At 61.9% G+C, this 55,368-nt stretch carries 55 protein-coding genes and 3 tRNA genes (2 of these 58 running past the window's edge); 39 read left to right on the top strand and 19 right to left on the bottom strand.

Annotated elements, in window-relative coordinates; genetic code table 11:
* From hpaI to hpaC, 5 genes are all read left to right on the top strand, one after another.
* A protein-coding gene (gene hpaI, locus ACJ8M3_RS15150; protein WP_033641769.1) for a 4-hydroxy-2-oxoheptanedioate aldolase crosses the window boundary here: on the top strand, positions 1-334 show its end. The gene continues 461 nt to the left of window position 1, outside the view; only the last 334 of its 795 coding nucleotides appear in the window; the start codon falls outside the window, past its left edge; its stop codon occupies positions 332-334.
* A 3-nt stretch (positions 335-337) separates the two neighbouring features.
* A complete protein-coding gene (hpaX, locus tag ACJ8M3_RS15145; protein ID WP_021505400.1) occupies positions 338-1,708 on the top strand; it encodes a 4-hydroxyphenylacetate permease in 1,371 nt (456 codons plus the stop codon).
* 34 nt (positions 1,709-1,742) lie between these two features.
* On the top strand, positions 1,743-2,639 hold the full coding sequence (hpaA, locus tag ACJ8M3_RS15140) for a 4-hydroxyphenylacetate catabolism regulatory protein HpaA (RefSeq protein WP_004933161.1): 897 nt from the start codon (positions 1,743-1,745) through the stop codon (positions 2,637-2,639).
* Positions 2,640-2,817: 178 nt separating this feature from the next.
* Positions 2,818-4,380, top strand: coding sequence for a 4-hydroxyphenylacetate 3-monooxygenase, oxygenase component (hpaB, locus tag ACJ8M3_RS15135; RefSeq protein WP_004933158.1), 1,563 nt, complete (start codon positions 2,818-2,820; stop codon positions 4,378-4,380).
* Between the two features lie 16 nt (positions 4,381-4,396).
* The gene (gene hpaC / locus ACJ8M3_RS15130) at positions 4,397-4,912 is read left to right on the top strand and encodes a 4-hydroxyphenylacetate 3-monooxygenase, reductase component (protein WP_016929186.1); all 516 of its coding nucleotides are present in this window, start codon (positions 4,397-4,399) and stop codon (positions 4,910-4,912) included.
* Between the two features lie 33 nt (positions 4,913-4,945).
* On the opposite strand, the gene ampH is transcribed toward hpaC, so the two are convergent.
* The gene (ampH, locus tag ACJ8M3_RS15125; RefSeq protein ID WP_015376541.1) at positions 4,946-6,088 is read right to left on the bottom strand and encodes a D-alanyl-D-alanine-carboxypeptidase/endopeptidase AmpH; all 1,143 of its coding nucleotides are present in this window, start codon (positions 6,086-6,088) and stop codon (positions 4,946-4,948) included.
* Between the two features lie 126 nt (positions 6,089-6,214).
* Complete coding sequence (locus tag ACJ8M3_RS15120; protein WP_089197658.1) at positions 6,215-6,973, bottom strand: FadR/GntR family transcriptional regulator; 759 nt, start codon at positions 6,971-6,973, stop codon at positions 6,215-6,217.
* A gap of 236 nt (positions 6,974-7,209) precedes the next feature.
* Between ACJ8M3_RS15120 and ACJ8M3_RS15115 the strand changes: the two genes are divergently transcribed.
* Genes ACJ8M3_RS15115 through fucP form a run of 7 tightly spaced genes read left to right on the top strand, consistent with a single transcriptional unit; the run spans position 7,210 to position 13,371 of the window.
* Entirely contained in the window at positions 7,210-7,950 is a 741-nt protein-coding gene (locus tag ACJ8M3_RS15115) for an SDR family oxidoreductase (RefSeq protein ID WP_033651365.1), read from the top strand.
* A gap of 25 nt (positions 7,951-7,975) precedes the next feature.
* Positions 7,976-8,821, top strand: coding sequence for a fumarylacetoacetate hydrolase family protein (locus ACJ8M3_RS15110; protein WP_047025170.1), 846 nt, complete (start codon positions 7,976-7,978; stop codon positions 8,819-8,821).
* Positions 8,822-8,835: 14 nt separating this feature from the next.
* Positions 8,836-10,113 (top strand): L-fuconate dehydratase, encoded by a 1,278-nt coding sequence (locus ACJ8M3_RS15105; RefSeq protein WP_033641773.1) that lies wholly within the window; start codon positions 8,836-8,838, stop codon positions 10,111-10,113.
* Positions 10,114-10,127: 14 nt separating this feature from the next.
* Complete coding sequence (locus ACJ8M3_RS15100; RefSeq protein ID WP_033651362.1) at positions 10,128-10,991, top strand: amidohydrolase family protein; 864 nt, start codon at positions 10,128-10,130, stop codon at positions 10,989-10,991.
* Positions 10,969-11,745, top strand: a complete 777-nt coding sequence (locus tag ACJ8M3_RS15095) for an SDR family oxidoreductase (protein WP_089197659.1) — start codon at positions 10,969-10,971, stop codon at positions 11,743-11,745. The genes ACJ8M3_RS15100 and ACJ8M3_RS15095 overlap by 23 nt, the downstream gene beginning before the upstream one ends.
* The gene (locus tag ACJ8M3_RS15090) at positions 11,742-12,101 is read left to right on the top strand and encodes an L-rhamnose mutarotase (RefSeq protein ID WP_049272375.1); all 360 of its coding nucleotides are present in this window, start codon (positions 11,742-11,744) and stop codon (positions 12,099-12,101) included. The genes ACJ8M3_RS15095 and ACJ8M3_RS15090 overlap by 4 nt, the downstream gene beginning before the upstream one ends.
* Positions 12,102-12,141: 40 nt before the next feature.
* Positions 12,142-13,371 carry an L-fucose:H+ symporter permease gene (fucP, locus tag ACJ8M3_RS15085; RefSeq protein ID WP_069101049.1) on the top strand — a complete coding sequence of 410 codons (1,230 nt, stop codon included), beginning with the start codon at positions 12,142-12,144 and terminating at the stop codon, positions 13,369-13,371.
* 1 nt (position 13,372) lies between these two features.
* On the opposite strand, the gene ACJ8M3_RS15080 is transcribed toward fucP, so the two are convergent.
* Positions 13,373-14,575: an MFS transporter gene (locus tag ACJ8M3_RS15080; protein ID WP_047025175.1), complete on the bottom strand. Its 1,203-nt coding sequence runs from the start codon at positions 14,573-14,575 to the stop codon at positions 13,373-13,375.
* 108 nt (positions 14,576-14,683) lie between these two features.
* Here ACJ8M3_RS15080 and ACJ8M3_RS15075 point away from each other — a divergent pair, with 108 nt between their 5' ends.
* On the top strand, positions 14,684-15,595 hold the full coding sequence (locus tag ACJ8M3_RS15075) for a LysR family transcriptional regulator (protein WP_047572736.1): 912 nt from the start codon (positions 14,684-14,686) through the stop codon (positions 15,593-15,595).
* Between the two features lie 10 nt (positions 15,596-15,605).
* Here ACJ8M3_RS15075 and ACJ8M3_RS15070 read toward each other — a convergent pair whose 3' ends face one another.
* On the bottom strand, positions 15,606-16,802 hold the full coding sequence (locus tag ACJ8M3_RS15070; RefSeq protein WP_089195447.1) for an MFS transporter: 1,197 nt from the start codon (positions 16,800-16,802) through the stop codon (positions 15,606-15,608).
* A gap of 136 nt (positions 16,803-16,938) precedes the next feature.
* Between ACJ8M3_RS15070 and ACJ8M3_RS15065 the strand changes: the two genes are divergently transcribed.
* A complete protein-coding gene (locus ACJ8M3_RS15065) occupies positions 16,939-17,535 on the top strand; it encodes a TetR/AcrR family transcriptional regulator (protein ID WP_033641781.1) in 597 nt (198 codons plus the stop codon).
* 45 nt (positions 17,536-17,580) lie between these two features.
* Here the strand turns inward: ACJ8M3_RS15065 and ACJ8M3_RS15060 are convergent, their stop codons facing one another.
* Positions 17,581-18,660 (bottom strand): GGDEF domain-containing protein, encoded by a 1,080-nt coding sequence (locus tag ACJ8M3_RS15060; RefSeq protein ID WP_047025177.1) that lies wholly within the window; start codon positions 18,658-18,660, stop codon positions 17,581-17,583.
* Positions 18,661-18,920: 260 nt separating this feature from the next.
* Here ACJ8M3_RS15060 and ACJ8M3_RS15055 point away from each other — a divergent pair, with 260 nt between their 5' ends.
* On the top strand, positions 18,921-19,205 hold the full coding sequence (locus tag ACJ8M3_RS15055; protein WP_033641783.1) for a DUF1435 domain-containing protein: 285 nt from the start codon (positions 18,921-18,923) through the stop codon (positions 19,203-19,205).
* Between the two features lie 89 nt (positions 19,206-19,294).
* Here the strand turns inward: ACJ8M3_RS15055 and ACJ8M3_RS15050 are convergent.
* The 4 genes from ACJ8M3_RS15050 to ACJ8M3_RS15035 form a co-directional block, all read right to left on the bottom strand.
* A tRNA-Leu gene (locus ACJ8M3_RS15050) sits at positions 19,295-19,381 on the bottom strand.
* Between the two features lie 42 nt (positions 19,382-19,423).
* Positions 19,424-19,510: transfer RNA gene (locus ACJ8M3_RS15045), tRNA-Leu, on the bottom strand.
* Between the two features lie 36 nt (positions 19,511-19,546).
* Positions 19,547-19,633, bottom strand: a tRNA-Leu gene (locus tag ACJ8M3_RS15040).
* A 72-nt stretch (positions 19,634-19,705) separates the two neighbouring features.
* Positions 19,706-20,650: a LysR family transcriptional regulator gene (locus tag ACJ8M3_RS15035; RefSeq protein WP_033651709.1), complete on the bottom strand. Its 945-nt coding sequence runs from the start codon at positions 20,648-20,650 to the stop codon at positions 19,706-19,708.
* Between the two features lie 118 nt (positions 20,651-20,768).
* On the opposite strand from ACJ8M3_RS15035, the gene ACJ8M3_RS15030 reads away from it, so the two are divergent.
* Complete coding sequence (locus tag ACJ8M3_RS15030; protein ID WP_047025178.1) at positions 20,769-21,761, top strand: aldo/keto reductase; 993 nt, start codon at positions 20,769-20,771, stop codon at positions 21,759-21,761.
* Between the two features lie 51 nt (positions 21,762-21,812).
* Here ACJ8M3_RS15030 and rsmC read toward each other — a convergent pair whose 3' ends face one another.
* Entirely contained in the window at positions 21,813-22,853 is a 1,041-nt protein-coding gene (gene rsmC, locus ACJ8M3_RS15025) for a 16S rRNA (guanine(1207)-N(2))-methyltransferase RsmC (RefSeq protein WP_033641786.1), read from the bottom strand.
* A 146-nt stretch (positions 22,854-22,999) separates the two neighbouring features.
* Between rsmC and ACJ8M3_RS15020 the strand changes: the two genes are divergently transcribed.
* The 13 genes from ACJ8M3_RS15020 (at position 23,000) to deoD (ending at position 35,500) form a co-directional block, all read left to right on the top strand.
* Positions 23,000-23,437: a DNA polymerase III subunit psi gene (locus ACJ8M3_RS15020; protein WP_033641787.1), complete on the top strand. Its 438-nt coding sequence runs from the start codon at positions 23,000-23,002 to the stop codon at positions 23,435-23,437.
* Positions 23,382-23,825: a ribosomal protein S18-alanine N-acetyltransferase gene (rimI, locus tag ACJ8M3_RS15015; RefSeq protein ID WP_033641788.1), complete on the top strand. Its 444-nt coding sequence runs from the start codon at positions 23,382-23,384 to the stop codon at positions 23,823-23,825. The genes ACJ8M3_RS15020 and rimI overlap by 56 nt, the downstream gene beginning before the upstream one ends.
* Positions 23,826-23,976: 151 nt before the next feature.
* A complete protein-coding gene (gene prfC, locus ACJ8M3_RS15010) occupies positions 23,977-25,566 on the top strand; it encodes a peptide chain release factor 3 (protein WP_089197661.1) in 1,590 nt (529 codons plus the stop codon).
* Positions 25,567-26,082: 516 nt separating this feature from the next.
* Entirely contained in the window at positions 26,083-26,697 is a 615-nt protein-coding gene (gene osmY / locus ACJ8M3_RS15005) for a molecular chaperone OsmY (protein WP_033641790.1), read from the top strand.
* 161 nt (positions 26,698-26,858) lie between these two features.
* A complete protein-coding gene (locus ACJ8M3_RS15000; RefSeq protein ID WP_004933089.1) occupies positions 26,859-27,020 on the top strand; it encodes a DUF1328 domain-containing protein in 162 nt (53 codons plus the stop codon).
* Between the two features lie 68 nt (positions 27,021-27,088).
* Positions 27,089-27,274, top strand: coding sequence for a CsbD family protein (locus ACJ8M3_RS14995; protein ID WP_004933086.1), 186 nt, complete (start codon positions 27,089-27,091; stop codon positions 27,272-27,274).
* A gap of 10 nt (positions 27,275-27,284) precedes the next feature.
* Positions 27,285-28,403: a patatin-like phospholipase family protein gene (locus tag ACJ8M3_RS14990; protein WP_089197662.1), complete on the top strand. Its 1,119-nt coding sequence runs from the start codon at positions 27,285-27,287 to the stop codon at positions 28,401-28,403.
* Entirely contained in the window at positions 28,400-29,182 is a 783-nt protein-coding gene (locus ACJ8M3_RS14985) for a TatD family hydrolase (RefSeq protein WP_089197663.1), read from the top strand. Before ACJ8M3_RS14990 ends, ACJ8M3_RS14985 begins: the two co-directional genes overlap by 4 nt.
* Before the next feature lie 184 nt (positions 29,183-29,366).
* Positions 29,367-30,644, top strand: coding sequence for a NupC/NupG family nucleoside CNT transporter (locus ACJ8M3_RS14980; protein WP_004933076.1), 1,278 nt, complete (start codon positions 29,367-29,369; stop codon positions 30,642-30,644).
* Positions 30,645-31,014: 370 nt separating this feature from the next.
* Positions 31,015-31,794 carry a deoxyribose-phosphate aldolase gene (gene deoC / locus ACJ8M3_RS14975; protein WP_033641793.1) on the top strand — a complete coding sequence of 260 codons (780 nt, stop codon included), beginning with the start codon at positions 31,015-31,017 and terminating at the stop codon, positions 31,792-31,794.
* A 66-nt stretch (positions 31,795-31,860) separates the two neighbouring features.
* Positions 31,861-33,186 carry a thymidine phosphorylase gene (deoA, locus tag ACJ8M3_RS14970; RefSeq protein WP_033651704.1) on the top strand — a complete coding sequence of 442 codons (1,326 nt, stop codon included), beginning with the start codon at positions 31,861-31,863 and terminating at the stop codon, positions 33,184-33,186.
* 193 nt (positions 33,187-33,379) lie between these two features.
* Positions 33,380-34,603 (top strand): phosphopentomutase, encoded by a 1,224-nt coding sequence (gene deoB / locus ACJ8M3_RS14965; RefSeq protein WP_033641795.1) that lies wholly within the window; start codon positions 33,380-33,382, stop codon positions 34,601-34,603.
* A 165-nt stretch (positions 34,604-34,768) separates the two neighbouring features.
* Complete coding sequence (deoD, locus tag ACJ8M3_RS14960) at positions 34,769-35,500, top strand: purine-nucleoside phosphorylase (protein ID WP_004933059.1); 732 nt, start codon at positions 34,769-34,771, stop codon at positions 35,498-35,500.
* 169 nt (positions 35,501-35,669) lie between these two features.
* Here deoD and ACJ8M3_RS14955 read toward each other — a convergent pair whose 3' ends face one another.
* Positions 35,670-36,353 carry a YtjB family periplasmic protein gene (locus ACJ8M3_RS14955; RefSeq protein ID WP_033641796.1) on the bottom strand — a complete coding sequence of 228 codons (684 nt, stop codon included), beginning with the start codon at positions 36,351-36,353 and terminating at the stop codon, positions 35,670-35,672.
* Between the two features lie 110 nt (positions 36,354-36,463).
* On the opposite strand from ACJ8M3_RS14955, the gene serB reads away from it, so the two are divergent.
* From serB to ACJ8M3_RS14935, 4 genes are all read left to right on the top strand, one after another.
* Positions 36,464-37,441 (top strand): phosphoserine phosphatase, encoded by a 978-nt coding sequence (gene serB, locus ACJ8M3_RS14950; RefSeq protein ID WP_042783658.1) that lies wholly within the window; start codon positions 36,464-36,466, stop codon positions 37,439-37,441.
* A 19-nt stretch (positions 37,442-37,460) separates the two neighbouring features.
* On the top strand, positions 37,461-38,846 hold the full coding sequence (radA, locus tag ACJ8M3_RS14945) for a DNA repair protein RadA (RefSeq protein WP_015376595.1): 1,386 nt from the start codon (positions 37,461-37,463) through the stop codon (positions 38,844-38,846).
* 58 nt (positions 38,847-38,904) lie between these two features.
* Positions 38,905-40,179, top strand: a complete 1,275-nt coding sequence (gene nadR / locus ACJ8M3_RS14940; protein ID WP_442514703.1) for a multifunctional transcriptional regulator/nicotinamide-nucleotide adenylyltransferase/ribosylnicotinamide kinase NadR — start codon at positions 38,905-38,907, stop codon at positions 40,177-40,179.
* Between the two features lie 133 nt (positions 40,180-40,312).
* Positions 40,313-41,746: a glycosyltransferase family 39 protein gene (locus ACJ8M3_RS14935; RefSeq protein WP_033651702.1), complete on the top strand. Its 1,434-nt coding sequence runs from the start codon at positions 40,313-40,315 to the stop codon at positions 41,744-41,746.
* Between the two features lie 31 nt (positions 41,747-41,777).
* On the opposite strand, the gene ACJ8M3_RS14930 is transcribed toward ACJ8M3_RS14935, so the two are convergent.
* Entirely contained in the window at positions 41,778-42,779 is a 1,002-nt protein-coding gene (locus ACJ8M3_RS14930) for a zinc-binding alcohol dehydrogenase family protein (RefSeq protein WP_033641800.1), read from the bottom strand.
* A 97-nt stretch (positions 42,780-42,876) separates the two neighbouring features.
* Here ACJ8M3_RS14930 and ACJ8M3_RS14925 point away from each other — a divergent pair, with 97 nt between their 5' ends.
* Together ACJ8M3_RS14925 and ACJ8M3_RS14920 are read left to right on the top strand one after the other, a co-directional pair.
* On the top strand, positions 42,877-43,788 hold the full coding sequence (locus ACJ8M3_RS14925) for a LysR family transcriptional regulator (protein ID WP_033641801.1): 912 nt from the start codon (positions 42,877-42,879) through the stop codon (positions 43,786-43,788).
* 106 nt (positions 43,789-43,894) lie between these two features.
* The gene (locus ACJ8M3_RS14920; protein ID WP_060659968.1) at positions 43,895-44,800 is read left to right on the top strand and encodes an AraC family transcriptional regulator; all 906 of its coding nucleotides are present in this window, start codon (positions 43,895-43,897) and stop codon (positions 44,798-44,800) included.
* 30 nt (positions 44,801-44,830) lie between these two features.
* Here ACJ8M3_RS14920 and ettA read toward each other — a convergent pair whose 3' ends face one another.
* The 4 genes from ettA to ACJ8M3_RS14900 all read right to left on the bottom strand — a co-directional run bounded on the left by ettA (position 44,831) and on the right by ACJ8M3_RS14900 (position 49,032).
* Entirely contained in the window at positions 44,831-46,498 is a 1,668-nt protein-coding gene (gene ettA / locus ACJ8M3_RS14915) for an energy-dependent translational throttle protein EttA (RefSeq protein ID WP_025159620.1), read from the bottom strand.
* Positions 46,499-46,640: 142 nt separating this feature from the next.
* Positions 46,641-47,138 carry an OmpA family protein gene (locus tag ACJ8M3_RS14910; protein WP_033641803.1) on the bottom strand — a complete coding sequence of 166 codons (498 nt, stop codon included), beginning with the start codon at positions 47,136-47,138 and terminating at the stop codon, positions 46,641-46,643.
* A 38-nt stretch (positions 47,139-47,176) separates the two neighbouring features.
* The gene (locus ACJ8M3_RS14905) at positions 47,177-48,424 is read right to left on the bottom strand and encodes a diguanylate cyclase domain-containing protein (protein WP_442514702.1); all 1,248 of its coding nucleotides are present in this window, start codon (positions 48,422-48,424) and stop codon (positions 47,177-47,179) included.
* Positions 48,421-49,032 (bottom strand): YfiR family protein, encoded by a 612-nt coding sequence (locus tag ACJ8M3_RS14900; protein ID WP_033651698.1) that lies wholly within the window; start codon positions 49,030-49,032, stop codon positions 48,421-48,423. The genes ACJ8M3_RS14905 and ACJ8M3_RS14900 overlap by 4 nt, the downstream gene beginning before the upstream one ends.
* 632 nt (positions 49,033-49,664) lie before the next feature.
* Between ACJ8M3_RS14900 and sltY the strand changes: the two genes are divergently transcribed.
* The gene (gene sltY / locus ACJ8M3_RS14895; RefSeq protein ID WP_033641806.1) at positions 49,665-51,593 is read left to right on the top strand and encodes a murein transglycosylase; all 1,929 of its coding nucleotides are present in this window, start codon (positions 49,665-49,667) and stop codon (positions 51,591-51,593) included.
* A 54-nt stretch (positions 51,594-51,647) separates the two neighbouring features.
* Entirely contained in the window at positions 51,648-51,977 is a 330-nt protein-coding gene (gene trpR, locus ACJ8M3_RS14890; protein WP_016929152.1) for a trp operon repressor, read from the top strand.
* Positions 51,978-51,988: 11 nt separating this feature from the next.
* Here trpR and yjjX read toward each other — a convergent pair whose 3' ends face one another.
* Positions 51,989-52,507, bottom strand: a complete 519-nt coding sequence (gene yjjX, locus ACJ8M3_RS14885; protein WP_033641807.1) for an inosine/xanthosine triphosphatase — start codon at positions 52,505-52,507, stop codon at positions 51,989-51,991.
* A 101-nt stretch (positions 52,508-52,608) separates the two neighbouring features.
* Here yjjX and gpmB point away from each other — a divergent pair, with 101 nt between their 5' ends.
* Positions 52,609-53,256, top strand: a complete 648-nt coding sequence (gene gpmB / locus ACJ8M3_RS14880) for a 2,3-diphosphoglycerate-dependent phosphoglycerate mutase GpmB (protein ID WP_025305227.1) — start codon at positions 52,609-52,611, stop codon at positions 53,254-53,256.
* Here gpmB and robA read toward each other — a convergent pair.
* A complete protein-coding gene (robA, locus tag ACJ8M3_RS14875) occupies positions 53,253-54,122 on the bottom strand; it encodes an MDR efflux pump AcrAB transcriptional activator RobA (protein WP_033641808.1) in 870 nt (289 codons plus the stop codon). The genes gpmB and robA overlap by 4 nt on opposite strands.
* A 342-nt stretch (positions 54,123-54,464) precedes the next feature.
* Between robA and creA the strand changes: the two genes are divergently transcribed.
* Positions 54,465-54,944: a protein CreA gene (gene creA / locus ACJ8M3_RS14870; RefSeq protein ID WP_033641809.1), complete on the top strand. Its 480-nt coding sequence runs from the start codon at positions 54,465-54,467 to the stop codon at positions 54,942-54,944.
* 51 nt (positions 54,945-54,995) lie between these two features.
* Here the strand turns inward: creA and arcA are convergent, their stop codons facing one another.
* Positions 54,996-55,368 carry the 3' portion of a two-component system response regulator ArcA gene (gene arcA, locus ACJ8M3_RS14865; protein WP_004933003.1) on the bottom strand. Its footprint extends 344 nt past the window's final position, so the window shows 373 of its 717 coding nt (coding positions 345-717); its start codon lies beyond the right edge, outside the window — the gene reads right to left on this strand; the stop codon is at positions 54,996-54,998.

Here is a 55,368-nt window from a genome sequence, read left to right as displayed (position 1 = left end):
GGTGAAAAACCTGGAGGCGATCCTGCAGGTGGAAGGGGTGGACGGCGTGTTTATCGGCCCGGCGGATCTCAGCGCCGACATGGGCTTCGCTGGCAATCCGCAGCACCCGGAGGTGCAGCGCACCATCGATGACGCCATTGCGCGCATCCGCGCCGCCGGCAAGGCGCCGGGCATTTTGATGGCCAACAAGGCGCTGGCGCAGCGCTATCTGGAAGCCGGCGCGCTGTTCGTCGCGGTAGGGGTGGATACCACCCTGCTGGCGCGGGCGGCGGAAGCCCTGGCGAACGAGTTCAAACAGGGCGGGGCGCAAGCGCCTTCATCGGGAGTCTACTGAACCATGAACCACGTCGATTCGCTGCCGCCGGCCAACCCGGCGCAGCAACATAAAGCGTTAACCGCCGCCGAGCAATCGGTGATTAAAAAGTTGTTTCGGCGCCTGATTATTTTCCTGTTCGTGTTGTTTGTTTTCTCTTTCCTCGACCGCATCAACATCGGCTTTGCCGGGCTGACGATGGGCAAGGATCTCGGCCTCAGCTCGACCATGTTCGGGCTGGCGGCGACGCTGTTCTACGCCACCTACGTGATCTTCGGCATTCCGAGCAACATGATGCTGAGCCGGGTCGGCGCGCGGCGCTGGATCGCCACCATTATGGTGCTGTGGGGCATCGCCTCCACCTGCACGATGTTCGCCACCGGGCCGACCAGCCTGTATGTGCTGCGCATGATCGTCGGCATCACCGAGGCCGGCTTCCTGCCGGGCATTCTGGTGTACCTCACCTACTGGTTCCCGGCGTTTTACCGCGCCCGGGCCAACGCCTTGTTCATGATCGCCATGCCGGTGACCATGGCGATCGGTTCGCTGGTCTCCGGCTATATTCTGGCGCTGGACGGGGTGATGAACCTGAAGGGCTGGCAGTGGCTGTTCCTGCTGGAAGGGATCCCGTCGGTGTTGCTGGGCGTGGTGGTGTGGTTCTACCTCGACGACACCCCGGCCAAGGCCAAGTGGCTGACCGACGAGGAAAAAGCCAGCCTGAAGGCGATGATGGAGGCCGACAAGCTGCAGCTGGTGCAACCCAACGGGCCGAGCAGCCACCGCGCGCTGCAGCAGCGCAGCCTGTGGCGCGAGATCTTCACGCCGATCGTGCTGATGTACACGCTGGCCTATTTCTGTCTGACCAACACCCTGAGCGCGATCAACATCTGGACGCCGCAGATCCTGCAGAGCTTCAACCAGGGCAGCAGCAACGTGACGATCGGCATTCTGGCGGCGATCCCGCAGATCTGCACCATCGCCGGCATGGTGTGGTGGAGCAAACGATCCGACAGGCTGCAGGAGCGTAAGCATCACACCGCGCTGCCGTATCTGTTCGCCGCTGCCGGCTGGCTATTGGCTTCCGCCACCGATCACAGCCTGATCCAACTGCTGGGGATCGTGATGGCGTCGGTCGGTTCCTTTACCGCCATGGCGATCTTCTGGACCACGCCGGATCAGTCGATCAGCCTGGAAGCGCGGGCGGTGGGGATCGCCGTGATCAACGCCACCGGCAATATCGGATCGGCGCTCAGCCCGCTGTTGATCGGCTGGTTCAAGGACATGACCGGCAGCTTCAACTCCGGGCTGTATTTCGTCTCGGCGCTGTTGATCGTCGGCGCCGTGCTGGTGTGGCGCATCCCGATGAAGGATTCGCGCCCGAGAGCGACGCCTTGATACGCAGATAGGCAGGATTGCAGGAGGTAATGAGGTGCGGAAAAGTACCGGTTTTATCGCCAACATCGATATTTGCAAAGAGTATGACGCGCGCTACGCCGCCGACGAGGTGCACTACGAAACCTTCGCCGGGCTGGCGGCGTTCTTCGGCCGCGACATGCAGGTGCACTGGCACGACTGCTTCTTCCAGGTGCATTTTCTGGAGACCGGCAAGATAGAGCTGCAGCTCGACGATCAGCACTATTCGGTGCAGGCGCCGCTGTTCATCCTCACGCCGCCGTCGGTGCCGCATGCGTTCTTCACCGAACCGGACAGCGACGGCCATGTGCTGACGGTGCGTCAGGAGCTGATTTGGCCGCTGCTGGAGCGCCTGTATCCCGGCAGCAATCTGGCGCTGGACATGCCGGGCATCTGCCTGTCGCTGGCCGATGCGCCGCAGGAGCTGACGGCGCTCAGCCATTATTGGGCGCTGATCCGCCGCGAGTTCGCGCAGAACCTGGCCGGGCGCGAACAGACGCTGGCGCTGTTGGCGCAGGCGGTGTTCACGTTGCTGCTGCGCAACACCGCGCTGGAAGACAGCGCCAACAGCGGCGTGCGCGGCGAACTGCAGCTGTTTCAACGCTTCAACAAGATGGTGGACGAGCGTTTCCGCGAGCATCTGCCGGTGCCGGAGTATGCGCAGGCGTTGGGCGTGACCGAATCGCGGCTCAACGACCTGTGTCGGCGCTTCGCCAACCGGCCGCCCAAGCGGCTGATCTTCGATCGATTGCTGCGCGAGGCCAAGCGCATGCTGCTGTTCAGCGCCTGCACGGTGCATGAAACCGCCTACAGCCTCGGCTTCAAGGATCCGGCCTATTTCGCCCGTTTTTTCAATCGGCTGGAAGGCTGTTCCCCTTCAACCTACCGCGCGGCGCAACACGCCCTTTCGTAACCGCGATCACAGTTTGCCGCGAAAGCGGCAAACTGACCTGAAAAGTACCGGCGATTGCCGCAAAAGTCTCTTCTCGAAACCGGCTTTGGCAGCTTCAATTAAGCAACCAAAAGAAAACATTATTTTAACAAATGGCCGGCTCCACGGCCTGAAAAATGCCGATTACGAGGAAGACCCGATGAAACCAGAAGACTTTCGTGCCGACAGCAAGCGTCCGTTCACCGGCGCCGAGTACCTGAAAAGTTTGCAGGACAGCCGCGAAATCTACATTTACGGCGAACGCGTAAAAGACGTCACCACCCACCCGGCGTTCCGCAATGCGGCGGCCTCGGTCGGCCAGCTGTACGACGCGCTGCACGATCCGGCCAGCCAGGATCGCCTGTGCTGGAATACCGACACCGGCAACGGCGGCTACACCCACAAGTTCTTCCGCTATGCCCGCAGCCCGGAAGAGATGCGCCAGCAGCGCGACGCCATCGCCGACTGGTCGCGCCAAAGCTACGGCTGGATGGGGCGCACGCCGGATTATAAGGCGGCCTTCGGCTGCGCGCTGGGCGCTTATCCGGAGTTCTACGGCCAGTTCGCCGACAACGCGCGCCACTGGTACAAACGCATTCAGGAAACCGGGCTCTATTTCAACCACGCTATCGTCAACCCGCCGATCGATCGTCATAAGCCGGTCAACGAGGTGAAGGACGTCTACATTCAGGTGGAGAAAGAAACCGACGCCGGCATCATCGTCAGCGGCGCCAAAGTGGTGGCTACCAACTCGGCGTTGACCCACTACAACTTCATCGGCTTCGGTTCGGCGCAGGTGATGGGCGATAATCCGGACTTTGCGCTGATGTTCGTGGCGCCGATGGACGCCGAAGGGGTGAAGCTGATTTCGCGCGCCTCCTACGAGCTGGTGGCCGGCGCGACCGGTTCGCCGTTCGACTACCCGCTGACCAGCCGCTTCGACGAGAACGACGCGATCCTGATCATGGATCATGTGCTGATCCCGTGGGAAAACGTGCTGATCTACCGCGATTTCGACCGCTGCCGCCGCTGGAGCACCCAGGGCGGTTTCGCCCGGCTGTTCCCGCTGCAGGCCTGCGTGCGTCTGGCGGTGAAGATGGATTTCATCACCGCGCTGCTGCAAAAGAGCCTCTCGTGCACCGGCGTGCTGGAGTTCCGTGGCGTGCAGGCCGATCTGGGCGAAGTGGTGGCCTGGCGCAACCTGTTCTGGTCGCTGAGCGACGCGATGTGCGCCGAAGCCACGCAATGGGAAAACGGCGCCTACCTGCCGGATTCCGCCGCGCTGCAAACCTATCGCGTGATGGCGCCGATGGCCTACACCAAGGTGAAACACATCATCGAAAAGAACGTCACCAGCGGCCTGATCTACCTGCCGTCCAGCGTGCGCGACATGAACAACCCGGAGATCGACAAGTACCTGGCGCGCTACGTGCGCGGATCGGACGGCATGGATCACGTCGAGCGCATCAAGATCCTCAAACTGATGTGGGATGCGATCGGCAGCGAGTTCGGCGGGCGCCACGAGCTGTATGAGATCAACTACGCCGGTAGCCAGGATGAGATCCGCCTGCAGTGCCTGCGCCACGCGCAGGGATCCGGCAACATGGATCGCATGATGCAGATGGTCGACAAGTGCCTGGCCGATTACGATCAGCACGGCTGGAAGGTGCCGCACCTGCGGAACAATGACGATATTAATCAGTTGGATAATCTGCTGAAGTAATTCAGGAGGAGGTTGTATGTCTCAGGAAAATGAACAGCGGCTGCGCTTTCGCGACGCCATGGCCAGCCTGTCGGCGGCGGTGAATATCGTCACCACCGACGGCCCGGCGGGGCGCTGCGGCATCACCGCCACGGCGGTGTGTTCGGTGACCGATACGCCGCCGACGCTGCTGGTGTGCATCAACCGCAACAGCGCGATGAACCCGGTGTTTCAGGAAAACCGCAGGCTGTGCGTCAACGTGCTTAACCACGAGCAGGAGCTGATGGCGCGCCACTTCGCCGGCATGACCGGCGTCAGCATGGAAGATCGTTTCCGGCTGGAAGAGTGGCAGCTCGGCGCGCTGGGGCAGCCGGTGCTGCGCAATACCCTGGCCAGCCTGGAAGGGGAGATCGAGCAGATCCAGAGCATCGGCACCCACCAGATGTACCTGGTGCAGATCAAGCAGATCGCGCTGAGCGAAGCGGGCAACGGCCTGATCTACTTCAAGCGTAACTTCCATCCGGTGATTCATCAGATGGCGGTGCCGGCCTGACGCCTGGGGGCGCAGCCAGCTGCGCCCCCCATCTCAACTCTTGTTGGCCGCCAGATCGCTCACCAGTCGGTTGACCGGATCGCTCATGTTGGTGAACTTGCTCAGCTCCGAACGGGTCACCACCACGAACACCCCGACGTTTTTCGCCGGGATCATCGCCATGTAGGTGATGAATCCGCCGCCGCCGCCGGTCTTCTGAATGATGCCCGGCAGCCCGTCCTTCGGCGCCATATACACCCAGCCCAATCCCAATGCATCCGCTTGTCCCGGCACGTCCATGCCCTTCAGCGACACCAGATCGTGGCGCTGGAAGTACATGGTTTGCTCGCTGGCGGCGGTGGCTTTGCGCGGGCCGCTGGCGCTGGAGGAGAGGAACTGCTGCATCCAGCGCTGCATGTCGCGCGGGGTGGAGTAGACGCCGCCGCTGCCGGCCGCGGCGGTGGTGTCGCGACAGGCGCTCGGGCCGGCCGCCGCCACCATCAGGCGCGAGCACTGTTCGGGGCTCGGCGTCAACGTGGTGTCGACCATGCCGAGCGGCGCGGTGATTTTCTCTTTCAGCAGCGCGCTGTAAGGCTTGCCCGCGGCGCGCGACAGCGCGTCGGCCAGTAGATCGTACGCCAGGTTGGAATACGCGGCGCGTACGCCCGGCGGCACCGTGACGTTGGCATGCGCCAGCCATTGCCAGCGCTGAGCCTTGGTCGGCCAGGTGAACACCGGCGTTTTCGGCGGCTTTTTGCCCGGCTGCTCGCGCGGCAGCGCGCTGGTGTGGGTCGCCAGGTTCAATAAGGTGATCGGCTGGCCGGCGTTGTAAGACGGCACATAGGCGCCCTTGGGAGCGTACTTGCGCAGCGGGTCGGTCAGCTTGACCTGGCCTGCCGCCGCCATTTTCACCATCACTTCACTGGTCATCAGCTTGGTGATCGAGGCGATGCGGATCAGCGAATCCGGGCGCGGGCGCAGGTTGTTGCCGGGCTTGGTGTCGCCGAAGCTGCGGTTAACCACCTGATTACCGTCGATCACCACCAGCGCCATGCCGGTGGCGCCGCTGTTGTAGAAAATATGTTCGGCATACTGGTCGACGATTTGCGAAGCCAGCTGCGGGGGCGCGGCCTGCACGGCCAGCGGCGCGGCGCACAGGCCCAGCGCCAGCAATAAAGCGGAGACAGAGTTCTTCAACGGTCGTTATCCATTTAACAATGCAGCGGGAAAGGGCGTTATTCGTCGCCCAGTGTAATGCGCCCGCCCCCCCGCTGCATGTAGAAAAAAGAGCGGTGGCGATAAAATTTTTTAACCGCCGGCGGCTTACTGCGCGCGGGCGAAAATGGCGATCACTTCGTCCAGGTGCGCCTTCATCGCCTTGCGGGCGCCGCGCACATCGCGCGCTTCGATCGCCGCCAGGATCGCCCGGTGTTCCAGCTCGGAGCGGTGCGGCATGTCGTCCGGCGTATAGTGGCGCTGCAGCACGCGGAACATGCTGCCGTAGCGGTGGCCGAGCAGGTGCCCGATGATGAACGCATAGGCCGGGTTGCCGCTGGCCTGGGCGATGCGGATGTGGAACAGCCGATCGCCGGGGTGGGTGGCGGAGACGGCGCGGTTATCGCGGCAGTTCTGCTCATAGGCGGCGCGGATGCCCGCCAGCTCCTCGTCGGTGGCGTGGCGCGCGGCCAGCGCGGCGGTCTCCGGTTCGATCAGCAGGCGGGTTTGCAGCAGTGAAAACGGCGGCAGCTCGGCGTTGAAATCCAGCTCGATATTCAGTTCGTCGTCGATCTCCGCCCACTGGTTGCGGCCGGCCTGGACCATCACCGATTCCTGCGACGCCGGCGGCGGCGTTTGCGAACGCACGATCACCCCGTTGCCCACCTTGACGTCCACCAGGCCGATCACTTCCAACGCGATCAGCGCCTCGCGCACCGACGCGCGGCTGACCTGCAACTGCTGGGCAAGATCGCGCTCCGAGGGCAGGCGGCTGCCCGGCGGAAATTCGTTGTTCTCGATAAGACGTTTGAGCTGGTCAGCTATCTGTCTGTAAATCCTTGGGTTTTCCAGTCGGGTAATCGGCATTTTTGACCTTTGACGATTCGGCGTTCAGTGATTTGGCGCACAATTATGCGACAAGGCGCTTGAGTAATCGTTATTCAAGTGTAAAAAAAAGGTTAATCGAAATGCGGTTTCAAGGCTGTTTTTATTAACTTCTTCCCCCAACGATAACGCGTAAAGCGTCTTTTGTCATGTTAGAGGCCTGACCTTTAACCGCCTTTATTGGCCTGACCATTAGACCTTTAGGCCGAGGAGTCAAGATGGATTTAACCGGGAAACGCGTACTGATCACCGCCGCCGGGCAAGGGATCGGATTCACCACCGCCAGGCTGTTCGCCGCCGCCGGCGCCGACGTGATCGCCAGCGACATCAACCTCGAGCGCCTGCAGGGCTGCGCCGGGATCCGCGCGCTGGCGCTGAACGTCACCGATCCGGCCGCCATTGCGGCGGCGGCGGAAGCGATCGGCCCGATCGACGTGTTGTTCAACTGCGCCGGCGTGGTGCACAGCGGATCGATCCTCGATTGCAGCGAGGATCAGTGGGCGTTCGCGCTCGATCTCAACGTGACCGCGATGTTCCGCATGATCCGCGCCTTCCTGCCGGGCATGTTGGCGCGCGGCAAAGGCTCGATCATCAACATGTCCTCGGTGGCCTCGAGCGTGAAAGGGGTGCCTAACCGCTTCGCCTACGGCGCCAGCAAGGCGGCGGTGATTGGCCTGACGCGCTCGGTGGCGGCGGATTACGTCACCCAGGGCATCCGCTGCAACGCCATCTGCCCCGGCACGGTGGAATCGCCGTCGCTGCGCCAGCGCATCGCCGAGCAGGCGCGCGAGCAGGGGCGTAGCGAGCAAGAGGTGTATCAGGCGTTCGTTGCCCGCCAGCCGATCGGGCGCATCGGCACCACCGAGGAAATTGCCCAGTTGGCGCTGTATCTGGCCTCCGACGCCAGTTCGTACACCACCGGCACGGTGCAGATCATCGACGGCGGCTGGAGCAACTGAGCCGCCATTTTTGAGAGAGGAACGCATGAAACTTTTACGTTATGGGGAACCCGGGCAAGAGCGCCCCGGCATGTTGGATGCGCAGGGCCGCCTGCGCGATCTGTCGCAGCATATCGCCGACGTGGGCGGCGCCGCGTTATCGCCGGCGTCGCTCGCCAAACTGCGCGCGCTGGACAGCGCCGCGTTGCCGCTGGTCGAGGGGCAGCCGCGCCTCGGCGCCTGCGTCGGCGGCATCGGCAAGTTCATCTGCATCGGTCTGAACTACGCCGATCACGCGGCGGAAACCGGCGCGGCCATTCCTGAAGAACCGGTGGTGTTCAACAAATGGACCAGCGCGGTGGTCGGCCCCTACGACCGGGTGGAGATCCCGCGCGGCTCGCAGAAAACCGACTGGGAAGTGGAGCTGGGCGTGGTGATCGGCCAGGGCGGGCGCTACATCAGCGAAGCGGACGCGATGCGCCACGTCGCCGGCTACTGCGTGATCAACGACGTCTCCGAACGCGAGTATCAAATTGAGCGCGGCGGCACCTGGGACAAGGGCAAAGGCTGCGACACCTTCGGGCCGATCGGCCCCTGGCTGGTGACCGCCGACGAAATCGCCGATCCGCACAACCTGAACCTGTGGCTGGAGGTGGACGGCAAGCGCTATCAGGACGGCAACACCAGCACCATGATCTTCCGCATTCCGCAAATCGTCAGCTACCTCAGCCGCTTTATGAGCCTGCAGCCGGGCGACGTGATCTCCACCGGCACGCCGCCGGGCGTCGGCATGGGGCAGAAACCGCAGCCCGTCTATCTGCGGGCGGGCCAGACGATGCGTCTGGGCATCGAAGGGCTGGGCGAACAGCGCCAGCAAACCGTACAGGCTTAACCGGGAGCGCCGCCATGACCACCATTACCGCACTGCGGGTTGAAGACATTCGTTTCCCCACCTCGTTGGGGCTGGACGGATCCGACGCCATGAATCCGGATCCCGACTATTCCGCCGCCTACGTGATCCTGGAGACCGATCGCGCGGATCTCAGCGGCCACGGACTGACGTTCACCATCGGCCGCGGCAACGAGATCTGTTGTGCGGCGATCCGCGCGCTGGAACATCAGATCGTCGGTGAGCAACTGGAGACGATCGCCGCCGACATGGGCGCCTTCTGGCGGCGCTTCACCAGCGACAGCCAGCTGCGCTGGATTGGGCCGGACAAAGGCGCTATTCACCTGGCGACCGGCGCGGTGGTCAACGCGGTGTGGGATCTGTGGGCCAAATCGGTCGGCAAGCCGGTATGGCGGCTGGTGGCGGAGATGACGCCGGAGGAACTGGTGCGCTGCATCGACTTCCGTTACATCACCGACTGCATCACGCCGCAGGAAGCGCTGGCGCTGCTGAAACAGCGGGCCGAGGGCAAAGAACGGCGCCTGGAGCGGCTGCTGCAGGAAGGGTACCCCTGTTACACCACCTCCGCCGGCTGGCTGGGTTACCCGGATGACAAGCTGCGCCGCCTGTGCCAGGAAGCGGTCGACGCCGGTTTCTCCTACCTGAAGCTGAAGGTCGGGCGCGATCTGGAAGACGACATTCGCCGGGTGCGCATCGCCCGTGAGGTGATCGGCCCGGATCGCCGGCTGATGATCGACGCCAACCAGGTGTGGGAGGTGGGCGAAGCCATTCCGTGGGTGAAACATCTGGCGTTCGCCAACCCCTGGTTTATCGAAGAACCGACCAGCCCGGATGACGTGGAGGGGCATCGCCGCATCCGCGAAGGGGTGGCGCCGGTCAAGGTGGCCACCGGTGAGATGTGCCAGAACCGCATCATGTTCAAGCAGTTCATCATGCGCGGCGCGGTGGACGTGGTGCAGATCGACGCCTGCCGTCTCGGCGGCGTCAACGAAGTGCTGGCGGTGATGCTGATGGCGGCCAAATACCAGCTGCCGGTCTGCCCGCACGCTGGCGGCGTCGGGCTGTGCGAATACGTGCAGCACCTGTCGATGATCGACTACCTGTGCATCGCCGGCACCCACGAAGGCCGGGTGATCGAGTACGTCGATCATTTGCATGAACACTTTGTCGATCCCTGTGTGATCAAGGGCGCGGCCTACATGCCGCCGAGCCGTCCCGGTTACTCGATCGAGATGCATCCGTCGTCGATCGAGCAGTATCGGTTCCGCGGGTGAGGCGGGAGGATCGCATGCCGCGCATCGACGCTCACCAGCACTACTGGCGCTACCACCCGCAGCACTACCCGTGGATCGACGAGCGGATGCGCGTGCTGCGACAGGATTTCGATCCGCCCCGGCTGCGGCCGCTGTTGCAGGAACACGGCTTCGACGGCGCGCTGGCGGTGCAGGCGCGCCCCAGCGAGGACGAGACGCTGGCCCTGCTGGCGCTGGCTGAGCAGAGCGAGGGCGTATGCGGCGTGGTGGGCTGGTTGGATATCGCCGCGCCACAGCTGGCGCAGCGTCTGGAGGCCTGGCGGCCTTACAGCGCGCTGCGCGGGGTGCGTCATCAGGTGCAGGACGAAGCGGATCCGGCGGCCTGGCTGGCGCGGCCGGAGGTGGATCGCGGCATGCAAACGCTGCAGCGCGCCGGGTATGTGTACGAGATCCTGGTGACGCACCGGGATCTGGCGGCCGCGGCGGCGTTTGCCGGCCGCCACGACCAACACTGGCTGGTGCTGGATCACTTCGGCAAGCCGGACATCATGCGCGGCGCGCGGCACTGGGCGCAGCAAATCCGGCCGTTGGCGGCGCTGCCGCACGTGGCCTGCAAGCTGTCGGGGCTGATCACCGAGGCGCCGGGTGGCCGGTGGCGCGCGGAAGAACTGCTGCCGTTCTTCGACGCCGCGCTGGAGGCGTTCGGCCCGCAGCGGCTGATGTTCGGCTCCGACTGGCCGGTGTGCCTGCTGGCCGGCGACTACCGCCAGGTGGTGCAACTGTGTGAACGGGCGCTGTCGACGCTGGGGGCCGCCGAGCAGGCGGCGATTTGGGGCGACACCGCCTGGAGAATTTACGGGTTAACGGAGTCTGGTTATGGATCTGTATCTGCAAGATAAGGTGGTGCTGGTCACCGGCGGCGGTGCCGGCATCGGCGCGGCGATTGCTCATGTGCTGGCCGAAGAGGGGGCGATCCCGGTGCTGGTCACCAACGCCGCGCCGGAGGCGGCGCTGCTGGCCGATTTGCAGCGGCTGCAGCCGCGCACCGAGGTGATCCTCACCGAATTGTGCGACGAGGTGGCCTGCCGCCGGGCGGTCAGCCAGACGCTGGCGACCTTCGGCCGCATTGACGGGCTGGTGAACAACGCCGGGGTCAACGACGGCGTCGGGCTGGAGGCGGGGCGTGAAGCGTTCGTCGGCTCGCTGGAAAAGAACCTGGTGCACTACTACCTGATGGCGCACCTGTGCCAGGCGGCGCTGCGGGAGAGCCGGGGCGTCATCGTCAACATCGCCTCCAAGACTGCGCTCAGCGGCCAGGGCGGCACCAGCGGCTACACCGCCGCCAAGGGCGCGGTGCTGGCGCTGACGCGCGAATGGGCGGTGTCGCTGCGCCATGATGGGGTGCGGGTGAACGCGGTGGTGCCGGCGGAGGTGATTACCCCGCAGTACCAGCGCTGGCTCAACACCTTCGCCGACCCGCAGCGGCAGATGGAGAAGATCACCGCGCGCATTCCGCTCGGGCAGCGCATGACCACGCCGCAGGAGATCGCCGATACCGTGGCGTTTCTGCTGTCGTCGCGGTCATCACACACCACCGGACAGTGGCTGTCGGTGGACGGCGGCTACCTGCATCTCGATCGGGCGCTGACGTGAGCAGCGCGGCGGCAGGGCGGCGCCGTTTCTGCCAGGCGCTCGATCTGATTGACTCACCGGCGCTGATTGCGGAGTACCAGCAGCATCATCAGCGCATTTGGCCGGGCATCGCCGCGCATTTGCGCGAGCACGGCATTCTGGACATGGAGATTTACCGGTTGGGCACCCGGCTGTTCATGATCGTGGAGGTCAGCGCCGATTTCGACGCCGCGCGTTTTGACGCCGCCAGCCTGAACAACCCCGAAGTACAGCGATGGGAAGCGCTGATGTGGCACTACCAGGCCGCCACCCCCTGGACGCCGCAGGGCGAAAAATGGGTGGAAATGGCGCGGATTTTCTCTCTGCAACAGCAATAACGCCAACATCATCATCGCCAGACGATACGAGGGTATCACCATGCTTGCTGATAAAAGTGCGGCCTCCGCGCAGCCGGGCGTCCCCGTGACCGCCAATCTGCGCTGGGCCTTTATCCTGGTCACCAGCCTGTTCTTCATGTGGGGGCTGTCCTATGGCCTGCTGGACGTATTGAACAAACATTTTCAGGAGACGCTGCACGTCACCAAGGCGCAGTCGGGGCTGCTGCAGGCGGCGTACTTCGGCGCCTATTTCCTGGTGGCGCTGCCCGCCGGTTATTTCATGGATCGCAAGGGCTATAAGGCGGGCATTCTGGTCGGGCTGTGCCTGTACGCACTGGGCGCGCTGCTGTTCGTGCCGGCGGCGTCGGCCAACAGCTTCGGCGTCTTCCTGTTCGCGCTGTTCGTCATCGCCAGCGGCCTGGGCTGCCTGGAAACGGCGGCCAACCCGTACGCCACGGTGCTGGGCGACGCGCAGGGCGCCGAACGGCGGCTCAACCTGGCGCAGTCGTTCAACGGCCTCGGGCAGTTTATCGGCCCGCTGATCGGCGGCACGCTGTTCTTCTCCGCCGGCCAGTCCGTCGGCGGCGGCGATCAGAGCGCGGTGAAGATGACCTATGTGGCGATCGCCGCGCTGGTGCTGCTGATCGCGTTGTTGTTCAGCCGCACCCGGCTGCCGGCGATCCGCGAAGAGGAAAAACCGGTGCACGGCGTGATAGCGCAGGGGTTGTGGCAGCATCCGCATTTCGTCGGCGGGGTCATCACGCAGTTTTTCTACGTGGCGGCGCAGGTGGGCGTGGGGGCGTTCTTCATCAACTACGCCACCGAGCACTGGCGCGAGGTGTCTAACCAGAGCGCCTCTTACCTGCTGTCGATCGCCATGATCTGCTTTATGGTCGGACGTTTCTTCAGCACCTGGCTGATGGGACGGGTCAAACCGGCGACGCTGCTGGCGGTCTATGCGCTGATCAACATCGCGCTGTGCGGCGTGGTAATGCTGAGCGTAGACGGTATCTCGGTGGTGGCGCTGATCGCGGTGTTCTTCTTTATGTCGATCATGTTCCCGACCATTTTCGCCCTGGGGGTGAAAAATCTGGGCAAGCACACCAAGCGTGCCAGCTCGTTCATGATCATGGCGATCGTCGGCGGCGCCATCATGCCTTACTTTATGGGGGCGCTGGCCGACCGTTACAGCACCGCGCTCTCTTATCTGCTGCCGCTGCTGTGCTTCGCGGTGGTGCTGGTTTACGGCCTGCGGCAGCGCCGCGCCTGATTCACCCCGGCGGCGAATCGGCTTTCGCCGCCGTTTTCGGCATCTGCCGCCGGGTCCCCATCAGGATGGCCAACGCCAGCAGCAGCACCAGGCCGGACAGCGCGCCGTTTATCGTCAGGCCGCCGGCATCCACCACCAGCCCGCCCACCAGCGAACCGCAGGAGATCGCCAGGTTAAACAGCGCGATATACAGTGAAGAGGCGACCTCGGCCGCATCGGGCGCCGCCTTGAGCATCCACGCCATCAACGCAACGGAAACGCCGCCGTAGGCGATGCCCCACAGCAGCAGGAAGGCGCCGCCGCTCAGCGGCGTGTGGCCCAGCAGCGGCAGCAGCAGGACGGCGAGCGCCAGCCCGAGGGCGATCAGCGCCAGGGTGCGGCGCAGCCGTTTGGCGGCGGCCTGGCCGGCGATAAAATTCCCGACGAGGCCGGCGATGCCGTAGGCGAACAGCAGCGGCCCCACCCAGCGGCTCTCGATGCCGGAGACCGTCTGCAGCAGCGGACGGACAAAGGTGTAAGCCATAAAGTGACCGGCGACCAGCAGAAACGTCAGCAGCAGCCCGGTCAGCAGCCGGCGATTCGCGCGTTGCGCGGTGAACGACCGCCAGCCGATCGCCTGCGTGACCGGCAGCGGCGGCAGCACGCACACCAGCAGGAGCAGGGTCAGCGCCGCCAGAACGGCGACCGCCAGAAACGCCATGCGCCAGCCCAGCGCTTCGCCGAGGAATACCCCGAGCGGCACCCCGAACACCGAGGCCGCCGCTACGCCACCGAAGATGATGGACAGCGCCAATCCGACGGAGGCCGGCGGCACCAGGCGTTCCGCCAGCCCGCCGGCGATGGCCCAGATACCGCCGATGCAAAAACCCAGCAGGATGCGCGCAGCGAACAGCAGCGCCAGGGAGGTGGCGGCGGCGGCCAGCAGGTTAGCGGCGATCAGCAGCAGCAGAAAGCCCGCCAGCAGGTTGCGGCGGTCTGTGCGCCGGGCGCCCAGCACCACCAGCGGGGCGAACAGCGCGGCGAACAGGGCCGGCAGGGAAATCAGCAGCCCGGCGCGGCCGATCGATGCGTTCAGGGTGCTGACGATCGGGGTCAGCAGCCCGACAGGCAGCATTTCTGCGGTGACGACGGTAAAGGTGGACAGGCCGACCGCGAAGGTCGCCAGCCACGCTTTTGCGCCGCCGTCGGCGTGTAAGGCACTCATAATGACTCTCCCAACAGATGACGAACCCCAGTGTATCCGCGCCAAAATGGCTGATAAACTGGCCTGAATGCGCAACATTGGGGACAAAGCGTGGCTAATTTACCGTCTATGCCGTTGGATAACCTGACCGACCTGCTGGTATTCATTCGCGTCGCCGACGCCTGCAGCTTCACGCTGGCGGCCGAGAGACTGGGCATCTCCCGATCGGCGGCGGGCAAATGCGTGAACCGATTGGAGGCGCGATTGGCGACCCGGCTGCTGCAGCGCACCACGCGCAGCGTCAGCCTGACCGAAGACGGCGCGGTGTTTTACGAATATGCGCAGCGCATCCTGTCGCAGGCCGAAGAGGCGGAAACGGCGCTCAATACGCGGCGGCAAACCCCGCGCGGGCGGCTGCGGCTGGATGTGCCGGTCTCGTTGGGGCGGTTGCATATTTTGCCGATTCTGCGGGAATTTTTGGCGCAGTGGCCGGAGGTGGACGCCGACGTCAGCTTCTCCGACGATTACAGCGATTTGGTGCGCGACGGTATCGACGTGGCGATCCGCGTCGGCGGCAGCGACGACAGTCGGCTGGTGCGGCGGGTGCTCGCGCCGCACCGCCTGATCACCTGCGCGGCGCCGGACTATCTGGCGCGCTACGGCACGCCTGCGACACCGGAGGCGCTGGGCGATCACGAGACGCTGGTCTTCAGCCACCAGGGATTGCCGGCGCCCTGGCGCTATCGGGTTAACGGCCAACTGCACGAACAGCCGGTGCGCGGCCGGATGCGTTTCAACAACGTCGAGGCATTGCGGGATGCGGCCGTCGCCGGGGCAGGTCTGTGTCAGGTAGGGGCGTTTCTGGTCGGTGAACAGATGGCGGCCGGCACGCTGGTGCCGGTGCTGGAACGCTATTGTCGCCCGGGGCCGCCGATCTGCGCCGTCTATCCCAGCCGACGCCATCTCTCCCCCAAAGTGAAACTGTTTCTGGTGGCGATCGAACGGCGCTGGCAGGGCAAGGCGATTTGGGAAACCGTTTAGCGCAGGCGGTTCACGCCGCTTTCAAGGCCAGCGTTCGCCGCATTAGGCGATAGCCGCCGGCCGCCACCAGCAGTACGACCAGGCCGGCCGTGAGCGTGACGCCAAGGCCGGCCGTTATCCCCGCAGCGTCGATCGCCAGGCCCGCCAGGGCTGCGCCGAACGCCACGCCTATCCCCAGACCGGTGACCATCCAGGTCAATCCCTCCGTCAGCCTGGCGGGGGGCACGATGTTTTCAACCAGCCCCATGGCAATGATCATGGTCGGCGCGAAAAACAGTCCGGCGACAAACATCGCCGCCGCCAGCGTCAAGACATGGTGCACCCACAGCAGCGGCAGGGTAGTGAATGCGGTGGCGAACGCCGCGTATAAGAACAGGCGGGGCAAGGGGACGGGGATCTTCATTGCGCCGAAAATCAGCCCGGCGAGGCAGGAGCCAAACGCGTAAACCGACAGCACGATGCTGGCGGCGGCCGGCTGGCCTTGCTGCTCGGCGAAGGCCACGCTGATGACGTCCACGGTGCCGACAATGGTGCCCAGGGCGATCAGCGCCAGCACCAGAATTTGCATTGACGGCATAGCCAGGATGGCGCGCTGCCGCTCGCTGTTGCGGGTGTAAACCGGGGGCTGTGTGCTTTTTTGCAAGGCGAATGCCGTGACGCCCGCCACCAGAAGCAGCGCGGCCACCAGAGGGCCGGCTTCTGGGAAAAGTGAAACGCTGAGCCCCACGGCGATCGGCGGGCCGATGATAAAGGCGACTTCGTCCAACACCGACTCGAATGAAAATGCCGTGTGCAGCTGCGGCGTGCCGCGATAAATTTCGCTCCAGCGAGCTCTGACCATCGCGGAGATGCTGGGCATGCCGCCCGCGAGCGCGGCGAAGACGAACAGCGCCCAATCCGGTGCCTGGCAGCGAGTGCAAATCAGCAGCAGCAAGAGGGCGATCGCGCTGGTCCCGGTGGCATACGGCAGCACTCGGCGTTGGCCGAAGCGATCCGCTGCGCGCGCGATCTGCGGCGCGAGCAGCGCCATGGAAAAGGCGAACGTCGCCGCCACCGCGCCCGCTAACCAATAGGAGCCGCGTACCTGCGAGAGCATGGTAATGATGCCGATGCCGGTCATCGAGACCGGCAGGCGCGCGATTAGCCCGGCAGAGGAAAACGCCTTGCTGCCCGGGGCGGTGAACAGTTTGAAATAAGGATTTGCCATAAAATGGGCTCCGGAATGTTGCGGCTCGGTATTCGCTCAATGTCCATCATTGACATACGCCACGTATGTTACGTTAATTGACATACATAGCGTATGTCAATTATAACGTCATCAATAACGAGGCGGGAGTGAACCCATGGCACGTAAAGCGCGTACCGAAATGATTGAAGAAACCCGACAAAAGCTGGTGGCGGCGGCCCGTCTGCAATTCGGCAACGTGGGGTATGCCGAAACGGTGATGGATGATCTCACCGCCCAGGCCGGCCTGACGCGCGGCGCGCTCTATCACCATTTTGGCGATAAAAAGGGGCTGTTCCTGGCGGTGGTGCAGGCGATAGACGCGGAGATGGATGCGCATCTGGCTGAGATAACCGCGAGTACTGCGGATGACTGGGAGGCTTTTGCGGCGCGTTGCCGCAGTTATCTGATCATGATGACGGAGCCGCAAGCGCAACGCATTCTGTTGCGTGATTCACCTTCGGTGCTGGGAGCTGAATATCTGCGGGCCAGCAAGCTGGCGTGCATCAGCTGGATGACGGGCGCATTGGAGGTATTGATGGCGCAGCGGCGTATCGCTATCGCCGAGCCGGAAGCGCTGGCGCATTTAATCAACGGCGGCCTGATGGATGCCGCGCTGTGGGTCGCCCATCATCCGGAAAAAGACGTGGGGCTGGAACAAGCCTTGGCCAGTTTGAACCTGTTGCTGAACGGGCTGCGTTCCACCGCCGTATAGCCGTATAAGTGTTGATGTCAGCCGCCGCGCCGTTACCACGGCGGCTTAGGAGTGAACGGCAGCGGGCTGGACGTTTTGCGCCAGCTGAATATTGTTGCGGCCGCTGTGCTTCGCCAGATAGAGCGCGGCGTCGGCCGCGCCTATCGCCGATTCGATGTCCAGTTTTTCCAACGCGGAGATGCCGGCGCTGAGCGTCAGCGTGCCGCTGTGCTGCGGACTGGCGCCGTGCGGGATGTTCAGCTCCGCCACCCGCTGGCGCACCCGTTCGGCCAGTTGCGCCGCGTAGCCTTCGTGCACGTTGGTCAGCAGCACCAAAAATTCTTCCCCGCCGTAACGCACCACGATGTCGCGCGAACGCACCGCATCGCGGATGGCGACCGCCACCTGCACCAACGCCCGATCGCCCATGGCGTGGCCGTAGCTGTCGTTATAGACCTTGAAGTGGTCGATATCCAGCAACAGCACGTAATGATGGCCGGTTTGCGGTTCCAGCAGCATCGTGATCTTATTCTCCAGCCCGCGCCGGTTATAAAGGCCGGTCAGAGGATCGATCATGCTCAAATTATTGAATTTATCTCGCTCGTTATACAGGTTGGCCACCAGCGCGTGAGTAAAGATTTCACTGCGTTTCAACATCAGGTGGTGGATGGAGAAAGCGATAATAGGTAATAGCGTGGTGAATAATATCCGCAGGGTATTATGCATGCCGTCTAAAGCCAGGATCACCATTGCGGAAGGCACGGCGTGTAAACAAAAGGCGGTAAAGTTGTCCGTCAGGGAAATAGCGCTGATAAAAAAGATGCTAAACAAACTAATTAATAAAAAATCTTGGTTATTCGGTAGGCAATATTGACTTTTAACGTAAATATGTGCGGCCCAGAGCAGGCCGAGCACGCCGGCGAACAGGTTGAGTTTGCACAAGTATTTGCGTGGCGTTTGCAGGGACAATAGCGCGGCTACCAGACAAAATAGCGGTATACATAATAAAGGTAGGGTAAATGCGGGCGTATCCCTAAAAGGGAACAATAATGTAAATACGGAAGAGGCGGCATTCATTATCAGAAAAAGAAATAATGCCAGGCGCTGCTTGCTGTTCAGTAATTCCTGATAAGAACGGGCGTTCATACGGAGGTCACTCTTTGCAAAGTCGTTCTGTCGAATAATTAAGGTTGAGAAGCATTCCTTTGGCGCGAATATCCACTTGAATTGCATGGTTGAGGATTGTGATTATTATCATGCAAACAGGACTAGGAATTTTCTTATGTCAAATTATCATTTTTTCATGCTGGTGTCATCTGGGTTTGGTCAGCGCAGTGAAAATGATGCGGCGGCCAAAAAAGTGTTATATGATATTGGTTATCATTATCACTTGAAGGGGGGTTGTCATGCTCACCGCCATGATTGCCGCGTGCGGGCTGTGGGGCGTCAGTTGGTGCCTCGGGGATCGCCTGGCCAGCGCCTGGGGCGTTTTGCTGCCTTGTGCGCTGATGCCGCTGCTGGCCTTGATCGACCTGGATATGGTGCAGTTGCGCACCCTGATCGTGATAGCGATGTTGGCCACGCTGGTGATGCTGTTCAACAGCCGGCTGCGCCACTATCTGCTGCTGCCTTCCTGTATGGCGCTGGCGGGCGGCCTGGCGGCTGTCAGTCTGAACTTCAGCTTCGGGTGAAACGCCGGAAACGGCAAAACCACGCTTAAGCGTGTGATTCATCAATGCGTTGGGATTTTTTCGAGGATACTGCCGGGGAGATCATCAATTGGTGCGAAGAGAGGGACTTGAACCCTCACGTCCGTAAGGACACTAACACCTGAAGCTAGCGCGTCTACCAATTCCGCCACCTTCGCACAGTCGATGTTGTTGCTTTGATTTATATTACGTCGCCAGCGTGGTGCGAAGAGAGGGACTTGAACCCTCACGTCCGTAAGAACACTAACACCTGAAGCTAGCGCGTCTACCAATTCCGCCACCTTCGCATCGATGCTGAGTGCAATATAAATCATGTGGTTATTTGGTGCGAAGAGAGGGACTTGAACCCTCACGTCCGTAAGGACACTAACACCTGAAGCTAGCGCGTCTACCAATTCCGCCACCTTCGCGTACCAGAAACATTACCGGAGTAACGTTACCACGGAGGCGAATTCTAGAGATTTTGGCGGACACGTCAACAGTTATTTCCCCGCTTTGCGGGCGTTTGCTGGAAAAACAGCCATATCGCCGCTTTTCTGCTGGTCAAACAGCCAAATCAGCCAATCAATCAACACTCTGACCCGCGGCGCCAGGAAACGGCCGGGCGGATACATGATGTAAATCGGCATCGGCGGAGGCGGCGTTTCCGCCAGCACTTCCACCAGTTCGCCCTGTTCCAGCCAAGGGGCAAGCGAATAGCGCGCCGCCTGTATCAATCCCATGCCGGCACGCGCGCCGGCGATATAGGCGTCGGCGCCGCTGACGCTCAGCCGGGCGGGCAGTTCGCGCAGTTCCAGCTTGCCGCCGCGGCAAAACTCCAGCGGGTAATCGCGGTTGCTGGCCAGCGAAAAATACCCCACCGCGCGGTGCGGCGTCAGGCTATCGATGTCGAGCGGCGTACCGTGGGCCTGCAGGTAAGCGGGGGAAGCGCAGGTGACCTGCGGCAACTGGGCGATGCGCCGCGCCACCAGGCTGTCGTCTTCGGTTTCCCAGGCGCGCAGCACGCAGTCCACGCCTTCGCGCAGCAGATCGACGTGGGTGTCGTTGGCGCCCAGCGCCAGCGTGATGTCGGGATAGCGCCGGTAGAAGTCGTCCAGCGCCGGAATGACGACCTCGCGCGCCAGCGAATGGGGCATATCGATGCGCACTTTGCCGGACGGCTGCAGCTTATGGTGGCTGAACAGCGTGTCCGCCTCCTCCAGCGCGCCCAGCAACTGCACGCAGCGTTGATAGTAGAGACTGCCTTCGCTGGTCACCTGCACCTGGCGGGTGGTGCGGATCAGCAGGCGTACGCCCAGCCGCTGTTCCAGCCGTTTCAGCGCGTTGCTGACCGTGGCGCGCGGCAGCTGCAGGCGTTCGGCCGCCCGGCTGAAGCTGCCCAGTTCGACGATGCGGGTAAAAATGCGCATGGCTTGAACCTGATCCATGTCCACTCCGGATTGTTGGTGATTTTTGAACAGTGATGTGCAATCTGCATTATTTATCTTTGTCGAGTAAACAACCAGACTTTGCTGCGTTATCCATTCACCGCATGAGGGCAGCACAATGCAACAACGTAAACTCGGTTCCCACGGTCCCGTCGTCTCCGCCCTGGGGTTGGGATGCATGGGCATGAGCGACTTCTACTCCACCGGCGCCGATCGGCAGGAAGCCATCGCCACGCTGCACCGGGCGCTGGAGCTGGGCGTCACGCTGCTCGACACCGCCGACATGTATGGCCCGCACACCAACGAAGAGCTGGTGGGGGAAGCGATCAAAGGCAAGCGGCAACAGGTGTTCCTGGCCACCAAGTTCGGCATTCTGCGCGATCCGGCGGATCCTTCGGCGCGCGGCGTCAGCAGCCGGCCCGAGTATATCCGGCGCTCCGTCGAGGGCAGCCTGCGGCGCTTGGGCGTGGAGGAGATCGATCTTTATTATCAGCACCGGGTCGATCCGCAGGTGCCGATCGAGGACGTCGTGGGCACGATGGCGGATCTGATCCGCGAAGGCAAGATCCGCCACATCGGCCTGAGCGAGGCGTCGGTCGCCACGCTGGAGCGGGCGCACAAGGTGCATCCGATCACCGCGCTGCAGACCGAATATTCGCTGTGGACGCGCGACGCCGAGCAGGGCGTGCTGGCGGCCTGCGAGCGCCTGGGCATCGGCTTTGTGCCCTACAGCCCGTTAGGGCGCGGTTTCCTCACCGGCGCTATCCAGCGGCCGGAGGATCTGGCCGAGGACGACTTCCGCCGCAGCAACCCGCGCTTCCAGGGGGAAAACTTCAGCCGCAATCTGGCGCTGGTGGAGAAGGTGAGCGAGCTGGCGGCGCAGAAGGGCGTCAAGCCTTCGCAGCTGGCGCTGGCCTGGGTGTTGGCGCAGGGGGAACACATCGTGCCGATCCCCGGCACCAAACGCCGTCGTTACCTTGAAGAGAACGTCGCGGCGGCGGAGATAACGCTGAGCGCGGCTGAGCTGGCGGCGATTGAAGCGGTGTTCCCGCTGAGCGCGGCGGCCGGCGATCGCTACGGCGCGGAGTCGATGACCTACATCAACGGTTAAAAAAAAGCGCGGCCTGCAGGCCGCGCTCTGTCGTTTTCCGCCAACGGCGAATTATTTCTTCTTCGGCGCGCGCGGCGGACGGCCGACGGTCGCCTGGTACACCTTGAAGCGGCCGTTCTGCGCCAGCACTTCGTGGCTGCCGAAGGTGGCGTCCAGAATGTCCGGGTATGGCAGGAAGGCGTTGGCGACAATGCGCAGTTGGCCACCGATCGGCAGGTGCTTCACCGCGCCGCGGATCAGAGTTTCGGCGGCGGTCAGGCTGGTCTGCAGCCCGTCGTGGAACGGCGGGTTGGAGATGATCATGTCGAAACGGCCGGTGATGTCGGAGTAAACGTTGCTGACGATCACTTCCCCTTCGATGCCGTTGGCGGCCAGCGTCGCGCGGCTGGATTCCACCGCGGCGGCGTTGACGTCGCTGAGGGTCAATTTGACTTTCGGCGACAGCTTGGACATTACCGAGGCCATGACGCCGGCGCCGCAGCCGATGTCCAGCACCTTGCCTTTCATGTGTTTTTCCAGCGTCGACAGCAGCAGCGAGCTGCCGACGTCCAGACCGTCGCGGCTGAACACGCCCGGCAGCGTTTTCACTTCCAGATCGTGCAGCTGATAGCTGTCCCACCAGTCGTTCAGGTCGAACTCGGTCTGCGCGTCCAGGCGGCCGTGATACAGGCCACAGCGGCGCGCGCTGTCGATTTTCACCAGCGTGACGTGGCCTTCCAGCGTTGGCTCGGCGCTGCGCACGCCGCTGCGGTTTTCACCGACCACGAACACGTCCGCGCCCACCGGCAGCAGCGCCAGGATGTTGCACAGCTGGAATTGCGCTTCCTGCTTGCTCTTCGGCCAGTAGTAAACCAGCGTGTCGCAGTCGGCGACGAAAGCGGGATCGACGGTCAAACCGAACTGCACGTTATCGCCCATCGTCCGGTTCAGTAACTGCCAGTGATGGTATTGCTGAGTGTGGACGCGCACGTCCGCGGCCTCGAATTGGGCCGGCAGGCTGTCCTGCAGGTCGCCGGCAAACAGCACGCGGCGTTCGATAAATTCATCACTGTGGCGCAGCATGACTTCACTGGCGGGGGTTAATGCAGACATCAGATATTGGCTCCTGGAAATGAGACCGGGGATTATAGAGCTTTGTGGCGATATGTTCGACGGGTTTGTTGGCGCGGGCTGCGCGGGTTTGTTAGCATAGCGCGGCGCATGGCAGGCATGGCGCACCACAACGGGTAGGAATCGGCATGGCATCAAAACGCGACTGGCTGTTACAACAACTGGGTATTACGCAGTGGACATTGCGCCGCCCGGGCGTGTTGCAGGGCGAAGTGGCGGTCAGTCTGCCGCCCGAGACGCGCCTGCTGGTGGTGGCGCAGACGCAGCCGGCGCCCGACGATCCGCTGTTTTGCGACGTGCTGCGCAGCCTGGGGCTGACGCCGGCGCAAACCTACAGCCTGACGCCGGAACAGGTGGCGATGCTGCCTGAAGAGACCGCATGCAACAGTTGGCGGCTGGGCGTGACGGAACCGCTCGCGGTCGCCGGCGCGCAGCTACACAGCCCGGCGCTGGCCGAGCTTTCCCAAGACGCGGGGGCCAAACGCGCCCTCTGGCAGCAGATTTGTCATCATGAACACGATTTCTACCCTGACGGCGGCCGACCTGGCCACGGCCTTCAACATTGAGCAAGCCAGCCACGCTTTCCCCTGGACGGAAACCACCTTTGCCAGCAATCAGGGCGATCGCTACCTTAACCTGAAGCTGAGCGCCGATGGGGAGATGGCGGGGTTCGCCATCACGCAGATCGTGCTGGACGAAGCCACGCTGTTCAACATCGCCATTCATCCGCAGCACCAGCGCCGGGGCTTTGGCCGCCTGCTGCTCAACGCGTTGATCGAACAGTTGGAGAGCCGCGGCGTGGTTACGCTGTGGCTGGAAGTCCGCGCCTCCAACCAGGCGGCGATCGCGCTGTATGAAGATCTTGGTTTCAACGAAGTCACCGTGCGCCGCAATTATTACCCGAGCGCCCACGGCCGCGAAGACGCGATCGTGATGGCGCTGCCGCTGGGGTAATCAGCCCGGCCGGAAAAAGCATTGATTGTCACCGGTTGGCAAATCGGCGAAAATGCCCGGCTGTTATCTTTTATTCACCGCTTTGCCCGGCGCCGCGATCGGCGCGTTCTGATGATGTCGCAGGGCGGACTAACCGTAGAACCTGAAAACCATGTCTCCTAGTGAATTTGCCCGCGAAGTCTCCAAAAGAAGAACTTTCGCCATCATCTCGCACCCCGATGCCGGTAAAACCACCATTACCGAAAAAGTGCTGCTGTTCGGACAGGCGATCCAGACCGCCGGTACGGTAAAAGGCCGCGGCTCCAGCCAGCACGCCAAATCCGACTGGATGGAAATGGAAAGGCAGCGTGGGATCTCGATCACCACCTCGGTGATGCAGTTCCCGTATCGCGACAGCCTGGTCAACCTGCTGGATACCCCGGGGCACGAGGACTTCTCCGAAGATACGTATCGCACCCTGACCGCCGTGGACTGCTGTCTGATGGTGATCGACGCCGCCAAGGGCGTTGAGGATCGCACCCGCAAGCTGATGGAAGTCACCCGTCTGCGCGACACGCCGATCCTGACCTTCATGAACAAGCTGGACCGCGACATCCGCGATCCGATGGAAGTGATGGACGAAGTCGAGCGCGAACTGAAAATCGCCTGTTCGCCTATCACCTGGCCGATCGGCTGCGGCAAGCTGTTTAAAGGCGTTTATCACCTGTACAAGGATGAAACCTACCTGTACCAGACCGGTAAAGGCCACACCATTCAGGAAGTGCGCATCGTCAAAGGCCTGAACAACCCGGAGCTGGATGTCGCCGTAGGCGAAGATCTGGCGGCGCAGCTGCGCGATGAGCTGGAGTTGGTGCAGGGCGCTTCCCACGAGTTCGATCAGGCGGCGTTCCTGAGCGGCGAGCTGACCCCGGTGTTCTTCGGTACCGCACTCGGTAACTTCGGCGTGGATCATATGCTGGACGGTCTGGTGGCCTGGGCGCCGGCGCCGATGCCGCGCAAAACCGACACCCGTGAAGTGACGGCGGCGGAAGAGAAATTCACCGGCTTTGTGTTCAAGATCCAGGCCAACATGGATCCGAAACACCGCGACCGCGTGGCCTTTATGCGCGTGGTGTCCGGCCGCTACGAGAAGGGCATGAAGCTGCGCCAGGTGCGCACCGGCAAAGACGTAGTGATCTCCGACGCGCTGACCTTTATGGCCGGCGACCGTTCGCACGTGGAAGAAGCCTACCCGGGCGACATCATCGGCCTGCACAACCACGGCACCATTCAGATCGGCGATACCTTCACCCAGGGTGAAGACATGAAGTTCACCGGTATTCCGAACTTCGCGCCGGAGCTGTTCCGCCGCATTCGCCTGCGCGATCCGCTGAAGCAGAAACAGCTGCTGAAGGGGCTGGTGCAGCTGTCCGAAGAGGGCGCGGTACAGGTGTTCCGTCCGATCGCCAACAACGATCTGATCGTCGGCGCGGTCGGTGTGCTGCAGTTCGACGTGGTGGTGGCGCGTTTGAAGAGCGAGTACAACGTGGAAGCGCTGTACGAATCGGTCAACGTGTCGACCGCGCGCTGGGTCGAGTGCGACGACGTGAAGAAGTTCGAAGAGTTCAAGCGCAAGAACGAGATCAACCTGGCGCTGGACGGCGGGGACAACCTGTCCTACATCGCGCCGACCATGGTGAACCTCAACCTGACGCAGGAACGCTATCCTGACGTGACCTTCCGCAAGACCCGCGAACACTGATACATCGGCAGGGCGCCCGGTGCGCCCTGCCAATTCCCCGTATTCTCACTCCGCTAATTAATAAATCTTCCTCATATTTTATCCTGCGAATCGATGTCGCCCAGGCGAGACGCGATTGGCCTGCGTTTTCCGCCGCATGGTCTATCTTTAACGAGATGTCCGCACATTGCTTGAGAGTAAATCACTGTAATACGCTTATTGTTTGGTGAGTTATTCTGATGTGTTGCCGATAGGAGACAGTCTGTTTCCTTAAATATCAATGAGATGACTGTTTTACCGTTTCGTGTCACTTAGTCTGTCGTCAATAGGCGACAGTTTTTTGATTAAAAATCCGACTCAACGCTTTTTTTGTTTGATTTTTGAGGCGTTTATGGAGTTGGCACGGCGGTTGCAATATTCCTGTCGTGAACGCTTAATCGTATAGCGATGATGAAGTATTTACCGAGAGGCCGCGTGAAGGCGGCTGAAGGGTTCCGGCGCTCTGGCGCTGGGGCCCCCAACAAAAGGAAGAGATCGATGAAAAAGACCAAATTTGCACACTCGCTGATGGCTGTTGTTTTGGGTTCTGCTTTGGTGAGCGGCACTGCGCTGGCCGAAGACAGTCTGCTCAACAAGGCGTCTAACGCCGCGGACAGTGCCGGTGCCAAAATCGATAGCTCCATGAAAAAAGTTGACGGTTACATGGATGACAGCGCGATAACGGCTAAAGTTAAAAGTGCATTGGTGGACGATAAGAGCATCAAAAGCACTGACATTTCGGTGAAAACCGAAAAAGGCACCGTGATCCTGAGCGGGTTTGTCGGCAGCCAGGCGCAGGCAGAGCATGCGGTTGCGGTTGCCGGCAAGGTGGAAGGCGTCAAAACCGTCAGCGACAAGCTGCACGTGAAAGATGAAGCCAACCAGTCGATCAAATCGTATGCCGGCGACACCGCCACCACCAGCGAGCTGAAAGCCAAGCTGCTGGCCGATGACATCGTGCCGTCGCGCAATGTGAAAGTGGAAACCACCGATGGCGTGGTGCAGCTTTCCGGTGAAGTGAAAACGCAGGCGCAGTCTGAGCGTGCCGAAAGCATCGCCAAGGCTATCGACGGCGTGAAAAGCGTGAAAAACGACCTGGTGGTCAAGCAGTAATCCCGCCAGGCGCCCGTAACAAGTAACAACAAGCCGCATCTGTCGGGCCGTCAAGGCGGCCCGACGTGTACCACCAAAAAAAGAAACTGATTTGCCGTCGATGTCCCGTTGTCGGGGCGGTAGACGGCAGCGAATTTTTTCACAATGGTAAGGAGAAGCTTATGTTTCGTTGGGGCATTATCTTTTTAGTCATCGCGCTTATCGCTGCGGCACTGGGGTTCGGTTCGCTGGCGGGCACCGCCGCCTGGGCCGCCAAAGTCGTGTTCGTTGTCGGCATCATCCTGTTCCTGGTCAGTCTGTTCACCGGCCGTCGGCGCCCTTAGCCGGCCGGCATTTTCCTGCAAACTGTAACAAAGCTTAATTCCTTTTCTCACGTCGGGGAGGGCCGGCCATGAACAGCGACATCATCGTCGGGCGCTGGAAACAGCTGAAAGGTCAGGTATGGCAGGCTTGGGCCGAATGGTCCGGCAGCGATGGTGCCTGGTTGGCCGGCAGCAATGATTTCCTCGTCGGCGTGCTGCAAGAGGATTACGGAAGAGAGCGAGACGCGGTATCCTCGGAGAAAACGTCTCACTGAGGATGCCAAGTTGGGATACAGAATACCCATCACGCTCGGCAATATAGAACCGCTGGCGTCTAAACCTTTTCGACCAGGAAAAATGGCGTTGGTCTGCGAAGGCGGCGGCCAGCGCGGCATTTTCACCGCCGGCGTGCTGGACGAGTTTCAGCGCGCGGGCTTTAACCCTTTCGATCTGCTGATCGGCACATCGGCCGGCGCTCAGAATCTGTCTGCCTATATCTGCGGGCAGATGGGCTACGCGCGCCGGGTGATCACCCGTTACACCACTTCGGCACAGTTCTTCAATCCGCTGCGCTTCGTGCGCGGCGGGCATCTGATCGATCTCGATTGGCTGGTTGATACGGCGGCGGCGCAGATGCCGCTGGCGATGGACGTGGCGGAACAGCACTTTACCGACGGGCGCGAATTCCTGCTGTGCGCCTGCCGCAGCGACGATTTCGAGCCGACCTATCTGCCGGCGCAGCGCGAACGCTGGCTGCCGGCCATCAAGGCGTCCAGCGCCATTCCCGGCTTCTACCGTCAGGGCGTGGAGTTGGACGGCGTCAGCTATCAGGACGGCGGCATCAGCGATGCGATCCCGGTGGAAGAGGCCTATCGCCGCGGCGCCGACACCATCGTGGTGATCCGCACCGTGCCTTCGCAAATGTACTACACCCCGCAGTGGATGAAACGCATGGAGCATTGGCTGAGCGACAGCAGCCTGCAGCAGATGGTGCGCATCCTGCAGCATCACGAGCAAAGCTATCACCGCATCCAGCGCTTTATCGAAAAGCCGCCGGGCAAGCTGCGCATCTTCGAGATCTTCCCGCCGAAGCCGCTGGCCAGCAATGCGCTGGGCAGCCGATTGGGGGCGCTCAATCAGGATTATCACCTGGGGCGCCGCTGCGGCCGCTACTTCCTGGCCACCGTTGGCCAGTGGATGGCGCAGCAGGAGCCCGACGGCATGAAGGTGCGAAAAGCGTTGTCGCGCCGCCTGATCCAGCCGGAGAACGTCAGAATGCCTTCGCCGATCGTGACCGATATCGTCATGCCGTCCGAGCTGGGCGCGCAGCCGGAGGCCGCGGTAGCGGCGCCGAAGATCATTCTGCCGGGTGATTTGCCGCCGGGTGAAGGGGGGGCGCTGTGAGTTACGCCTTTACCGATACTCACTGCCATTTCGATTTTCCGCCCTTTACCGGGCATGAGGCCGAGAGCCTGACGCGGGCGGCAAGCGCCGGCGTGCAGCGCATCATCGTCCCGACGGTCACCGCCGATCGCTTTGCCCGGGTGCTGCGACTGGCGCAAGATCATGCGCCGCTGTTCGCCGCGCTGGGGCTGCACCCGCTGTATATCGCGCAGCATCATGAGCCGCAGTTGGAGCAGCTGGCAACGCTGCTGGCCGAACGGCCGCGCAAGCTGGTGGCGGTGGGGGAGATCGGGCTCGATCTGTATATGGACAACCCGCAGTTCGAGCGCCAGCACAGCGTGCTGCTGGCCCAGTTGAAGCTGGCGAAACAGCATGACCTGCCGGTGATCCTGCATTCGCGCCGCACCCACGACCAGCTGGCCGCCGCGCTGCGGCGCATGCAGCTGCCGCGCCGCGGCGTGGTGCACGGCTTTGCCGGTAGCCTGTCGCAGGCGCAGGCGTTTATCCGCCTCGGCTATTACATCGGCGTGGGCGGCACCATCACCTATGAGCGGGCGCAGAAAACGCGCGCCGTGATGGCACAGCTGCCGCTTGAGGCGCTGCTGCTGGAGACCGATGCGCCGGACATGCCGCTGGCCGGCTATCAGGGGCAGCCGAACCGCCCCGAGCGCGCCGCCGAGGTGTTTCACGCGCTGTGCGAACTGCGGCCGGAACCGGCCGACGAGATAGCCGCCCACCTGCAACGCAATACCCAAGCGCTCTTCGCCATGCCGAATTGATGTCTGCATAACGTGACTTGCGTCACGTTATAAGATTTTCATTTGCGTCTCGTTGTATACATTTGTGACATAAATCGGTGCGAGGGTGACCTCGCTCAGTATAATCCCCCCCGAAACTCTCCAATAGCAGACCTCTCTTCATGAGCAGGGATGTATTTTATTTTTTGCAACAGGGAAACTTTGCATGCAACTCATCATGAGTCTGGTCGGGATGGCGGTGCTGATCGCCATTGCGGTGCTGCTCTCCAGCAACCGTCGGGCCATCAAACTGCGCACCGTGGTGTGGGCGTTCATCATTCAGGTCGGTATCGGCGCGCTGGTGCTGTACGTGCCGCTGGGCCGCAGCATCCTCGGCAGTATGTCTAACGGCGTGGCAAACGTTATCGCTTACGGCAATCAGGGCATTTCGTTCATCTTCGGCGGGCTGGTTTCCGACAAGATGTTCGAGGTGTTCGGCGGCGGCGGCTTCGTGTTCGCGCTGCGCGTCCTGCCGGTGATCGTGTTCTTCTCCTCGCTGATTGCGGTGCTGTACTACCTCGGCATCATGCAGTTGGTGATCCGCGTGCTGGGCGGCGGCCTGCACAAGTTGCTGGGCACCTCGCGCACCGAATCGCTGTCGGCGACCGCCAACATTTTCGTCGGCCAGACCGAAGCGCCGCTGGTGGTGCGTCCGTATATCGCCACCATGAGCCAGTCAGAACTGTTCGCTGTGATGTGCGGCGGCCTGGCTTCGGTGGCCGGTTCGGTGCTGGCGGGATACGCGCAGATGGGCGTGCCGCTGGAATACCTGATCGCCGCGTCCTTCATGGCCGCGCCGGGCGGGCTGCTGTTCGCCAAGCTGATGGTGCCGGAAACCGAGCAGACCCACGATAAAGACGATGCGATGAAACTGATCGCCGAAGAGGATCGTCCTGCCAACGTGATCGATGCGGCGGCTTCCGGCGCGGCTTCCGGCATGCAGCTGGCGCTGAACGTCGGCGCGATGCTGCTGGCGTTTATCGCGCTGATCGCCTTGCTCAACGGCATTCTCGGCGGCATCGGCGGCTGGTTCGATTACCCGCAGCTGTCGCTCGAGCTGATCCTCGGCTGGGTGTTCTCGCCGATCGCCTTCCTGATTGGCGTGCCGTGGAGTGAAGCGATGACCGCCGGTTCGTTTATCGGCCAGAAGATCATCGTCAACGAGTTTGTCGCCTATATGAACTTCGGCGCCTATCTGCGTCCGGACGATGTGGTGGCGGCGGAAGGCCTGCAGGTGCTGTCGACGCACACCAAGGCGATCATCTCCTTTGCGCTGTGCGGTTTTGCCAACCTCTCCTCGGTGGCGATCCTGCTGGGCGGTTTGGGCAGCATGGCACCCAACCGTCGCCATGACATCGCGCGCTTCGGTCTGAAGGCCGTGGCGGCGGGCACGCTGTCCAACCTGATGAGTGCCACCATCGCCGGCTTCTTCCTGGCGCTGTAAGCCCTCGCTGAGCCCGCGTCGGCGCGACCGATCGCGGGACTCCGCCTATACTCTAAGCAACGCGGGTGCTTGCCGCATCCGCGATCTTCAGCCGCTTCTTTAGCGAATTTGTGAACGATATCGCGTTATTTTGTGATGTTCTTCACATATAATTCCGGTCTGTTACAGTGCTATTTCATATAGTGTGACGATGAACGCGAATCGCCCCCGGCATTCGTGTTCAAATAGCTATTACTGGCCGGCCGCAAGGCGGGTGGCCATGTGCGGTGAGAAGGATCTCAGTTGCCGCCGCGGGAACGCCGTTCCCCTGCGCTATCTTCATGGAACCAAGTCCGCTCGCCAACACCCAGGTACTCAGTTGGAGAGTTTTATGACCGAATTAACCGCAGCAGCGCAACGTGCGCTGAACTTGATGGATTTAACCACGCTGAACGATGATGACACCGACGAGAAAGTGATCGCCCTCTGTCGTCAGGCCAACAGCCCGGCCGGCCACACGGCGGCCATCTGCATCTACCCGCGTTTTATCCCGGTGGCGCGTAAGGCGCTGCGCGAGCAAGGCACGCCGGACATCCGTATCGCCACCGTGACCAACTTCCCGCATGGCAACGACGATATCGACATCGCGCTGGCGGAAACCCGCGCGGCCATCGCCTATGGGGCGGATGAAGTGGACGTGGTGTTCCCTTACCGCGCGCTGATCGCCGGCAACGAACAGGTCGGTTTCGAGCTGGTGAAACAGTGCAAACAGGCTTGCCAGGCGGCCAACGTGCTGCTGAAAGTGATCATCGAAACCGGTGAGCTGAAGCAGGCCGATCTGATCCGCAAGGCGTCCGAGATCGCCATCAAGGCCGGCGCCGACTTTATCAAGACCTCCACCGGCAAGGTGCCGGTCAACGCCACCCTGGAGAGCGCCGAGCTGATGATGTCAGTGATCCGCGATATGGGCGTGGCGAAGACGGTGGGCTTCAAGCCGGCCGGCGGCGTGCGCACCGCGGAAGACGCGCTGCATTATCTGCAACTTGCCGATCGTATTCTGGGCGAAGGGTGGGCCGACGCGCGGCATTTCCGCTTTGGCGCTTCCAGCCTGCTGGCCAGCTTGCTGGCCGCGCTGGGCCACCAAACCCAGACCGCCGGCGGCGGCTACTGATCGATATCGTTGGCGGGCGCCAGGCGCGCCCGTCTGCACCGACTCTCGGCGACACAGGGGGATGCCTTGTTCCTGGCTCAAGAAATTATTCGTAAAAAACGCGACGGCCAGCCGTTAAGCGAAGCGGAAATCCGCTTTTTCATCAACGGCATTCGCGACAATGTGGTGTCGGAAGGGCAGATCGCCGCGCTGGCGATGACCATTTATTTCCATGACATGAGCATGCCGGAGCGCGTGGCGCTCACCATGGCGATGCGCGATTCCGGCACCGTGCTGGACTGGAAGAGTTTGGCGCTGAACGGCCCGATCGTCGACAAGCACTCGACCGGCGGCGTGGGCGACGTGACTTCGCTGATGCTCGGCCCGATGGTGGCGGCCTGCGGCGGCTATGTGCCGATGATCTCCGGCCGCGGCCTGGGGCATACCGGCGGCACGCTGGACAAACTGGAAGCCATTCCGGGCTTCAATATTTTCCCGGACGATAACGCCTTCCGCAAAATCATTCAGGACGTCGGCGTGGCGATCATCGGCCAGACCAGCTCGCTGGCGCCGGCGGACAAGCGTTTTTACGCCACCCGCGATATCACCGCCACCGTGGATTCTATCCCGCTGATCACCGCCTCCATTCTGGCCAAGAAGCTGGCGGAAGGGTTGGATGCGCTGGTGATGGACGTGAAGGTCGGCTCCGGCGCCTTTATGCCGACCTATGCCCTGTCGCAAGATTTGGCGCAGGCGATCGTCGGCGTGGCCAACGGCGCGGGCTGCAAGACCACCGCGCTGCTGACCGACATGAATCAGGTGCTGGCTTCCAGCGCCGGCAACGCGGTGGAAGTGCGCGAAGCGGTGCGCTTCCTGACCGGCGAATACCGCAACCCGCGCCTGCTGGAAGTGACGCTGGCGCTGAGCGTAGAGATGCTGTTGTCCGGCGGCCTGGCGAAAGACGAGGCCGACGCGCGCGCCAAGCTGCAGGCGGTGCTGGATAACGGCAAGGCGGCGGAGGTGTTTGGCCGCATGGTGGCGGCGCAGCAGGGGCCAATAGACTTCGTCGAACGCTACGATAGCTATCTGCCGGCGGCAACGCTGAGCAAGCCGGTGTATGCTGAAAAGCCGGGCATCATCAGCGCCATGGATACCCGTGCGCTGGGCATGGCGGTGGTGTCGTTGGGCGGCGGCCGCCGTCGGGCGAGCGACGCCATCGATTACAGCGTCGGCCTGACCGAGATGGCGCGCCTGGGCGATACGGCGGATTCCCAGCAGCCGCTGGCGATGATCCACGCCAACGATGAAGAGAGCTGGCAGCAGGCGGCCGATGCGGTGCGCAGCGCAATGACGCTGAGCGACAAGGCGCCGGAAGCGACGCCGGTGGTGTATAAGCGCATCACTCAAGCGTGATGACCCTCGTCTTTCAAGCCGTAGCGTTGTTGGCTGCACGCGTGCACCCCAGTCACTTACTTGAGTAAGCTCCTGGGGATACACGCGCTAGCCGCCTAGCTACAACTTGAAATCCATTGGGTATAAATTTAGAGAATAAGGGCGATTGCAGTTTTGCGGTCGCAATAGCGTGAGAACACGCAGGAGAGCACAGATGAAACGCACATTTATTATGGTATTGGACTCCTTCGGCATCGGCGCCAGCGAAGACGCCGAACGTTTTGGCGATCAGGGTTCCGACACTCTGGGCCACATCGCCGAGGTTTGCGCGCGCGGTGAGGCCAACGTGGGCCGTCAGGGCCCGCTGACGCTGCCTAACCTGAGCCGTCTGGGCCTCGGCAAAGCGGCGGAAGAGTCCACCGGCAACTTCCCGCAGGGGCTGGATCGCAACGCCGACATCATCGGCGCCTACGGCTACGCCAGCGAGCTCTCTTCCGGTAAAGACACGCCGTCTGGCCACTGGGAAATCGCCGGCGTGCCGGTGCTGTTCGACTGGGGCTACTTCAAGGACGAGCACAACAGCTTCCCGCAGGCGCTGCTGGATAAGCTGGTGGAGCGCGCCAATCTGCCGGGCTACCTGGGCAACTGCCACTCATCCGGCACCGTGATCCTCGATCAGTTGGGTGAAGAGCACATGAAAACCGGCAAGCCGATTTTCTACACCTCCGCCGACTCGGTATTCCAGATCGCCTGTCACGAAGAGACCTTCGGCCTGGAGCGCCTGTATGAGCTGTGCGAAATCGCGCGTGAAGAGCTGACCGAAGGCGGTTACAACATCGGCCGCGTGATCGCGCGTCCGTTCGTCGGCGACAAGCCGGGCCACTTCCAGCGCACCGGCAATCGCCACGATCTGGCGGTAGAGCCGCCGGCGCCGACCGTGCTGAAAAAGCTGGTGGACGAGAAGGGCGGCGAAGTGGTGTCGATCGGTAAAATCGCCGACATCTATGCCAACGTCGGCATCACCAAGAAGGTGAAGGCGACCGGCATCGACGCGCTGTTCGACGCGACCCTGATCGAAATGGAAAAGGCCGGCGACAACACCATCGTGTTCACCAACTTCGTGGACTTCGACTCCTCCTACGGTCACCGTCGCGACGTGGCGGGCTACGCCGCCGCGCTGGAGCTGTTCGACCGCCGCCTGCCGGAACTGCTGAAGCTGGTGAAAGACGAAGACATCATCATCTTCACCGCTGACCACGGCTGCGATCCGACCTGGAGCGGCACCGACCACACCCGCGAGCACATTCCGGTGCTGGTTTACGGCCCGAAAGTGAAACCGGGTTCGCTGGGCCACCGCGAGACCTTCGCCGACATCGGCCAGACCGTCGCCAATTACTTTGGCCTGTCGCCGATGGATTACGGTAAGACCCTGTTCTAAGCCCTGTCTTTCAAGCCGCAGCGTTGTTAGCTTCACGCGTGAACCCCAGTCGCTTACTCAAGTAAGCTCCTGGGGATTCCCCGCCAGCTGCCTGGCTGCAACTCGAAATTCAAGGCTTGGATGTTTGACGTTTTTATTAAATAAGATTTCTAAAGGAAGAAAATTATGGCTACGCCGCACATTAATGCTGAGATGGGTGATTTCGCTGACGTAGTACTGATGCCGGGCGACCCGCTGCGCGCAAAATACATCGCCGAAACCTTCCTGGAAGGCGCGGTGGAAGTGAACAACGTGCGCGGCATGTTGGGTTTCACCGGCACCTACAAAGGCCGCCGCATCTCCGTAATGGGCCACGGCATGGGCATTCCGTCCTGCTCCATCTACGCGCGCGAGCTGATCGCCGAATTCGGCGTGAAGAAGATCATTCGCGTGGGTTCCTGCGGCGCGGTGCGTGACGATATCAAACTGCGCGACGTGGTGATCGGCATGGGCGCGTGCACCGACTCCAAGGTGAACCGTCTGCGCTTCAAGGACAACGACTACGCGGCGATCGCCGACTTCGACATGGTGCGCAACGCGGTCGACGCGGCGGCGGCGCAGGGCATCCCGGCGCGCGTGGGCAACATCTTCTCCGCCGATCTGTTCTACACCCCGGATCCGGATATGTTCCAGGTGATGAAGAAGTACGGCATCCTGGGCGTGGAAATGGAAGCGGCCGGCATCTACGGCGTGGCGGCGGAGCTGTACGAAGAGTTCGGCTGTAAGGCGCTGACCATCTGCACCGTGTCCGACCACATCCTGCGTCACGAAGCGACCACGGCGGCGGAACGCCAGACCACCTTTAACGAAATGATCGTTATCGCGCTGGAATCCGTGCTGCTGGGCGACAAAGCGTAATACCGCGGCGGGCGTCGTCATGGCGCCCGCCCGTCAATCCATTCACTCCGCATGGCCGTTTTTGGCTAACGCTTTACCTTTCAATTGGATGTGGATCCCGTTGTTACGGACAATCTATTCACCGAAAGGACAAGAAAACGGCACGAACGCATTCAACGCTTGGCCTGAATTACCCCTGCTTAGGCGCTTCCTGTTTTTTCTCCGGCGCATCGTCTTCATCGTCTTCCACCGTATTGCCTTCTTCCAGTGGTGTGTTGGCGGTCAACAGGTAGGGCGACTGCTGCCAGCGGCTGCGGCGGTGTTGCAGCAGGGTACGCGCCAGAATGATGCCGATCGCCAGCGCCAGCAGGATCATCAGGCGCAGCAGGTTGGTGGTGTTGTCCACCTGCTTGGATTCGGTCGCCAGCACGTGGGTGTCGAGGGTGATGCGGATAAAGCCGATCGGGCCGTCTTTGCCCTGAATGGATTCGACCAACTGGTGGTTGAAGTAGCTGCCGGCGCGTTTGCCGTCGAGCGACAGGCGATCGCGTATACTTATCTGTTCCCCGGCGTGGGAGACCAGCGTGCCGTCCAGCTGATACACGCTGACGTCGAGAATGCGGCTGTGATCGGTGAGCTGCTTGAGGATGGCGTCGATGCGCGGATTGTTGCCGTCGTCGTCCAGCAGCGGCGCCAGGCTGTAGGCGACCTGTTTGGTCAGCGTTTGCGCCAGCTCTTCCACCTGCTCGGATCGCGCCATTTGGTGACTCAGGCTAAAATAAGAGGCGCCCTGCATCAGCAGCACCAGCAAAGCCAGGCAAATCAGGATAATAGCGGTGCGGTGCAGGCGAAATTTCAGTTTAGCGCGAGCCATGCAGGTTCCTTGGGCATCGGGGACACTTTATGTTGCCAGAACCGCTGGCGATAGGATAGCTTGATGCGTCGTTTTATCATGCAGCGTTTTTGTCCATTCAGGAGTCAATGATGTCAAACAGTCTGACCTATTGCGATCTTCCGGCGGAGATCTCTCAATGGCCGGGTCTTCCCCTTTCGCTCAGCGGCGACGAAGTGATGCCGCTGGACTACCGGGCGGGCAATACCGGGTGGCTGTTATATGGCAGGGCGCTGGACAAGGCGCGCATTACCCAATTCCAACGCAAGCTGGGCGCGGCGATGGTGATCGTCACCGCCTGGGGCGTGGACGACTATCAGGTGGTGCGGCTGGCGGGCACCTTGACGCCGCGCGCCAAGCTGCTGGCGGCAGAGAGCGGGCTGGATGTGGCGCCGCTCGGCAAAATCCCGCACCTGCGCACGCCGGGGCTGCTGGTGATGGACATGGATTCAACGGCGATCGAGATCGAGTGCATCGATGAGATCGCCAAGCTGGCGGGCGTCGGCGAGCAGGTGGCGGAAGTGACCGAACGCGCGATGCGCGGCGAGCTGGACTTTACCGCCAGCCTGCGCCAGCGCGTCGGTACGCTGAAAGGGGCCGACGCCAACATCCTTAAGCAGGTGCGCGACGAGCTGCCGCTGATGCCGGGGCTGACCAGCCTGGTGGGCAAGCTGCAGGCGATGGGCTGGCATGTGGCGATCGCCTCCGGCGGCTTCACCTACTACGCCGAATACCTGCGCAACCGGCTGCGGCTGGTGGCGGCGGCGGCCAACGAGCTGGAGATCCGCGACGGCAAGCTGACCGGCGAAGTGCTGGGGCCGGTGGTGGACGCGCAGTTCAAAGCCGATACGCTGCTGCGGCTGGCGGAGAAGCTGGAGATCCCGTTGGCGCAGACCGTGGCCATCGGCGACGGCGCCAACGACTTGAAAATGATGCAGGCGGCGGGGCTGGGCATCGCCTACCACGCCAAACCGAAAGTGTATGAAAAAGCGCAGGTGGCGATCCGGCATGCGGATTTGATGGGCGTGCTGTGTATTCTCACCGGCAGCCTGAAACACGAAGTGCGATAACGAAAGATTGAGGTAAGACGTGGCAAAAGCGGCAAAGCGGGCATTTGTGTGCAATGAGTGCGGGGCGGACTATCCGCGTTGGCAGGGGCAGTGCAGCGCCTGCCATGCCTGGAACACCATCACGGAAGTGCGTTTGGCCGCGTCGCCCGCTGCGGCGCGCAACGATCGCCTCAGCGGCTATGCCGGCGACGCCGGCGTCAGCAAAGTGCAGAAGCTGTCGGAAATCAGCCTTGAGGCGCTGCCGCGCTTCACCACCGGCTTTCTCGAGTTCGACCGCGTGCTGGGCGGCGGCGTGGTGCCCGGCAGCGCCATTCTGATCGGCGGCAACCCCGGCGCCGGCAAGAGCACCCTGTTGCTGCAGGTGCTGTGCAAACTGTCCGAACAGATGAAAACCCTGTACGTCACCGGCGAGGAGTCGCTGCAGCAGGTGGCGATGCGCGCCCACCGTCTGGGGCTGCCGACCGGCGGCCTGAACATGCTGTCGGAAACCAGCATCGAGCAGATCTGCCTGATAGCTGAGCAGGAGCAGCCGAAGCTGATGGTGATCGACTCGATCCAGGTGATGCACATGGCGGACATTCAGTCTTCGCCGGGCAGCGTGGCGCAGGTGCGGGAAACCGCCGCCTATCTGACGCGCTTCGCCAAGACGCGCGGCGTGGCGATCGTCATGGTCGGCCACGTCACCAAAGACGGCTCGCTGGCCGGGCCGAAAGTGCTGGAACACTGTATCGACTGTTCGGTGCTGCTGGACGGCGACGCCGATTCCCGCTTCCGCACTCTGCGCAGCCACAAGAACCGCTTCGGCGCGGTCAACGAGCTGGGCGTGTTTGCCATGACCGAACAGGGGCTGCGCGAAGTGAGCAACCCTTCGGCTATCTTCCTCAGCCGCGGCGACGAAGTCACCTCCGGCAGCTCGGTGATGGTGGTGTGGGAAGGTACCCGGCCGCTGCTGGTGGAGATCCAGGCGCTGGTGGATCATTCGATGATGTCCAACCCGCGCCGCGTGGCGGTGGGCCTGGAGCAGAACCGGTTGGCGATCCTGCTGGCGGTGCTGCACCGGCACGGCGGGCTGCAGATGTCGGATCAGGACGTGTTCGTCAACGTGGTCGGCGGGGTAAAGGTCAGCGAGACCAGCGCCGATCTGGCGCTGCTGATGTCGCTGGTTTCAAGCCTGCGCGATCGGCCGCTGCCGAACGATTTGGTGGTGTTCGGCGAAGTGGGGTTGGCGGGTGAGATCCGTCCGGTGCCGAGCGGCCAGGAGCGGATCGCCGAAGCGGCCAAGCACGGCTTCAAGCGTGCCATCGTGCCGCACGGCAACATGCCGAAGAAGCCGCCGGCCAACATGCAGGTGTTCGGGGTCAAGAAGCTGGCGGACGCGCTGGACGTGCTGGAAGAGTTTTATTAATGTCGCCGACGGCGAGAAAGATATGCTATTTTGTTTAGCATACTAAACGGAGGTGGCCATGCCGCAATTTGATTACCTGAAGACGTCCATCAAGCAAAAGGGCTGCACGTTGCAGCAGGTGGCGGATGCCAGCGGCATGACCAAAGGCTATCTCAGCCAGCTGTTGAACGACAAGATCAAAAGCCCGAGCGCGCAAAAGCTCGAGGCGCTGCACCGTTTTCTCGGGCTGAAGTTCCCGCGCAAAGAAGTCAAAGTCGGCGTGGTGTTTGGTAAATTTTACCCGCTGCATACCGGCCACATCTATCTGATCCAGCGCGCCTGCAGCCAGGTGGATGAGCTGCACGTTATCTTGTGCCACGACGAGCCGCGCGACCGTGAGCTGTTCGAGAACAGTTCGATGTCGCAACAGCCGACGGTCAGCGATCGCCTGCGCTGGCTGCTGCAGACCTTCAAGTACCAGAAAAACATCCATATCCACTCGTTCGACGAGCAGGGCATCGAACCGTACCCGCACGGCTGGAACGTGTGGAGCGACGGCATGAAGGCCTTTATGGAACAGAAAGGCATCGTGCCGAGCTTCATCTATTCCAGCGAAGCGCAGGATGCACCGCGCTACCGCGAGCATCTGGGCATCGAAACCATTTTGGTCGATCCCGAACGCTCGTTCATGAACATCAGCGGCAATCAGATCCGCCAGGATCCGTTCCGCTATTGGGATTACATCCCGACCGAGGTGAAACCGTTCTTCGTGCGCACCGTGGCGATCCTCGGCGGCGAGTCGAGCGGCAAATCGACGCTGGTCAACAAGCTGGCCAACATCTTCAACACCACCAGCGCCTGGGAATATGGCCGCGATTACGTGTTCTCGCACCTGGGCGGCGACGAGATGGCGCTGCAGTACTCCGACTACGACAAAATTGCCCTCGGGCAGGCGCAATACGTGGATTTCGCGGTCAAGTACGCCAACAAGGTGGCGTTTATCGATACCGATTTCGTCACCACCCAGGCGTTTTGCAAAAAGTACGAAGGGCGTGAGCATCCCTTCGTGCAGGCGCTGATCGACGAATACCGCTTCGATCTGGTGATCCTGCTGGAAAACAACACGCCGTGGGTGGCGGACGGCCTGCGCAGTCTCGGCAGCACCGCCGATCGCCTGGCGTTCCAGCGCCTGCTGGAGGAGATGCTGCGCGCCAACAACATCGAGTACGTGCACGTTGAGTCCAGCGATTACGAAGAGCGCTTCCTGCGCTGTGTCGAGCTGGTGCAACAGCTGCTGGCGGCGGACGCCGGTCGGCTGGCGAATGCGCCCGCCCAGCGCCACGCCGCAGGCTGAGAAAAATTAGCGTAATGTGCGATCGCGCGGCAGAAACGGCCGCACGGACGCACATTTAAAGGCCTGTTTAAACATGGTTCATTCGGTAGCGACTACGTTAAGGTTTTCTTTACAATAACGCTCAGAAGAAGACATGTCTTATCGCTTACTCGCTCTCTGGTTGATCTGCTATGCCGCAGCCTGGACGCTGCTGACCGTTCATCTCGATCCTACCCTGCCTTACGACGCCGTCGAGGCGCTCAATTGGGGCCTCAACGGCGAGTGGGGCTCACCGAAAAATCCTTGGTTGGTCGGTGCGGCGATGCAGCCGGCGATCTGGCTGTCGTGGCTGCCGCTGAACGTTTACTGGTACGGCGGGCACTTCATCGCCATCGCCATCGGCATGTTGGGCGTCTGGCTGTTGGCGCGACGTCTGAGCGGCAGCACTTCGCTGGCCTGGATGGCGCTGCTGACGCTCAACCTGTCCGGCATCATCAATTTCGACATCATTCCCTACAACGACAACTACCTGTTGGTGATGCTGTGGCCGTGGATGGCGCTGTTCTTCCACATGGCGATTTCCCGTTCGGCCAACTGGTGGCCGGCCTTCGCGTTGGCCGCCGGTCTGGCGATGATGGCGAAGTATTCGACCTTCGCCTTCGTCTATTTCGCGGCGCTGTCGACGCTGTTCGTGCCGCAGATCCGTCGCTGCTATCGCCAACCGCAGTTCTATCTGGCGGTGGCGATCTGGCTGGCGCTGGTGTTGCCGAACGTATTCTGGCTGTGGAACCACGACTTCGCCGCCTTTAAGTGGGTGGATTCGCAGATCAAGATGCAGCTCAATCTCGACATGCTGCAGTCGCTGCTACTGGTGTTCTATCCGTCGCTGGTGCTGTGGTGGATCCTGCGCCGCAGCGGGGCGGTGCTGGCCTGGCCGAAAGCCTTGCCGATGCGGGTGCTGCTGTGGATCTACCTGCTGCCGCTCGGCATCATCACCTTCTGGTTCTCCTTCAACGTCGGCGGCCGCTTGACCGAGTGGCTGCAGCCGTTCTTCATGCTGGCCCCCGCGCTGCTGGTCGGCTGCGTGCGTCAGCCGCCGGTGCGTTCGCTGCGGGCGGCGACTATTGGGCTGATGTGCGCGGCGCTGGCGGTCTATCTGGGGTATGCCGCGGTGATGCTGGGCAACGTGCGCAATGCCGGTCAGAAGATGGTGGGCATCAAGGCGTTCAGCGCCGGAGTGGAGCAGCTGTGGCAGGAGCGGTATGGCGTCAGTCTGCGTTATGTCGGCGGCGAATACCTGTCGCAGTGGATGACGGTGTATGCCGGTTCCCGGCCGCAGACCATTACGCGCTGGTCCAATCATACGCGGCCGAACATCTACAACGTCAACATCAGCTATCCGCAGATTGCGCGGCATGGCGTCGCCTTGTTCGGTCGGTTGGGTGAAGACTGCGCACACAGCGACTTCGGCGGCGAACTGGCCCACTGGCCGAAGATGCGCCTCGACTGGCAGCAGACGCTGACCTTCCGCGCCGATCCGCAGAGCGATGAGCAGGTGCTGTGCGTCGGCTTCGTTCGCCCGCAGTAACGGCGGCGCAGAGCACCGCCGCGATGCGAACTCAGTAAGCGATAACCAGCTTGCCTTGCATATGGCCGCCGAGCAGCTGTTGGTGCGCGGCGGTCAGCGTGTCTACCGACAGCCCGTGCAGGGTTTCGCTCAGCGTGGTGCTCAGTTTGCCGTCGTCCAGCAGTTGCGCCACCTGCTGCAGGATCCGGCCTTGCTGCGCGATGTCCGGGGTGGTGAACATGCTGCGGGTGAACATGAATTCCCAGTGCAGCGCGGCGCTTTTCAGCTTCAGCGCGTTTTGATCCAACGGCTGCGCGTTCTCGACGATGGTGCAGATATGGCCGAGCGGCGCGATCAGTTCGGCCATCGCCGGCCAGTGGCCGTCGGTATCGTTCAGACAGAGGATGTAATCCACCTGCTCGATGCCGTGTTGCGCCAGGTTGCCCTTCAAATCGCGGTAGTCCACCACCAGGTCGGCGCCCCGCTCGCGGCACCAGGCGGCGGATTCCGGCCTGGACGCGGTGGCGATCACTTTCACCTTGCTGCGCAGCGCGGCCAGCGGAATGGCCAGCGAGCCGACCCCGCCGGCGCCGCCGATGATCAGCAGCGTCTTGTGCTCCGGCGCATCCTGAATGTTCAGGTGCTCGAACAGCGCCTCCCAGGCGGTGAGGGCGGTGAGCGGCATGGCGGCGGACTCCGCCCAGTTCAGGCTGCGCGGTTTGTGCGCGGCGATGCGAGAGTCGATCAGTTGGTGGCTGCTGTTGCTGCCGGGCCGGGTGATATCGCCGGCGTACCACACTTCATCGCCGGGCTTGAAGCCGCTGACACCGCTGCCCACGTCCAGCACGACGCCGCTGGCGTCCCAGCCGAGGACGCGCGGCTGCTGCAGGCCGCTTTTCTGCAGACCGGCGTGCACTTTGGTATCCACCGGGTTGACCGAGGCCGCTTTCACTTCCACCAGCAGATCGTACTGGCCGGGCACCGGCATCTCCGGTGAGATTTCGATGAAACCGGCGGGGTTCTGCGGGTCTACGGCAATGGCTTTTATCGACATGATTGTGCTCCTTTCAAATGATGTCCCCAGTGTAGACCCGCGGCAGTGGGGTGATAAGATGGACAATATCTAACTGAGTGTTCGTCAGAGGTGAACAATGGAGTTCAAACAGCTGCAGGACATGGCGCTGTTCGCGCTGGTGGCGGAGTGCGGCAGCTTCACCGCCGCCGCGCAGCGTGTCGGGTTGCCGAAGTCCAGCGTCAGTCAGCGCATCAGCCAGCTCGAACAGACGCTGGGGCTGCGTTTGCTCAACCGCACCACGCGCCAGCTGAACCTGACCTTCGCCGGCGAGCGCTATCTGGAACACTGCCAGGCGATGATGTCCGCCGCCGAGCGGGCCGATCTGGCGCTGCAGCGGCTGCGCGACAACCCGAGCGGCCGCCTGCGCATCTCGACGCCGGCCGGGTTGGGGGCAACCCTGGTGGCGCGGCTGGCGGCGGATTTTCAGCGCCAGTACCCGGACGTATCGCTGGAGGTGTCGGTATCCGACGCCATGGTGGATCTGGTGCAGGAAGGCTTCGACGCCGCGCTGCGCACCGGCAAGCCGCAGGATTCTTCGCTGATCGGCCGCCGCCTCGGGTATGCGCCGCGCTATCTGCTGGCTGCGCCGTCCTATCTGGCGCAGCACTCGCCGATCGAGCACCCGCAGCAGCTGCAGCAGCATCGCTGCATTGCCCACCGCGCCTGGACGGCCTGGAACCTGCGCTGCGGCGACGATTATTACCGCTGGCAGCTGCCGCTGGCGCACACCACCGACAATCTGCTGTATGCGCGCGAATGCGCTATCGCCGGCGCGGGGATCACGCTGCTGCCGGCGTTTCTCAGCCGCGAGGTGGTGGCGCAGAAGCTGTTGGTGGAGGTGTTGCCGGCCTGGCGCGCAGAAGGGAATGAACTGTATCTGGTTTACCCGAGCCGCAAGCTGAATTCCCCGGCGCTGGCCTGTTTCATCGATGTGGTATTGCAGCACCCGGCGTTTGACGACTACGCGCGCGAGCTGACGCGGGAGTAGGCCTGGCAGATGACGCCGACGCCTAATTTCTGTCGCCATCGTCCTAAACCTTTGGCTGGAGCATGGCGCGGGCTATGCTCATGAAAGGGGCTTAGGGGGAGAGGGTATGGATCCGTTATCGGAAGTGCTTGCGCCATTGAACAGCCAGAATGCGTTTTTCGGCGGCCTGAAGGCCGGCGGCGACTGGGCCGTTCATTTTCCTGCGCCGCAGAGCGGGAAATTCAACGCGGTGGTGCGCGGCGGCTGTTGGCTGGCGGCGGAAGGGTTGGCCGAACCGCTGCGGCTGGCGGCCGGCGACTGTTTGCTGCTGACCCGCAGCCTGCCGGTCACTGTCGGCAGCGATCTGTCGCTGCCGGCGCTCGATGCTGACGTACTTTATCTGCAGGCGAAAAATGGCGTGGCGAGCTGCGGCGAGGCGGAGGATTGCCTGTTTATCGGCGGGAGTTTTACCTTCGGTGAGGAAGTGGAGCGGTTGTTGGGGAGTTTACCGGCGTTGATGGTGATCCGAGGCGGCACCGAAGAGGCCGCCGTGTTGCAATGGGCGTTGCAGCGGCTGGCGGACGAGCTGTTAAAGCCTTCGCCGGGTAGCGCGCTGATGACGCATCACCTGGGGCAAATCATGTTGACCCAGGCGCTGCGGATTTACCTGACGGGGGAGGAGGGCGCGGCCTCCGGCTGGCTGCCCGCCTTGTTCGATCCGCGCATCGGCGCCGCGATGCAGGCAGTACACGCCGATCCAGCCCGTCGCTGGACGGTGGCGTCATTGGCCGATGCGGCGAGCGTTTCCCGTTCGACGTTGGCGCTGCGCTTCAAGCAGAAGGCGGGAATGGCGCCGCTTGAGTATGTGTCGCGTTGGCGCATGTTGCTGGCTGCGCGGGCGCTGCGTACCGGTGTTGAACCGGTATCCATCATCGCGCAACGTTTGGGGTACGATTCCGACAGCGCGTTCAGCCATGCTTTCAAGCGCGTGATGGCGTGCTCACCGCGCGATTATCGCCGGGCGCGGGCATAAAAAAAGGCGCCGCATGCGGCGCCTTGGGGATTACTTGGCGATCTTTTTGTACTTGATGCGGTGCGGCTCGAGCGCATCGGCGCCCAGCGTACGCTTCTTGTACTCTTCGTACTCGGTGAAGTTGCCTTCGAAGAATTCCACTTTGCCCTCGTCCTGGTAGTCCAGGATGTGGGTGGCGATACGGTCGAGGAACCAACGGTCGTGCGAGATCACCATGGCGCAGCCAGGGAATTCCAGCAGGGCGTTTTCCAGCGCGCGCAGGGTTTCGATATCCAGGTCGTTGGTCGGTTCATCGAGCAGCAGCACGTTGCCGCCAACCTGCAGCAGCTTGGCCAGGTGCAGACGGCCACGCTCACCGCCGGACAGCTCGCCCACGCGTTTACCCTGATCGACGCCCTTGAAGTTGAAGCGGCCGACATAGGCGCGGCTCGGCATCTCGGTGTTGCCGATGCGCATGATGTCCTGCCCGCCGGAGACCTCTTCCCACACGGTTTTCGAACCGTCCATGCTGTCGCGGAACTGATCGACGGACGCCAGCTTGACGGTATCGCCCAGCACGATGCTGCCGGAATCAGGTTGCTCCTGACCGGACATCATGCGGAACAGCGTGGATTTACCCGCGCCGTTCGGGCCGATGATGCCGACGATCGCCCCTTTCGGCACCGAGAACGACAGGTCGTCGATCAGCAGGCGGTCGCCGTAAGACTTGCGCAGGTTGCTGACTTCGACCACTTTATCGCCCAGGCGCGCGCCAGGTGGAATGAACAGTTCGTTGGTTTCGTTACGTTTTTGGTATTCGGTGTTGTTCAGCTCTTCAAAGCGGGCCAGACGGGCCTTGCCTTTGGACTGGCGGCCTTTGGCGCCCTGGCGCACCCACTCCAGCTCTTTCTCGATCGACTTGCGACGAGCGGCTTCGGCGGACGCTTCCTGCGCCAGACGCGCGTCTTTCTGCTCCAGCCAGGACGAGTAGTTGCCTTCCCACGGAATGCCTTCGCCGCGGTCCAGTTCAAGGATCCAGCCGGCCACGTTATCCAGGAAGTAGCGGTCGTGGGTGATCGCCACGACGGTGCCTTCGAAGTCGTGCAGGAAGCGTTCCAGCCAGGCCACGGACTCGGCGTCCAGGTGGTTGGTCGGTTCGTCCAGCAGCAGCATGTCCGGCTTTTCGAGCAGCAGGCGGCACAGCGCGACGCGGCGGCGTTCACCCCCGGACAGATGGGCGATTTTGGCGTCCCAGTCCGGCAGGCGCAGCGCATCGGCAGCGCGTTCCAGCTGCGCGTTGAGGTTGTGACCGTCGTGCGCCTGAATGATCTCTTCCAGGCGGCCCTGTTCGGCGGCCAGCTTGTCGAAGTCTGCGCCTTCTTCCGCGTACAGCGCGTACACTTCGTCCAGGCGTTTCAGCGCGCCGACCACTTCCGCCAGCGCTTCTTCCACCGACTCACGCACGGTGTGTTCGAGGTTAAGCTGCGGCTCCTGCGGCAGATAACCGATCTTGATGCCCGGCTGCGGGCGCGCTTCCCCTTCGATATCGGTATCGATGCCGGCCATGATGCGCAGCAGGGTGGACTTACCGGCGCCGTTCAGGCCCAGTACGCCGATTTTTGCCCCAGGGAAGAAGCTCAGGGAGATGTTTTTCAAAATATGACGCTTCGGCGGTACCACTTTGCCGACGCGGTGCATGGTATAGACGTATTGAGCCACGTTGCTCTAAGCCTCTCTATATCAGTATTTATAGGATGTCTGGCGGCATGAGTGTAGCCCGTTTCGATCTTGGATCCCAGACATCGCTCAGCGATCGCTAAGTATAACCGTTTATGCGCCGATAAAGGCGCATATTGGTGGCTTATGGCGTGACGACGATCGCGACGCGGCGGTTTTCCGCGCGGCCGCTGGAGGTGCGGTTGTCGGCGACGGGATCGCGCTTGCCCATGCCGCGGGTTTCGATGTTGGCGCGCGGAATACCGACGCTGGCCAGCAGATCGGCGACCGCATCGGCGCGGCGCAGGGAGAGCTGATCGTTATAGCTGTCTTCGCCGTAGTTGTCGGTATGGCCGTCCAGACGGAACTTGGTGATACCGACGCTCAGCAGCGCGCGGCCCATCTTCTGCACCGTCTCGGTGCTTTCCGGGTTCAGCTTGCCGATGTTGTTGCCGAACAGCACTTTATCCGACAGGCCGAATTCCCAACCGTTGTCGGTCAGTTTGAAGCCCTGCGATTGCAGCAGCGCAACCTGCTCGGGCGTCAGGCCTTGCGGCTTGCTCTGGCAACCGGCGAGCGCCAGCAGGGCGACGAACGCCATCGTCAGCAGTGAAAAACGACCTTTAAACAGTTGCTGTATCATAGTCAAAATCCCTAGTTCAAGTGTTATAGCCGGGGCTCTTATTTATGTATAGCCAGCCGCCAGCCTCCGTTATAACGATGCTTTGCCTGATACATCGCATCGTCAGCTTCGTGCAAAAGACCCTGAGGCGTCGACGCGTGATCAGGGTACAGCGCAATGCCGATACTCAGAGAGGTAATGATCGTCTCGTCGTTCGGTAAAATAACCGGTTGCGTCATGCAATCGATGATGTTGTCGGCGATCTGCAAGACATCTTCCGTGCTGTGAACCGGCGCCAGCAGCACGGCGAATTCATCTCCTCCCAGGCGTGCGACCAGATCGGTTTCGCGCAGCTGCGCGCGAATGCGTCCGGCAATGGTGGTCAGCACCGCATCGCCCGCGGCGTGACCGTAACTGTCGTTCACTTCCTTGAAGCGATCGCCGTCGATAAACAGCACCGCCAATTTCGCCGGCGGCGCGATATCGCCCAGGGCGCGGCTCAGCCGGCCTTCGAAGAAGGCGCGGTTCGGCAAGCCGGTCAGGCTGTCGTGCGTCGCCCGGTGAGCCAGCGAGTCGTTTTCCTGCTTCAGATGGGCCTGCCAGGCCTCCAGTTCATCGAGCAAGCCATTGAAATCATTGCTGAGCTCATGCAGCTCGGCGATCGGCGCCGAGGGCACCCGCAGGCCGAAGGTGCGATCTCGCCGCACCGCATGCGCCACGTTGGCGATGTCGTCCAACGAACTGACGATGCCGACCAGCATGCGGCGCGACAACACCAAGGCGCACAGGGTACTGAGCACCATGCAGGCGATCATGCCGACCAGCCCGCGCAACAGGAAACGCAACAGGCTGCCGCCGTTGCCGCTCAGCCAGACCTGGCCGACCTGTTTGCCCTCGTGGGAGATAGGCAGGATGACCGGCTCGGGCAGCGCCCAGTGGGCGATAACCTGCTCCATGCCGTGCAGCGGGCCATCTTTGGGACGATGCCAACTGACCAGCACGTCACCGGCGTTGTTCAGAATTTTGGCCTCCGACACCTCTTCTTTGGCGGCGATCAGCACCATCGCCTCGCGAATGTAGGGGCGATCGCCAAACACCACTGCCGCTTCAACCGTATAGCTGATGGAGCGCGCGATCAGGTGTAGGTTGTGGTTGGCATAGGCGCGCAGCGCGAACAGCGCCACCAGCGTCAGAAAGATGCCGGCGGTGCCAACGGCGATCAACGCCAGCCCAAGATGCACCCGCTGCAGCACCGGGCCCAACGTCGGGCGCGCATTGCCGGAACGGTTTCTACGCAACAGCCTCATAGCGGCGGCGCCTGTTTGCGCGCCAGCTGCAGCACGTTGGGGTGAACGCGCACGCCGCTGCGCGCCAGGGCGTCCAGGTTGACCTTGAAGCCGGCCTGGTCGCCGTTGATCTGCAGGCAAAATGCGCTGCCGGCGGAGCATTCGCTATCGTTCTCGCTGATGCTGAGAATGGAGTTGCCGGAAATGCGCTGCATGAAATTTTGTCTCTGCGCGGCGTTGATGTTCCCTAAATAGATGACATCGCAGCCGGTACTCAGCGTCGGGCTGTCGAACGGCACGCGTTCGGTTTTAATCGGACGCGGCGCGCTGAGCAGGATCGGATCGAACAGCCCCTCGGCATACTGGGTGGGTGCGGTCACGCACAACCGGATCGGATTGGGTTCACGTGACCAGCGGGCGTAGCTGATGATGCCTACCACCACGGTCGTCACGGCGTGCGTGCGCTGTTGATAGGGATCATCGGCGGCGCGCGCAGGCCCGGGCAACGTCAGCAGCGCCAACAAAACGATCAGCAACAGGCGGCCGATATTCAGGCGTGCGGCAAGGAAGCCCGGCACGGGGCTTTTTGCGCAACGCATCGTTATCGCGGTATTACTCGCCATCTTCACCCGCCATTCCGGCCTGATCCACCGCCCGCAGGCCGTGGCCCGACAAGTAAAAATCCGGCCCGCTTGAAGGGACAATCGTTTTGCTGAAAGCTGTCAGTCGCACTGCCTAATGAACACTATCTACCCATAATTGGCGCGGATTGTATTATAAGATGTCTTCGTTGGGCGCTTTATGTGCTGTTTTCTCGGAATTATCCTACTTATTTTTGATAGTATAAAAATGCCCTCTCGGGTTTGCCACCGCTTTTCTGCAAAGTTGGCGCGTTTGGCCAGCTGTCAGGCGATTTGCGCAACGTCGGCGCTATCTCTTAAATGCAATAATGTGATAGCTAATAATTAGAAAGTATTTTACTTTTCCAATAAACGCCGTTGCGGCTAATAAAAATCCGGCCGGCGATAATATCCCGCCGCCCTGATTTGTCAGCCAAAGTAAACGTTTTTTACCTGGCTCCGATCATGGCGATACACTTCTTCTTCTACAGTATTGAATGGATGAGCGATTGCGCTGTCTATGGTAGATATCTGCGTCCGGGCCGTGCGCCCGGTTTTATTTTGTTCTGCGGCGCCGTGGCGCGGCGGTTACCGGGGAGCTGGGCGGCTCCCGCGGCACAATCAGTGAGGAAAGAGCGAGGATGGTCAAGGTGGACAAGCGACGGCTGTTGGCGATGGGGCTGTGCCTGACGGCGTTTTCCGGCGCGGCGCTGGCGGATTCTCTGGATGCGCAACGTCAGCGCTACCAGCAGATCAAGCAGGCGTGGGACGGCAATCAGATGGACGTGGTGGCGCAGCTGATGCCGACGCTGCGCGATTACCCGCTTTATCCTTATCTGGAATACCGCGAGCTGACTCAGGATCTGAGTCAGGCGGGGTTCTCCGAAGTGAACGACTTTATCAAACGCAACCCGACGCTGCCGCCGGCGAAATCGCTGGCGCCGCGCTTCGTCAATGAACTGGCGCGGCGCGAAGATTGGCGCACCCTGCTGGCCTTCAGCCCACAGCCGCCCAAACCGGTGGCGGCGCGCTGCAACTATTACTACGCCAAATGGGCTACCGGCGACCAGCAGGCGGCCTGGAGCGGCGCCGACGAGCTGTGGCTGAACGGCAAAACGCTGCCGAGCGCCTGCGATCGGCTGTTCAGCGTCTGGCGCGGCGCAGGCAAGCAAACGCCGCTCGATATTCTGGCGCGCATGAAGCTGGCGCTGAAAGAGGGCAACAGCTCGCTGGTCAGCAACCTCTACAGCCAACTGCCGGCCGACTATCAAACCATGGGCAACGCTCTGGTGCGCTTGCAAAACGATCCGACCACTGTGGAAGCCTTCGCCCGCAGCGTAGGGCCGACTGACTTTACCCGTGCCGCCACCGGCATCGCCTTTGAGCGCCTGGCGCGGCAGGATGTGGAAAACGCGCGGGCGATGATCCCGACGCTCGCGCGGCTGCAGAAAATGAGCGACGAGGAGCGGCTGGGGCTGGAAGAGGCGGTGGCCTGGCGCCTGATGGGCAGCGACGCTACCTATGAACAGGCGCAGTGGCGCGATCAGGTGATTCTGCGCAGCCGTTCGCCTTCGCTGCTGGAGCGCCGGGTGCGCATGGCGCTGGGCAACGGCGATCGGCAGGGCGTCGCGACCTGGCTGGCTCGCTTGCCGGAAGAGTCGCGCAACAAGGATGAGTGGCGCTACTGGCGCGCCAGTCAGCTGATGGACGAAGGCAAACGCGCCGAAGGCGAGGAGATGTTGCGCAACCTGATGACCGAACGCGGCTTCTATCCGATGGTGGCGGCGCAGAAGCTGAACGCAACCTATCCGGTGATGGTGGCGGTGGCGGCCAAGCCGCGCGCGTCGCTGACCGACGGGCCGGAAGTGGCCCGAGTGCGCGAGCTGATGTACTGGAATATGGACAACCTGGCCCGCAGCGAGTGGGGTTCCTATGTCGCCAGCCGCAGCCGGCCTGAACAAGAGGCGCTGGCGCGTTACGCCTTTGAGCAAAAATGGGCCGATCTGAGCGTGCAGGCGACCATCGTCGGCAAGCTGTGGGATCATCTGGAAGAGCGTTTCCCGGTCGCCTGGCCGCAGGAGTTCCGCCGCGCCACCGATGACAAGGGGATCACCAGCAGCTATGCGATGGCGATCGCGCGTCAGGAGAGCGCCTGGAATCCGAAGGCGCAGTCGCCGGTCGGCGCCTCCGGCCTGATGCAGGTCATGCCGCGCACCGCGCAGCATACGGTGCAGATGTACAACATTCCCGGCTATGTCGGGCCGAGCCAATTGTTCGATCCGCAGACCAACATCACCATCGGCACCAGCTATCTGGAGTCGGTCTATCAGCAGTTCGGCCGCAACCGCATTCTGTCGAGCGCCGCTTATAACGCCGGCCCGTCGCGAGTGAACACCTGGCTGGGCAACAGCGCGGGGCGGATCGATCCGGTAGCGTTCATCGAAAGCATTCCGTTCTCGGAAACCCGCGGCTACGTCAAGAACGTGCTGGCTTACGATGCGTTTTACCGCTATCTGACGCACCGGCCAGCCAAGGTGCTGACCGACGCCGAGTGGCAGAGACGTTATTGATTTTGACGGCCCTATGGTATGCTGCTGTACTAGTTAAATAGTATGGTGGCTGCCATGACGCAATTATCGTTAAACGACCCCGCTCTTTCAGAACAAGGCAATGAGGATTGGCTGCGCTTCGTCGCGCTGCTGCAGAATTCGTTTGCGCAAGAACTGCATCAACCGCTGTTGCAATTGATGCTGACGCCGGACGAGCGCACCGCGCTGGGCACCCGGGTGCGGATCATTCAGGAACTGATGCGCGGCGAGATGAGCCAGCGCGAGCTGAAAAATGAACTGGGCGCGGGGATCGCCACCATCACCCGCGGTTCTAACAGCCTGAAAGCGGCTTCACCCGCGCTGAAACAGTGGCTTGAGCAGCAGCTGCTGCACGACGCGCCCTAGCAGACTCTGCGTTATTGCTGATAGATGGCGTTGTGGAACGGCACCAGCGCCAGCAGCAGCGCCTGATGATAAACGCTGGTGCGGCTCAGCCGGCCGTCGGTGAAGACGCCGATGGCGCCGCCCTGGCGCTTCACCTCGGCGTTGCCGGTGATCGTCGCCATTTCGCTGCCCAATTCGCGGCCTTCGCGAATACCTTGTAAGATGACTTCCGGCAGCATCAGGCTCGCCGAGCGGGATTCGCCGCGGATGGACGGGTTCTCGATGGTCATCCAGGCGAAGGTCATATTCTCTTCAATCCCGGCTTCCACGCCGACCCAAAAATCGGCCTCGGGCCTGACCTGGCGCGCTTCCATCACGCGTTGACGCGCACCGGTGCGCGTTTCGTGATTGCCTATCGGCTGCAGCGAAACGCCGCTGGCGACGTCGACGGGTTCAATGCGGTATTGGCCTGCGCCGAAGACGTCATCGAAGGCCAATTGAATAGCCTTGATCTTTGCCGGGTTGGTAGTTGCAGCGACAACATGGTACATAACGGGTTTGATATCCTTCTGGCCGATACGCCGGGCAGCGGCAAAAGCGCCGCCGGGCCGGGGATAAACGCAAATTTCACGCAGTATAACGGAAAACAAAAATGTTACAGGTATACCTCGTTCGCCACGGCGAAACGGAATGGAATGCGGCTCGCCGCATCCAGGGTCAGTCCGACAGCCCGTTAACCGCCATGGGGGAACACCAGGCCCGTCTGGTCGCCAGGCGTGTCAGCAAAGAAGGCATTACGCATATCATTACCAGCGACCTGGGGCGCACGCGCCGCACCGCGCAGATCATCGCCGAAGCCTGTGGCTGCGAAGTGATTGGCGATCCGCGTTTGCGTGAGCTGCACATGGGGGTTCTGGAAGAACGCCTGATCGACAGTTTGACGCCGCAGGAAGAACAGTGGCGCAAACAGATGGTCGATGGTACTCCTGACGGCCGTATCCCTCAAGGCGAATCCATGGAGGAGCTGGGCGAGCGCATGCGCGCCGCGCTGGAGAGCTGCCTGATGCTGCCGGAGGGCAGCAAGCCGCTGCTCGTCAGCCATGGCATCGCGTTGGGGTGTTTGATCAGTACGGTGCTCGGGCTGCCGGCCTATGCGGAACGTCGCCTGCGCTTGCGCAACTGCTCACTGTCGCGCGTCGATCACCAGCAGAGCCCGTGGCTGGCTTCCGGCTGGATCGTCGAAACGGCGGGCGATGTCACGCATCTGGACATGCCCGCGTTGGACGAACTGCAGCGTTAACGTCGAATCGGGATCAGGTAATCGCACTTGATCTCGGTAGGCGCCTGATGCGGACGGCGCTCGCCTTTCGGGTAGAAGCGCTCGATGTCGTGCCCTTTGCGGCGCGTCAGTTTGAGCTCCGGCAGGCAAGTGCCGTAGACCGTCAGGATAAAGTCCTGCAGGCCTCCGATGGGCCCTTCATAGCTGAACATTGCAAATTCGCCGCCCGGCAGCACCAGCGGTTGAACTTCCTGCACTTTATCAGGCACCTGATCCGGCTCCAGCGCCGTGGTGTACAGCACTTCCTGTTCGTCGTCCTTCTCCTGGCTCGGACGCGAGTGGTGCAACCCGTACAGCACCGGCGGCAAGGTTTCGACTTCGCCGAGGAACTGGCGCCAGAACTGCGAGCGCAGCTCGGTGCGCACGGTGGTGATCTGTTCCAGCGTGCAGGAGTAGCTTTGGGTCAGGCCGACCAGATGCTTATCCGGCAACGAGAGGAACTCGGGCTGCGGCAGAGTGAAGGCCCCCAGACGGATCGGCGGGCAGATGCCGAACGCGTTCCAGTCTTCGGCGCGGCGGTACAGCGCCGGCGTTTGCGCAAACTGTTTCTTGAAGGCGCGCGTGAAGGTCTGCTGCGAGTCGAAGCGATATTGCAGAGCGATATCCAAAATCGGCCGGCTGGTCAGGCGCAGCGCGACGGCGGCCTTGGACAGCCTTCTTGCCCGGATGTAAGCACCGATGGCATTACCGGTAATATCTTTGAACATCCGTTGCAGGTGCCATTTGGAGTAGCCAGCCTTGGCCGCCACGTTATCCAGCGACAAGGGTTGGTCCAAATGGCTTTCCAGCCAGCTAAGCAGATCACGAATGATACCGGCTTGATCCATAGAACTTCCTCGTAAAGCTTGGGGGTAGGAACCCGAACTGTTGATTCGTCACGCTGGTGCTGCGCTATCAGACCGATCCATGAGCCATTATGGGTTGCACTCTTTGCCTCTGCTGCGCATGCCGCGCCAGAGTTGGATTGGGGTACACCGTAGTGGGCGCAAAGAAATAACGACGCCGCATCATAGCAATTTTTTTCCTCCGCGACTCTCAAAGATTTTTGTCACGCTCTGTGCTAAAACGGACGGTGCGGACCCGTAAAAACCCAATTCCGTGAGCTTAGACATAAATAATGGTGATCGCCGAGCCCATTTTCGCGGCAAGGTTATATCGGAGTTAAGTAAATGAAAAAAAGCTGGATATTTTTATTCGGTTTGGTTTGCGCAACCGTGGGAAGCGCACAGGCGGAGCAAGTGGGTTCCGTTGATACGGTGTTTAAATTGTTGGGGCCGGACCACAAAATCGTGGTCGAAGCGTTCGACGATCCGGATGTTAAAAATGTAACTTGTTATATCAGCCGCGCCAAAACCGGCGGCATCAAAGGCGGGCTGGGCCTGGCGGAAGATACCGCCGACGCGGCCATTTCCTGCCAGCAGGTCGGGCCTATCGAGCTGAGTGACAAGATCAAAAACGGCAAGGCGGAAGGCGATGTGGTGTTCCAGAAACGCACGTCGCTGGTGTTCAAGAAGCTGCAGGTGGTGCGCTTCTACGACGCCAAACGCAATTCGCTGATCTACCTGAGCTACTCCGACAAGGTGATCGACGGCTCGCCGAAGAATGCGCTGAGCGCGGTGCCGATCATGCCGTGGGCTGAGGCAAAATAAAAAAACGGGGTTCAGCATGCTGAACCCCGTTTTCATGACGGCAGGCTGGAATTACTCTTCCAGATCGCCGCAGAAGCGGTAGCCTTCGCCGTGGATGGTGGCGATGATTTCCGGCGTGTCCGGCGTCGATTCGAAGTGCTTGCGAATGCGACGGATGGTGACGTCCACGGTGCGGTCATGCGGTTTCAGCTCGCGGCCGGTCATCTTCTTCAGCAGTTCGCCGCGGGACTGGATCTTGCCCGGGTTTTCGCAGAAGTGCAGCATGGCGCGGAATTCGCTGCGCGGCAGCTTGTACTGTTCGCCGGCCGGGCTGATCAAAGAGCGGCTGTTGATGTCCAGCTCCCACCCGTTGAACTTGTAGCTCTCGACCAGGCGGCGCTCTTCGCCGAGGCTGCCCAGATTCATGGTGCGCGACAGCAGGTTG

The organism is Serratia sp. CY55921, from assembly GCF_052167655.1.
GTDB classification, from domain to species: Bacteria; Pseudomonadota; Gammaproteobacteria; order Enterobacterales; family Enterobacteriaceae; genus Serratia; species Serratia ureilytica.
The sequence above is the reverse complement of the archived record's forward strand: the minus strand, read 5'-3'. Positions and strand labels throughout refer to the sequence as shown.

What these genes read in the sequence shown, in the direction of transcription:
- hpaX (WP_021505400.1), top strand. Translation starts at nt 338, where the DNA reads ATGAACCACGTCGATTCGCTGCCGCCGGCCAACCCGGCGCAGCAACAT.
- hpaB (WP_004933158.1), top strand. Translation starts at nt 2,818, where the DNA reads ATGAAACCAGAAGACTTTCGTGCCGACAGCAAGCGTCCGTTCACCGGC.
- hpaC (WP_016929186.1), top strand. Translation starts at nt 4,397, where the DNA reads ATGTCTCAGGAAAATGAACAGCGGCTGCGCTTTCGCGACGCCATGGCC.
- ACJ8M3_RS15120 (WP_089197658.1), bottom strand. Translation starts at nt 6,973, where the DNA reads ATGCCGATTACCCGACTGGAAAACCCAAGGATTTACAGACAGATAGCT.
- ACJ8M3_RS15115 (WP_033651365.1), top strand. Translation starts at nt 7,210, where the DNA reads ATGGATTTAACCGGGAAACGCGTACTGATCACCGCCGCCGGGCAAGGG.
- ACJ8M3_RS15110 (WP_047025170.1), top strand. Translation starts at nt 7,976, where the DNA reads ATGAAACTTTTACGTTATGGGGAACCCGGGCAAGAGCGCCCCGGCATG.
- ACJ8M3_RS15105 (WP_033641773.1), top strand. Translation starts at nt 8,836, where the DNA reads ATGACCACCATTACCGCACTGCGGGTTGAAGACATTCGTTTCCCCACC.
- ACJ8M3_RS15100 (WP_033651362.1), top strand. Translation starts at nt 10,128, where the DNA reads ATGCCGCGCATCGACGCTCACCAGCACTACTGGCGCTACCACCCGCAG.
- ACJ8M3_RS15095 (WP_089197659.1), top strand. Translation starts at nt 10,969, where the DNA reads ATGGATCTGTATCTGCAAGATAAGGTGGTGCTGGTCACCGGCGGCGGT.
- fucP (WP_069101049.1), top strand. Translation starts at nt 12,142, where the DNA reads ATGCTTGCTGATAAAAGTGCGGCCTCCGCGCAGCCGGGCGTCCCCGTG.
- ACJ8M3_RS15080 (WP_047025175.1), bottom strand. Translation starts at nt 14,575, where the DNA reads ATGAGTGCCTTACACGCCGACGGCGGCGCAAAAGCGTGGCTGGCGACC.
- ACJ8M3_RS15075 (WP_047572736.1), top strand. Translation starts at nt 14,684, where the DNA reads ATGCCGTTGGATAACCTGACCGACCTGCTGGTATTCATTCGCGTCGCC.
- ACJ8M3_RS15070 (WP_089195447.1), bottom strand. Translation starts at nt 16,802, where the DNA reads ATGGCAAATCCTTATTTCAAACTGTTCACCGCCCCGGGCAGCAAGGCG.
- ACJ8M3_RS15065 (WP_033641781.1), top strand. Translation starts at nt 16,939, where the DNA reads ATGGCACGTAAAGCGCGTACCGAAATGATTGAAGAAACCCGACAAAAG.
- ACJ8M3_RS15060 (WP_047025177.1), bottom strand. Translation starts at nt 18,660, where the DNA reads ATGAACGCCCGTTCTTATCAGGAATTACTGAACAGCAAGCAGCGCCTG.
- ACJ8M3_RS15055 (WP_033641783.1), top strand. Translation starts at nt 18,921, where the DNA reads ATGCTCACCGCCATGATTGCCGCGTGCGGGCTGTGGGGCGTCAGTTGG.
- ACJ8M3_RS15035 (WP_033651709.1), bottom strand. Translation starts at nt 20,650, where the DNA reads ATGGATCAGGTTCAAGCCATGCGCATTTTTACCCGCATCGTCGAACTG.
- ACJ8M3_RS15030 (WP_047025178.1), top strand. Translation starts at nt 20,769, where the DNA reads ATGCAACAACGTAAACTCGGTTCCCACGGTCCCGTCGTCTCCGCCCTG.
- rsmC (WP_033641786.1), bottom strand. Translation starts at nt 22,853, where the DNA reads ATGTCTGCATTAACCCCCGCCAGTGAAGTCATGCTGCGCCACAGTGAT.
- ACJ8M3_RS15020 (WP_033641787.1), top strand. Translation starts at nt 23,000, where the DNA reads ATGGCATCAAAACGCGACTGGCTGTTACAACAACTGGGTATTACGCAG.
- rimI (WP_033641788.1), top strand. Translation starts at nt 23,382, where the DNA reads ATGAACACGATTTCTACCCTGACGGCGGCCGACCTGGCCACGGCCTTC.
- prfC (WP_089197661.1), top strand. Translation starts at nt 23,977, where the DNA reads ATGTCTCCTAGTGAATTTGCCCGCGAAGTCTCCAAAAGAAGAACTTTC.
- osmY (WP_033641790.1), top strand. Translation starts at nt 26,083, where the DNA reads ATGAAAAAGACCAAATTTGCACACTCGCTGATGGCTGTTGTTTTGGGT.
- ACJ8M3_RS15000 (WP_004933089.1), top strand. Translation starts at nt 26,859, where the DNA reads ATGTTTCGTTGGGGCATTATCTTTTTAGTCATCGCGCTTATCGCTGCG.
- ACJ8M3_RS14995 (WP_004933086.1), top strand. Translation starts at nt 27,089, where the DNA reads ATGAACAGCGACATCATCGTCGGGCGCTGGAAACAGCTGAAAGGTCAG.
- ACJ8M3_RS14980 (WP_004933076.1), top strand. Translation starts at nt 29,367, where the DNA reads ATGCAACTCATCATGAGTCTGGTCGGGATGGCGGTGCTGATCGCCATT.
- deoC (WP_033641793.1), top strand. Translation starts at nt 31,015, where the DNA reads ATGACCGAATTAACCGCAGCAGCGCAACGTGCGCTGAACTTGATGGAT.
- deoB (WP_033641795.1), top strand. Translation starts at nt 33,380, where the DNA reads ATGAAACGCACATTTATTATGGTATTGGACTCCTTCGGCATCGGCGCC.
- deoD (WP_004933059.1), top strand. Translation starts at nt 34,769, where the DNA reads ATGGCTACGCCGCACATTAATGCTGAGATGGGTGATTTCGCTGACGTA.
- ACJ8M3_RS14955 (WP_033641796.1), bottom strand. Translation starts at nt 36,353, where the DNA reads ATGGCTCGCGCTAAACTGAAATTTCGCCTGCACCGCACCGCTATTATC.
- serB (WP_042783658.1), top strand. Translation starts at nt 36,464, where the DNA reads ATGTCAAACAGTCTGACCTATTGCGATCTTCCGGCGGAGATCTCTCAA.
- nadR (WP_442514703.1), top strand. Translation starts at nt 38,905, where the DNA reads ATGCCGCAATTTGATTACCTGAAGACGTCCATCAAGCAAAAGGGCTGC.
- ACJ8M3_RS14935 (WP_033651702.1), top strand. Translation starts at nt 40,313, where the DNA reads ATGTCTTATCGCTTACTCGCTCTCTGGTTGATCTGCTATGCCGCAGCC.
- ACJ8M3_RS14930 (WP_033641800.1), bottom strand. Translation starts at nt 42,779, where the DNA reads ATGTCGATAAAAGCCATTGCCGTAGACCCGCAGAACCCCGCCGGTTTC.
- ACJ8M3_RS14925 (WP_033641801.1), top strand. Translation starts at nt 42,877, where the DNA reads ATGGAGTTCAAACAGCTGCAGGACATGGCGCTGTTCGCGCTGGTGGCG.
- ACJ8M3_RS14920 (WP_060659968.1), top strand. Translation starts at nt 43,895, where the DNA reads ATGGATCCGTTATCGGAAGTGCTTGCGCCATTGAACAGCCAGAATGCG.
- ACJ8M3_RS14910 (WP_033641803.1), bottom strand. Translation starts at nt 47,138, where the DNA reads ATGATACAGCAACTGTTTAAAGGTCGTTTTTCACTGCTGACGATGGCG.
- ACJ8M3_RS14905 (WP_442514702.1), bottom strand. Translation starts at nt 48,424, where the DNA reads ATGAGGCTGTTGCGTAGAAACCGTTCCGGCAATGCGCGCCCGACGTTG.
- sltY (WP_033641806.1), top strand. Translation starts at nt 49,665, where the DNA reads ATGGTCAAGGTGGACAAGCGACGGCTGTTGGCGATGGGGCTGTGCCTG.
- trpR (WP_016929152.1), top strand. Translation starts at nt 51,648, where the DNA reads ATGACGCAATTATCGTTAAACGACCCCGCTCTTTCAGAACAAGGCAAT.
- yjjX (WP_033641807.1), bottom strand. Translation starts at nt 52,507, where the DNA reads ATGTACCATGTTGTCGCTGCAACTACCAACCCGGCAAAGATCAAGGCT.
- gpmB (WP_025305227.1), top strand. Translation starts at nt 52,609, where the DNA reads ATGTTACAGGTATACCTCGTTCGCCACGGCGAAACGGAATGGAATGCG.
- robA (WP_033641808.1), bottom strand. Translation starts at nt 54,122, where the DNA reads ATGGATCAAGCCGGTATCATTCGTGATCTGCTTAGCTGGCTGGAAAGC.
- creA (WP_033641809.1), top strand. Translation starts at nt 54,465, where the DNA reads ATGAAAAAAAGCTGGATATTTTTATTCGGTTTGGTTTGCGCAACCGTG.